This is a genomic window from Bacillus cereus, from assembly GCF_015071065.1.
Lineage (GTDB): Bacteria > Bacillota > Bacilli > Bacillales > Bacillaceae_G > Bacillus_A > Bacillus_A cereus_BA.
Genome location: NZ_VOVA01000003.1, coordinates 344,681 through 402,351, shown reverse-complemented (window position 1 = coordinate 402,351; position 57,671 = coordinate 344,681). Strand labels below are relative to the sequence as shown.

The following is a 57,671-nucleotide window of genomic DNA, read 5'->3' as shown; positions in this document are numbered from 1 at the left end:
TTTTACTTGTTGCTCAAGGATATTAAAGCGAGTTCGGTTCGTTTTACAGCTTGGACATAGCATTGGTTCCATATGTATACACCTCCATTTGTAGCATTTCTTAAGCGGTATGATTTTATGCAAGTAAAAAAACTTTCTCAACATAAATAGGTGTATATTGTATTTAAAATTCAGAAAAAATAAAATATAATACTATGTAAGAACTGGTTATGTCCAAACCAAATCTCCTGTTTTATGCCAATAAGCTGGGGGCCGAGAAATCGGCCTCATTTTTTTGTGCTCGACTCTATAAGGTACAAGGTTTTTGAAAACATTTGTCGAATTTTTAGAGGTGAAGGTAAAGGAGGAATTATTATGAACTTAAAAATGAAATACATTATTTTATATGTAGAAAAGTTTGAACAATGTCTTCAGTTTTATAAAGAAATTTTAAAATTACCAATAAGAGCTGAACACGGTACATATATTGAATTTGAAACAGGATCTACAATTTTAGCAATGAATACGCGAGAGGATGTTAAGGAGTTAACAGGACTACCTCTTACAGAAGGGGTATTACAGTCTTCTCATTTTGAATTAGGGTTTGTTGTAGAGGATGTAACGGCAACAATTGTGGAATTAAAAGAACAGGGAGTTAAGGTACTAGTTGAACCGATGACGAAACCATGGGGACAAACAATTGCTTACATTTCTGACCCAGATGGTAATTATATTGAAATTTGTAGTTCATTAGAATAGAAGGAGGAAAAGAGGATGGGGTTTCCGAAATTAGAAACAGAACGTTTACTATTAAGAGAACTTACACTATTAGATGGAGAAACAATGTTCCATTATTTTTCAAAAGAATCCGTTATTCGTTATTTCGGAATGGACCCTTTTGAAAATATTGAGCAAGCGAAAACGACTATTCAAACGTTTAGAAAGCGTAATGAAGAGGGAAGTGTGTTTCGCTGGGGGATAGAGAAGAAAGGTACGGATCAATTAATCGGTACGTGTGGATTTCATTTAATTAACAATCATCATAAACGAGCTGAAATTGGTTATGAGCTAGATGATACATATTGGGGGCAAGGATACGCAACTGAAGCACTGCAAGCAATGCTAGCTTACGGGTTTGAAACGTTGCACTTCATAAGAATTGCAGCTGTCGTATATATAGAAAATGAAGCTTCCCGTAATTTATTAAAAAAAGCCGGATTTCAAGAAGAAGGATTACTTCGAAAATATATGATTCAAAATGATGTTGCTCATGATACGGTCGTTTATTCATTATTAAAAGAAGATTGGCAAAAGTAATGAGCACAAGTGAAATAATGAAAGTTATTAAGGAACATAAAGATGAGCGATTTATCCTAGGTATAGACGGACTAAGTCGTTCAGGTAAAACAACTTTGGTTAAAGAGTTGGAAGAAGATATGAAGAAAAGTGGAATCCTGTTTCATATATTCCATATTGATGATTACATTACGCAGCGTAATAAACGATATGCTACTGGATTTGAGGAGTGGTATGAGTATTATAATCTTCAATGGGATATCGATTGGTTGCTGCGAAACCTTTTTCAAAAGTTACAAAGCGATATACAAATACAATTGCCTTTCTATCATGATGAAACAGACACATGTGAAATGAAGGACATACAGCTTCCTTTAGTAGGTGTAATAATTGTTGAAGGAGTTTTTCTGCAGCGAAAAGAATGGAGAGATTTCTTTCATTATATGGTGTATTTGGATTGTTCAAGAGAGACGAGGTTTCTACGTGAGAGTGAGGAAACGCAAAAAAACCTTCCAAAGTTTCAAAGTAGGTATTGGAAAGCTGAGGAGTATTATTTGGAAGTGGAATCGCCGAGGGATAAGGCGGATTTCGTAATACGCAATATGTAACAATATAAGTAAGTACAAAATAGAAGGTGTATAAAATGAATATATTATGGGACTTTGACGGGACGTTATTTGATACGTATCCTGCATATACAATGATGCTTTCTGAAATATTAGGTGATGAAGTAGATAAACGAGAAATATACAGAAACTTAAAAATATCATATTCCCACGCAATTCAGTATTACAATATTTCAAATGATCAGGAAGAAAAGATTAAGGTTTTGAAGAGAAATTTTACTCCAAAAGATATGAAACCCTTTGAAGGTGTCGAAGAGATTTTGAAATTTGCACATAAAAACGTGATTATGACACATAAACATAGGGCAGGAGTTATGGAAATCTTAAAGTATTATGGATGGGACAAATACTTCGTCGATATGGTTACAATTGACGATGGTTTCCCTCGAAAACCAAACTCTTTAGCTTATGATCATTTACATAAAAAGTACAATATTGATCTAGCAATTGGAGATAGAGAGTTAGATCTATTGCCTGCAAAGGAATTAGGTATTTTAACATGTATGTTTCAAGATAAATGTGATGTAGCGGACTATTCTTTATCGCATTACTCTGAGTTTTTTAAAGTAGTTATTGATAGAGATAGGGAGCAAATGGCTTGATTAAAACTTCTACTTTTTACTCGGAAAGTAGAGGTTATTTTCTATGTTTAAAAAAACTATAGTGGATTAATACTTTCAAGTGTATAGAAGGAGATTGTTATAACAATGTGAATTATATATTTATAGATAAATCTATAGATGAATGGGTGTGTTTTTGAACTTGTTTAAGTAAGTGAAAGATTTCTATAAAGCGAGTGATAATATGAGTATTTTCATTTTAGAAGATGATGTCATACAAGCGCAGCAAATGAAGCGGCTAGTCGAGGAGATTTGTGAAAAATATATGCTGCCTTATGATTTTATTGAAGTAACTAGTAAAAGTGAAACTATTATTAAAAACATTCCAAGGGCGACTTATGTACCGATATATTTTTTAGATATTGAGATTAAAAGAGAAGAACGTAAAGGGCTGCAAGTAGCGCAAGAGATTCGTAAATATGATACACAAGGGATCATTGTGTTTGTAACAACGCATTCTGAATTTGCGCCAATTTCCTATCAATATATGGTATCGGCGTTAACCTTTATCGATAAAGGGTTGCCTTATGAAGAACGCTATCAAGTTTTTGAACAATGTTTACTTCAATATGAAGTGCGTAATAAGCATATCGTTCCAACCGACGATTTTATCGTTGAAAATAATAATGCGACTGTGCGAGTACCATTTCATATAGTTGAATATATTATGACCGATGAACCACATCGGTTAGCATTAGTAACGTTAGATCGAATCGTTTATTTTTATGGCACATTAAAAGAGATTGAAATAGTAGATGAACGTTTATTTCGTTGTCATCAATCATATGTCGTGAATATTACGCAAATGTCTTCTTATAATGCAAAGCAAAAGATGATGATATTAAAAAGTGGGAAACGAATTCCAGTATCGCGCCGTTTAGTTAGTAAAGTACGTAAAATGTTAAAGGGTGAGATGTAATGTATATTTATGATTTATTTGCACTACTGCTTACTAGTATGAGTCATACATTCTTATACATTCAATTAATCCGGTACAATAGATTGTCATATAGAATGTTAGTGTCTTTAAGTGTTGTATTTATTATTTTACTTGCAATTGTCGTAACAGTAACGAGATATCCAGAGCTTAATAGTACAATTGTGTTATTTCTTATAAGTTTAGGATTGATGCAAAATGAATTGAACTTTATGCGGAATTTATATTTTGCACTTGTTAGCATGGTTATTATTACGCTTGTGAAAATGCTATTTCTCGAAGTGGGTATGAAACTATTTATGTTAACACCATTTGATTTCTATTTATGGACAGCGAGTATAATTCATCTTATCGTGTCGCTCATAACGTTTATAGGTATTGTATTAGCTCGTAAACGAATTCAAAGCATCGCTCAGTACATAGTAGGAAGTCCACTATATTATGTTACTTATATTTTGTTAATTATCGGGTTTATTATTGAATTAATTTTAACGAGTCCATCCACTGATTTTTTAGTAAAGTTAAATCAGCAATATGGAGAATTGAGTTTTATTTCAGCAATTATATTGTTCTTAGTATTACTACTTATTGTATTACTGAGTTCGCATTTGGCGAAAGAGAAGTTGGTAGAAGAACATGAAACAAGTTTAGATAAAGAATTACTCGATTATGTTGAGAAATTAGAATCGATGCATGATGAACTGGCTAGTTTCCGCCACGATTATATTAATGTTTTACTTGCGTTAGAAGCGGGAATACGTACAAAAAATGTGAATGAAATCGAGCAAGTGTATTATGACGTTATTACTCCAACTGTAAAATTAATAAACGATCATGAACTCGATATTGCGAAATTATCTCGTATACATATATCTGAAGTAAAAAGTGTATTAAGAGCAAAAGTGGGTACTGCCCAGCAACAACAAATAAAAGTAATGCTTGATATTCCGGAAAAAATAGCGACGGTTTCGATGCCTATAGTTCCTTTTATTCGTATCATTTCAGTCTTATTAGATAATGCAACTGAAGAGGCGGTACATAGTGAGGAAAAGGTACTGCAAATTGCCTTTTTTGAAATGGATGCAGAGCAATATTTTGTTGTTCGTAATAGCTCCAATTATAAAGAGATTGATTTGCAAAAAATTTATGAGAAGAACTATTCGAGTAAAGAAGAGGGCAGAGGATATGGGTTATTCTCATTAAAACGTATTATAAATAAAACGAATAATGCAACGCTAGAAACGGCTTATATGAGTCCTCATTTCACGCAAACTTTCATACTAAAAAAATAGATAACCATTTATGATGGAAATCAAACCGAATAAGAAATAACTACATACTTTCTTCAATCGTTTTTATACACTTCAAGTAAGAGGTGAAACGAGATGAATGGTCTTATTTTTACAGCGTTTATAAGTATAGGGTTACCGCTTGTTGCACTTTTATATGCTTTTTGGAAGAAACGCTATATCCCGTATATGCTAGGCGTATTGGCATTTGTTGTATCACAAGTTTTAATCCGTATACCAATGCTGAATTATTTAAATGGAAATAGCACAGCTTTTTCAATGTTTAGTGTAATGCAGCCTATAGTATTTGCGATTATGCTCAGTTTGTCAGCTGGTATTTTTGAAGAGATAGCTCGTTTTATTGCAATGCGCTATTTTATGAAACAACGAGATTGGCAGTCTGGATTTTTATTCGGAGTAGGGCATGGCGGTATTGAAGCTGTGTTGATAGTCGGTATTCCAGTAGTATCTCTATTATTATCGCAAACAGTTAGCGGAAATACGGATAGTTATTTTGTCGGTGGAGTGGAACGTATCTTTGCGATGTTAATCCATGTCGGTCTGTCATTCATTGTATTGCAAGCTGTTGTCCAAAAGAAATTTCGTTATGTTGTATATGCAATTTTCATCCATGGGACTGTAAATACACTAGCAGGCATCATACCGCTATACGTACCAGCAGATAGGGCTATATTTACTGTAGAAGCTACAATAGCAATTTGTGCTTTACTTGTATTTAGTTATAGTTTCATCTTAAAAAGAAAGGGTGTATTAAAATGAAAAGAATGTTACTCATAATCATTGGTGCTATCGCGACATTTGCACTCGTCGCATGTACGGGTAATAAAGTAGATGAAAGTACTTCAAAAAAATTTATTCCGAAAGCGGAAGAAATTGTAACGTTACTAAATGAAACTAAGTATAAAGAAGTACATGAAAAATTTGATAGCAAGATGAAAACCGCATTATCAGAGGAGAAAATGAAAGATCTTACGTCTGTAATTGAAAAAGCTGGTACATTCGAAAATATTGAAAAAAAGTCGATTGAAGAAAAAGATGGTTTATATACAGTTGTTCTCGTAGCAAAATATAGTAAAGAACAACGTACCTTTATCGTAACTTATAATGATAAAGAGGAAATAGCAGGTTTATATATTAAATAAAAAACAGATAAAGTGGAAACTTCCACTTTATCTGTTTTTGGATTTAACCAAATTATGGTTATTTGTGCTAATATGAACACATAGCTATATAGAAGGGGTGGGTAATTATGAAAATCGAAATAGTTCCCAAAAAGAAGTATAGTATAATAAGCTATATATCTTTACTCATCGGCATTATGTGTTTTTTATTCGTTTTTATAACTCCGACGAGGATAGCGAATGCGGGTAATATAGTGGGAGATTATATTACAATTGCTCTGACAGGTGTAGGTATCATACTTTCAATAATCACAATGACGAAAAAAACAGAGAAGAAGGGGCTTGCTATTATTTCATTAATACTGTCCTCATCATTTATTATATTTTGGATAATCGCAATTATTTTAGTATTGACTGGTCAAGTTAGCTTTGCACCGTAATGAGCAATAAAAAGAGTCCTTCATTAATAGAAGGACTCTTTTTATTCGGTATCTTCAGGTTGATATTCTAAAATATCCCCAGGTTGGCATTCTAATGCTTTACAAACAGCATCTAAAGTTGAAATTCTAATTGCTTTTGCTTTTCCATTTTTTAATATAGAAAGGTTAGCCATAGTAATTCCAACTTTCTCTGAAAGTTCAGTTACACTCATTTTTCTTTTCGCTAGCATTACATCAATATTCACGATAATTGCCATGTTATTCACCTCAGACCGTTAAATCATTTTCTGATTTTATATCTATCGCACCTTTTAAAAGTATTTGGAGAACGGCAGCAAAGACTGCGATAACCATTGAAGCAAAGATTAGGAGCATGCCAAGTATAATAATACCAGGTGCATCATCTCTCTCTGCTACAAGATAGAAGAGTGGCATGCCTACCACATATAAAATACTGATTGTTACTGCGCAGTGTTTTATCTTTTTTAAAGCTCTAACAGATAATTTCGAGAAGGCATTACCCTTGTCAATGTGGCTTACAAGTTTAAAAGCTTGATACAGAGCGAAATAAAAAGGTACCACCGTTGCATATAGATTGATTAAAATAAGATATTTTATATATGCAATATCGGGGTACAATTCCGCTGCATAGTTCCCTATGTTAGGGACTAAAAATATACATAAAGCAAGAACAGGGATTCCAATAAGAATAATAGCTGTCTTTAAAAAGAGTGTTGATCCTTGTTTCATATAAAGCACCTCATTTAAATATTATCTATTTAATCTAACATGATATTTATCGTTTAACAATAAATTTTTATTTTTTAATCGTGTTTTTGTTGTTAAACCAATTTTGAATTTTAATGAAGATAATCGTTCCTTCTTTCTGTAAATGATGTTATGTTAAAAGTAACGATTAAGTCTTTCTTATAATAAGAGTTTTTAGAAAATCAATATTTTGCGTAATTTGACGAGGTGTTAATGAAATGAAATCGTACACACAATTTGAACGAAGAAAATACATACTAGATGAGTTAGAAAAGTATAACCGAGTTATGGTAAATGATTTAGCGAAGGTATTAAATGTTACGACAGAAACGATACGAAGAGATTTAGATATGTTGCACAAGGAAGGGCAGCTTACGAAAATACATGGTGGTGCAATTAAGAAAAAAGATCAAACACTAGAATTTCATTTTGATAAACGTCGAGCTGAGAATATTGAAGAAAAACGAAAAATTGCAATGGAAGCAAGTAAACTCGTAGAAGATAATGATATTATCGCAATTGAAATTGGGACAACCACAATGCAAATTTTAGATTACATACACGATAAAAAGAATTTGACGATTTTAACAAACTCGATACCAGCTGTAAATAAAATTATTGAGCTTAAAGAACAATATGATTCCTTTGATTGCAGGTTAATAGTCATTGGAGGAATATTGAATACAAATTCATTAGCATTGTCTGGAGAAATGACGTTAAACTATCTTGACCATTTCACTGTTAATAAGTTATTTGCTTCTTGTGATGGGATTTCTTTAGAAAAAGAACTAACATGTTCGTATATTGAAGATGCGCAAATATATAAGCAGTTAAAGAATAATGCAAAACAAGTTGTCATGATGGCTGATGAGTCAAAGTTTAATTTAACAAAGTTTTATAAAAGCGGGAATTTTAGTGATATAGATGCATTATATACAAACGCTAAGCTCGATGAGGCGTGGCACAATGTGTTAACAAGTAATGGGATAGAAGTAATAACAGTATAGCAAAACAAAAAAGAAGACTATTTCTTAGTAAGTTGAGAAATAGTCTTCTTTTATTGTTTATATGTTGTTTTATTTTGTTAATTTGTTGTTTTTACAATTGATTAACAAATTAACAACATTGTGTTAATAATATACTCGTACAATATGAATTAGGAGGTGGCAAGAATGCAAATAAAACTATCAAAAGCTGTGTTCTTTTTAATACCAGTTGGAATACCTCTAATATTATTTTGGATTATTCCGAATTTCATTAGTTTAGGTATTAGTTTTACTGATTGGGATTTTATGACGAATGATTTTAACTTTGTTGGTTTAGAAAACTATTTCAATTTATTTACACAAGATTCTTTTATGCAAGCGTTGCTAAATACGTTTTATTTCGGAATTGGAACAGTCATTCCGACGATTGCATTAGGTTTAGGATTCGCATTATTCTTCCGAAAAAAATTCAAAGGTTCTGCATTGTACCAATTAATGATTTTTTCACCTTGGGTAACGCCAACAATAGCTGTATCCATTGTGTGGTCACTTTTATATGAACCTCAATTTGGAGTTATTAATAAAGTTCTAAACTTTTTCGGGATACCAGGTTTGGACTGGCTTCAAAGTAGTCAAACAGCGATGTTAGCAGTCATTATTGTGACAGTTTGGAAATTAGTTGGTTGGACGATGATCTTCTATATCGGCGCATTAGAAAAAGTTCCAGATAGTTTATATGAAGCAGCTAGTATTGATGGAGCAAATGCATGGCAGAAATTTCGATATGTAACATTGCCAATGGTTTCATCAACAACTTTCTTCTTAGTTGTTGTCAATACAATTTCTTCAGTGCAGGCTTACGATCAAATAAAAATTTTAACACAAGGTGGACCTAGTGGTTCGACGCGTACGTTACTTTATTTATTCTTCCAACAAGGGTTTGAACAATTTGATATGGGATCTGCAACAGCAATCGCATTTATCATACTAATCATTACAATTCTACTATCTGTTATAAACAAAATAATAGGTGACAAGTGGGTGAACTATTAAGGTGAATAATATGAAAAAAAGTCCATTAATCGTAAAGCATCTCTTTCTAGCGTTATCAAGTATACTATTTGTTTTTCCATTCATATGGATGGTACTTGGTTCGTTTAAAACATCTAGTGAAGTGTTACAAGGAGGTTTTTGGCCTAAGGAATTTCACTGGGAAAATTATCGTCAAGTATTAGATATCCTTCCATTTAGCACATATTTATTTAATAGTTTCTATACTTCTTTCATCATTACTATATATGTACTTGTTTCGTCAGCACTTTTTGCTTATATGTTGGCATTTTATAAGTTTAAAGGCAAGAATATTACGTTTAGTGTTGTGATGGCAACCTATATGATCCCTGGAGCTGTATCGTATGTTCCTGTATATGTAATGTTAGGGAAGTTTGGGCTACTTGATTCACATTTTGGATACATGATTTCTATGGCTGTTAGCGTATTCGGTATTTTCTATTTAAAACAAACGTTCCACAAAGTTGGTTTTGAAATAGTAGAAGCAGCCAAAATTGATGGAGCAAGTGATTGGCGTATTCTTTGGAAAATTATTTTTCCGATGACACGATCATCATTTGTAACATTAGGATTGGTCACATTTATTGGTAACTATAATAATTACATTTGGCCAGCTCTTATTTTGAAAGATAATACACAAAAGTTAATCACGAATGGAATTGCTGATTATTTCATTAATAGTTCTTTAGGACGAGATTGGTCACACATTATGGTTGCAAGTACAATCGCAACGGTGCCGCTCTTACTCGTATTTTTAATTCTACAAAAATGGTTCTTATCTGGTGTTACTGATTCAGGAATAAAGGGGTAATTAAATAGTAAAGGAGATATGTGGGATGAAAAAACTATGCATGCTTCTAACAGTTTTAACATTGTTTGTTAGTGCACTTACGGGGTGTTCAGGCGGAAAAGGAAGTACGGTTAAAGCAAGTAAAGAAGGCGAGAAGGTTGTTGTTCCATTCATAAATGGAGTGGGTGGTTCTCTTGCAGATCGTGTAGACAAGATCGTGGAAGAATACAATAAAAGTCAGGACAAATATGTAGTGAAAACGACGAAAGCGGGTAACTACGATGAGTCTTATCAAAAGCTACAAAGTGGATTTGCAGCGAATAACCAAGAAGCAATCGCATTACTAGGTTCAGATGTCATTCAAGAATATGTTAAAAAACAGTTAATCGTACCTTTAGATGAATCTGTTAAAAATGATACTGATTTTAAAAAGGAAGACTACGGAAAAGGTTTTATGGAGCAAGCAACAATTGACGGGAAGTTATATGGAATTCCGTTTTACGGTACAACACAAATCTTTTATTATAATAAAAAAGCATTAGCGGAAAATGGCTTTACAAAAGATAATTTAAAGACGTGGGAAGGTGTAGAAAAGGTAGCAAAAACAGTCGCAAAACGTGGTGAAAACGGAAATGTTTCATATGCTGGGTGGATGCCAATGTGGGGGACGTCAAACTTAATTGATGCAGTCCGTAGTGCTGGAGGCAATGTATTAAGTGAAGATGGAAAAAAAGTATTAATTAACGATGATACTTGGGTTACGGTATGGGAGAAATTCCGTACATGGCTTCATGAAGATAAAATTATGAAAATACATTCAGGTGGTACTGGATGGGAATATTGGGATAAAACAGTAATTGATTTAGTCGAAGGTAGAACATTAGGGTTCACAGGATCATCTGGTGACCAAGCATTTGTTTTTAAATCATTAGGTAAAGGAATGACGGAAGAAGAACGTCTTAACACTTTTGAAGCATTACCTCAACCAGCTTGGGGAAATAATAAACCAGCGCCAAAATTAGAAACATACTTATTCACATTAACGAGAAATATTGACCCAGAAGTAGCAAAAGGTGCATATGACTTTATGAAATTTGCGACAAGTACTGAGAAAACGGCTGAATGGTCCATGGCAACAGGCTATATCCCTGTTCGTAACAATGTAACAGATTACAGTCCATATGCTGAATTTGTAAAAAAACAACCACAAGCATTAATCCCAGTAGAGCAAGCTAACAATTATGGAGTAGGGCCATTTGTAGACCCGACGGGCGGGAAAATCAATGACGCATTAAATGTAGCTAAAGATAAAGTAGAGATTGAGGGAGTTCCAGCAAAAAAAGCGTTAGATGAAGCAGCTAAAGTTGCGCAAGAAGAGTTAGATAAATTTCTGAAAAAGAAGAAATAAACCTGTTTTGTATGACTAACGTGAGGTGCTTTTTAACGAAAGAAGTGCCTCTAAAATTCACTTAAAAAGGTGTGAGAACTATGATCGTAATAACAAGTACGATAACACTTTCTTCATTCGTAAAAAATAAACATTGTTTCCAAATGGATGAAACTGATATTACAAACTTTACATTAACTATTGATCAAGGTGACAGCCGGAAAATTCCTCTTTTACTAATCTTGAGAGATCCTAACGGCTATGTACGTATGCAATATCAAACTCCAATTGTAAATGAAAAACTAGTTGTTTCGAAAGATTCAAAGTTTTGTTCCGCTGGTTGTATTGGAGGAGAAATACAGTCAGGTAATTGGGGATTAGAAGTCGTGTATATACCACATTGTGCAAAGAAAGTAGTAAAGTTTACCGGAGAAAAAGTCGACTATACAGTAAATATAGTAGTGAATGATCAGTTGGAACGAAAGTATAATAGAGAGCATTTTTGCAAGGAAAATGTTTTTATCGATGAAGACCGTTTTAATAAGGTAATAAATGAAGAGCATCGCTGGTACAAAGGGGATTTTCATGAACATACGGATTTAACAGATGGCGAGATAGATGATGAACTTGGAATGAAAGTATGTGAAAAACAAGCATTAGATTTTTTATATGCGACGGAACACAATATCGTTATGCCATCTTATGAAAAAGGAAGCACATTAATTATACCATCTATGGAACTTACAACTCCTTATGGTCATTACAATATATTTGGCATAAGAGAATTTGTTGATTTTACAGAGTATGTAGATGAATCATTTAGTGCTGAAAAAATGAATGTACTATTTTCACTCATGAAAGAAAAAGGCTATTTATTGAGTGTGAATCATCCATTTATGAAGCCTTGGGCGAACCAAGTTAATATTAACTTAGAAAATGTTCATACGATGGAAATTATGTGTGATCCAACTTATAAAAAAAGTAAATCATCTACTTTAGAAGCTTTGCGTTGTTTCGATCAAATGTGGTCAAAGGGTCTTAAAATCTGGGGGATAGGGGGAAGTGATTCGCATTTACATCCGTCTAAAACATTCCCAGGATCAAAAGACCCATCAATTTACGGTGATCCAGGAACATATGTATTATGTAACGGTTTATCTATTAAAAACTTGAAATTTGCGATCAAAAACGGAAGAATTTATTTCTCTCGGTTCAGAAAACTGGCGATAGAAATTCAAAACGAAGGTGAAACGATTTATGTCGGTGATGAGGCTAAAGGGAATATTATTTACAACATTCGTACAGATAAACCGTGTGAGTGGAGACTACTTATAAATGGACAAACGATTGAAAAAGAATACGGCAGCGACGTAACCTTTGCATTCTCTTTAAATGAAGGGGCGTACGCTAGAGTTGAGGGATGGGAAGAGGACGAATTAGTAGCGTTTATTAATCCTATTCATAATAAAGTTCAGAATAAAAATATGAAAACATGGAATGAAGTTATAGGGGGAATAAAAGGTGAATAAAGCGATTATTTTTGATAAAGATGGAACATTAATACAGTTAGATTCAGTTTGGTACAAAATTGTGCATCGTGTGTTAGATGATATATTTCAAACATATCCAAATGAAAAAGGTAAACGAGATGACTACTTAACGATTATTGGTATGAATGATAATGATTTTGAGAGTACGAGTTTACTAGCTTGTCGCACAAATTACTTTATTGCGGCTGCATGGTATTCGTTGTTAGAAAATCAACATGTGGATAAAGAGAATTTTATTCATAATGTATGTCTTCTATTCAAAAAGTACTCTACAGCAGATGATCTTGTATTTACAGAAGTGGAAGGTGCAAAGGAAACATTACGCTATTTAAAAGACAATGAATATATTATTGGGGTTGTTACGGCAGACGATGTTGATGCAGCTATTCATTCTCTGAAAATGACTGAGTTATATGATTACGTAGATTTTTTAGGTGCAGATGACGGTGTGAATAGAACAAAACCTGAAAGTGATTTTTATCATATGTTTAAAGAAAAATTTTCACTCACTGAAGAAGATGTGCTTATGGTAGGTGATACATTGACAGACGTTACATTTGCGAGAAATAGTAACATTAAAGTAGTAGGCGTCTTATCGGGTGCGAGCAGGAAGAAAGATTTAGAAGGGAAAGCGGATTATATTTTAGACAGTATGAAGGATATTTCGAAGATTTTATAATTCATGTCATCATAAATTTTAACAATATCTATAAATATAGCTCGAATTCTAGGAGGATATTATGGCTCAACTATCATTCAAAAACATTTACAAAAAATATGATCATGATGTGACAATCGTAAAAGATTTTAATCTAGAAGTAAATGATGGAGAATTTATCGTTTTGGTTGGCCCTTCAGGGTGTGGGAAATCTACAACATTACGTATGATTGCAGGACTTGAAGAGATTTCAGAGGGCGATTTTTATATTGACGGAAAACGAGTAAATGATATTACACCGAAAGATAGAGATATTGCAATGGTATTTCAAAATTATGCACTTTATCCGCATATGAGTGTGTATGAAAACATGGCATTTGGATTAAAACTACGAAAATATAGTAAAGAAGAAATTGAAAAGCGTGTGCAACATGCAGCAAAAATTCTTGGGCTTGAGCAGTATTTAAGCCGGAAGCCAAAAGTACTTTCAGGTGGGCAGCGCCAGCGTGTTGCCTTAGGCCGAGCGATTGTTCGAAATGCAAAGGTATTTTTAATGGACGAGCCTTTATCAAACTTAGATGCGAAATTGCGTGTTCAAATGCGTGCTGAGATTACAAAATTACACAAGCAGTTGCAAACAACAACTGTGTATGTTACACACGATCAAATAGAAGCTATGACGATGGCAACGCGCTTAGTTGTGCTAAAAGATGGTATTGTACAACAAGTCGGTACACCGAAAGAAGTGTATGATAATCCAGAGAATGTATTTGTCGGCGGATTCATTGGTTCACCTGGAATGAATTTTTTCAAAGGAGTATTAACAGATAATGCAGTTATGATTGATAAGTGGAAAATTGAAGTGCCGGAAGAGAAGATGAAAGGCTTGCGAAATAAGGGCTATACGAATAAAGAAATCATAATAGGAATACGTCCAGAAGACTTTTATTATGGAAAAGCAATCGAGGCTTTACCATATAACGCAAAAGTAACGGTATCTATTGATGTAGCAGAATTAATGGGAGCAGAAACATATCTATATTCCAACTTAAATGGACAATCTTTTGTAGCTCGTGTAGACATTTCTTTAGATGTGCAAAGTCAATCAAATATAGAGCTCGGTTTAAATATGGAAAAAGTTCATTATTTCGATTCAGAAACTGAGAAACGGATTGTTTTATAGATAATAATTAAGGTGATAATATTTTTAAAGTGTCTTCAAATACTACAATTAAATGAATAATAAAGAAGTCGATTATCCTTTAATTTACAGGGAATCGGCTTTTTTATATAAAAGATCGCTTAGTGTACGAAAATCGCTTTTTGTTGGCAGTGCCCTGTCACAATCAAGCTAAGAAAAACAAATAATCCAAAACGAGAAAATTCTTAAGTTGATGGATGTGTTATGCTACTCCTATGTTAGGGTTCGAGTCATTTGAAACAGCAACCCCTATATTGAGTGGTGTTAAAGCGACGTATATGATAAAAAAGATGTATCACTTGTAAAAAAAAATGCATCACCTTGAATGAGCTAATACGACAAGAATTCGTGTCGGGCCTAATTAGGGAATGCAGTACAGATCAGTATATAGTATACAAGCAGTCCATTTCTATAAATACGGTATGTTTTTAATGTAATTAAAAGAAAATTTTGTGTTCTTTAATGTGATGTGACATAATACCAGTTTTTTTCTATTTTTGTGATGTCTTTATATTCATTATTAAATTCGTATTTGTTTGGTCTAGTATCATTTGGTGTGTAAATAAATCCTGAAAAATTATCTAATATACCACGATAAGTAAAGAAGAAAACAGAAATACCATTTTTATTTTGTTGAATAATTACATCCCCACCGTTTTTGGAAGTGGATGCAAACTGTTTAGGTAAATGAATTTGTCTACTATCATAATGAACATTAGGAGTTAACTCTTTATGTTCTATAAGTGCTATAACTTTTTCACGGTCTTCTTTATGGATAATAAAATCTAAATTTATATAAATCTCATTAAATGGTATACATATCCAAGTAATTACTATGATTAGTTGAATAATTAGTGGTTTCCAATTTTTGTATTTGATGAGATGTATGATTGTGAAAATTAAAATTAAGAAAAACAATCCATGAACTATTATTGAAAGAAATGGCATAACAAATGGGGTAAGGAATTCAACTAAATACCATTTGAAAAAATGATAAAGTATAAGAGCGATACCGCTTATTAATGTAATTTTGGTTAAATTCTTATTCAAATTTTGAATCTCCTTTCTATACTAAAAACTATGTGATTTTAGTATGAATATAAAATGTATTTTTTCATAAATTTTCCTTGTTTTCATTTTATTAACTTTGCAATGATTAATATTTTGAATATATCATAGATTTAAAATTAAATAAACGGACATTAAATTTTTATATTTTATATAGAAGAACAGTTAAATAAAAGTTAGGAAAGTTTTCAAAATAGACTAGTTTTTTATTTTAAATGTAATTTGATTTGTTTCATGAAATAGATCCAGTTCCGGTAAAATCAGTTGCAACAATTGAACATTACGTTCATTGTGTATGTTATTCGTTTTTTATCGCTTTAGAAAACTGGTTATTGTTAGTTTCGTGACAATGGGGAATTAATAATAAAAAAGAATAAATATAAGCTTGCGTAAATGTTATGGAAAATCAAATCCTTGTTTACATACGAATGTTACATTGAGGATTTCGAAAACAGCTTATGGAGGAACAACAATGACGAATCTTCGTAAAAAGATAATGAGGCTAGCATTAATAGAAGCTATTCTGGACGTAAGCAATTTGTAAGGAATGAGTAAGAAAAAAGAGATTTTCATAGTATAAAATATTTATTATACCTGCGTATAACACCTACTACTAATAATGTGTTATAATACGAATTAGCAACATAAAGGAAAGGAATTAGAAAAAATGACCTTACAAAATACTAAAAATTTAAAAAAACAAGTTGCTCCTTTTGAAAAATCAACGGCAAAAAAAAGTGTTTGGCAAATCATCAATACGGTAGTGCCATTTATTATCTTATGGTACCTTGCTTATAAAAGTTTGTCCGTTTCTTATTGGTTAGCATTAGTTCCAGCTGTATTGGCCGCTGGATTTATGACACGGGTTTTCATTATTTTTCATGATTGTACCCATCATTCTTTTTTTAAAAGTCGTCGTGTAAATAGAATAGTAGGGACAGGTATGGGTGTTTTAACTTTATTCCCGTTTGATCAATGGGGGCATGAGCATTCCGTTCATCACGCTACAAGTGGTAATTTGGATAAGCGAGGTACAGGAGATATTTGGACCCTTACAGTGAATGAATATTTGGCAGCGCCATTTAGACTCCGTTTAGCATATCGTTTATATCGCAATCCATTGGTTATGTTTGGGTTAGGTCCGATTTATGTTTTCCTACTTAAAAATAGATTTAACAGAAAAGGTGCCAGAAAGAAGGAACGCATGAACACCTATTTGACGAATGTTCTAATCGTTGCTTTAGTAGGGTTACTATGCTGGGCACTCGGATGGCAATCGTTTCTTTTAGTGCATGGTACTATATTCTTAATAGCAGGTTCAGTAGGTATTTGGCTGTTTTACGTACAGCACACGTTCGAAGACTCTTATTTTGAAGAAGATAAAGAGTGGGAATATGTGAAAGCGGCAGTGGAAGGAAGTTCGTTTTATAAACTTCCAAAAATCCTGCAATTTCTAACTGGTAATATTGGATTTCATCATGTTCACCATTTAAGTCCAAGAGTACCTAACTATAAACTAGAAGAGGCACACAATAATACGCTTCCTTTAAAAAATGTACCAACGATTACTCTTGCTACAAGTTTGCGGTCAATCCGTTTCCGTCTTTGGGATGAGCAAAGTAACAATTTTGTTAGCTTTAAAGACGTTAAAAATTTAGTGAAAAACAATGTTTCTATTCCAGTAAAATCAGAACTATAACTTCATCATATATGACTGACTCCCCTTAATCATTTTTGATTTAAGGGGAATTTTTGTTTAAATAGTAGATGTACGATATGGAGAAAATTGTAATGGAGGTGGATTCGGAAATGCTCATGCGCAGGCATGAATAAAAGAAGACAGTAAATATGTTATGTTAACAATGTGAACGTTTGCTACCACAACCTTTTTTAATGGATATTATGCTTAGTCTCTGAGAATATTTCAATAGACATGAAAATGACGTTAACGTAATAACAAGAGTATCTTAATCTGCAAAATAAATAACAATAAGAGTTATAAAGATATTTCAAGATAATAAAATGTAAAACAGACAAACTCAATTATTCATGAATTTGTCTGCTTATCTTTTACTGACAGCGGGGGAGCATGTAAACCACATATGCATATAGTCTAAAACTATTTAAAGATATGTGTATTCAGCTAAAGTGATCTTTTTTACAGTTGTTACTCTTTAGTACTAGATAGCTCAACAGACTTTTGCGTACAACGCTGCATAGCTGAAATAATGGCTGTTCGTAAGCCTTTTTCCTCTAATGTTGCTACAGCTTCTATTGTTGTTCCGCCTGGAGAACAAACCATATCTTTCAATGCGCCTGGATGTATTCCTGTTTCTAGTACCATTTTTGCAGAGCCTAATACAGCTTGAGCTGCGAATTTATATGCTTGATTTCGTGGCATACCATCTAGTACAGCAGCATCTGCCATCGCTTCTATAAACATATATACGTATGCTGGCGAAGAACCACTTACAGATGTTACAACATCCATTAGTTTTTCACTTACTATCTCTGTTTGACCAAAACTATTGAAAATGTTTAGTACATCTTCTAAATCTCTTTCTGTTACCATTTCATTAGGACATAACGCAGACATTCCTTCTCCAACAAGAGCAGGGGTATTAGGCATTACTCTTACAACTCTTAACTTTTTATGAAAAGCATCCTCAGTACTTTTAATGCTTTTTCCTGCAGCGATCGTTACAACGATAACATCGTTTTTGATCACTTCTTTTATTTCGTTAATTATTGATGCGTATAGGTCTGGTTTAATTGATAAAATTAAAATATCAGCATTTTTAGCTACTTCATTGTTGTCAGTTGTTGTAGTTAGTCCATATTTTTCACTAGCATGTTTTAAATTAGTAGTGTTTAAATCTGAACAAATGATTTTATTTGAAGACACTATATTTTTGTTTATCATCCCGCCAATCATAGCCATTCCCATATTTCCGCATCCGATGAATCCAATTTGTTTGTCCATAATAACTCAATCTGGCTCCTTTTATCATAAATTATATCGGTCTGATATTGTTATTCTGAAATAATAATGATATCTCCATGCAATATAAAGAAATATTTTAAGAGAGTGTGTGCCTTTTTGCAATACAAAATATAAAAATAAATTATATTCGACATTATGTAAGTACATGCATTATATTTAAAGATTTTATGTTTATAAATATGAGTTATAGTTATATCAATTTTTACTTTCATCCAGTATGTCCATAATTTCATACATGAAACTTGTCGCTCTACTCATTTTTAAAAATATCTCTTGACACAAAAACGAAATATATCGCATAATATAAAAAAATTAAATTGTAAATCGTTGAAGGGAACTAGTACATATTTCTTCTTGCGAAAGAGAGTGGAATTCACCGGCTGAAAGATTCCTCGTATAGAATGTATCGAACCTATCCCTGAGTCTTAAATGAAAGTTTAGGCGTACGCCTGCGTTATAGGCGCCAAGTGGATATCTATGTATATCAATTAAGGTGGTACCGCGGAACAATGACCGTTTCGTCCTTTTTATTTTATTAAGGGCGAAGCGGTCATTTTTATTTTGCCCTTTAATACGATAGGTGCAGCATTGATGAGGATAGACATAGCTGTAAACTGTATAAATAAAAGTGTAATTTATGAAAAACTTTGATTTTGGACTTGGGGGATACAAAAGTGAAAAAACAACGAATTGTTGTAAAGATTGGGAGTAGTTCCTTGGCAGCGAGTCATGGAGGCATCTCTAAAGAACAACTTTCAGATCACGTTGCCGCATTGGCACGATTGAAAGAGGAAGGGCATGAAGTTTTGTTGATTACATCTGGGGCAGTCGCTGCAGGTTTTTCTGCTCTAGGGTATCCTAGCAGACCTGTGACAATTAAAGGGAAACAGGCTGCTGCCGCTGTCGGGCAAAGTTTATTAATGCAGGCGTACACGGAGGAATTCCGTAAATATGGTATCGTTACTGCACAACTTTTACTAACGAGAAGTGATTTTTCTAGAAAAGAACAATACAGTAACGCTTACGCTACTTTAGGCGAGCTACTAAACCGTTCCGCTCTTCCTATAATCAATGAAAATGATTCCATTTCTTTAGAAGAGCTGACGTTCGGTGATAATGATATGCTGTCAGCTTTAGTAAGCGGACTTGTTTCGGCGGATATGCTCATGATTTTTACGGATGTGAACGGTTTGTATGACAAAAATCCCCAGAAAAATGCGGGCGCGAAAAAATATTATTTCCTTCCTGAGGTTACGGAAGAAATTGCTTCTCTTGCTGGAGATGCTGGCTCAAAACTTGGGACTGGCGGTATGAAATCAAAAATCGATGCTGCAAAGACGGCACTATCTCTTGGAGTGAGTGTATTTATCGGAACAGGACGTGGACAGGAGAAGTTTTTAGATGTTTTGAAGGGCAAAGGTGATGGAACGTATATCGGTAATGCTCCTCAAAAAGTGATTAAGATGAACAAGCAATGGATCGCCTTGCATTCGCTTGTTAACGGACAAATTGAAGTAGATGCCGGAGCAGCTACTGCTATCATTCAGCATGGAAAAAGCCTGCTGCCTGCTGGTGTTACGAATGTGTCAGGATTTTTCCAAGTAGGCGAAGTCGTGGAAGTAATCACACAACAAGGGCGCGTAATAGGAAAAGGCCAATGCAGGTACAGTGCGGAGGAACTAAGGGATTTAAAAGGTATGCAGAGCCAAGATATTCAAGCAAGAGGCGAAAGGCATAGCTATGAAGTTATCCATAGGGATCATTGGGTTTCATTTTAAGAATAGAGAGAGCAGAGTCCACTGCTCAAATTCTTTAATTCCATAGGCAGGAAACACTTAGTTAACGGGTCTCAAATTTTTACTTATTAACTTTATAAAAGGAGGAAATGAAAATGAATGAAGTGTTAGCAAAGGGACAAAAAGCGAAAAAAATCGCTAGAGAACTTGTGCTTAAATCTACAAATCAAAAAAACGAAGCACTTGCTGCGATTGCTGATCAGCTGATATTAGAAACAGCTTATATTTTAGAGGAAAACAAACAGGATATCGAAGAAGGTAAGGCAAAAGGATTTTCTGATTCTCTTCTTGATCGTCTTATGCTGAATGAACAGCGTATCATTGATATGACTGAAGGTATTAAGCAACTAATTGATTTACGTGATCCTGTTGGAGAATGTGTAAGTGCATGGGAAAGGCCAAATGGATTATCTATTCAGGAGATGCGCGTACCACTTGGTGTTGTCGGAATGATTTACGAGGCAAGGCCGAATGTGACAGTGGATGCTGCTACAATTTGTTTAAAAACAGGAAACGCAGTAATATTGCGTGGTAGTTCTTCTGCTGTCTATTCTAACAAAGCTATCGTTGCTGTTATTCACCGAGCGCTCAAACAAACAAGTTTGCCTCCAGAAAGCGTACAGCTCATAGAAGATACATCACGAGATAGTGCAAAGCAGTTGTTTACATTGAATGAGTACTTGGATGTTCTTATCCCAAGAGGCGGCAAGCAGTTAATAGATACTGTAGTGAGAGAAGCGTCTGTTCCAGTACTTGAAACAGGTGCGGGGAATTGTCATATTTTCATTGATGAAACAGCGGATAAACAAATGGCATTTGATATTATTATAAACGCAAAAACACAGCGCCCATCTGTATGTAATGCAATTGAAACGATTATACTTCATGAGAATTGGGCGCAGCAATTTGGTAGCGAGCTGTTTTCTTCCTTGAAGGAAAGAGGCGTGGAGCTACGTGGTGATAATAAAGCATTGGCAATTGATTCTTCTATTGCATTAGCTTCAGAAGAAGACTGGGAAACAGAGTTTTTATCTCTCACACTGGCAGTTAAAGTGGTTTCCACTACGGAAGAAGCAATTTATCATATAAATACGTATGGATCCATGCATTCCGAGGCGATTATTACAGAGAACGAGGAAAACGTCAGCAAATTTTTCACATCTGTTGATGCCGCGGCGCTTTATCATAATGCATCAACTCGTTTTACTGATGGATATGAATTCGGATTCGGTGCAGAAATTGGCATCAGTACACAAAAGCTACACGTAAGGGGACCAATGGGGCTACCTGCATTGACTTCCACAAAATATGTGATTCGTGGAAATGGACAGATTCGGAGATAAGAATTATAAAAGAACAATCAAAACAATTTAATGAAGACACCCAATTATAACAGGAAGCATAACTTTGCATAAAATGCAGGGTTATGCTTCCTGTTTTGTTGTGAAAGGATATGCTTTACTAAAGTTGTAATCATTTAAAACGATTTATAATCATAAATTAAGGGTTACAAAAAAAACTAAGGGTCTCTTTTTAGAGCCCCTTTAGTTTTATAAAAGGCGATTTTATAAATAATAATTTGTTTCAGAGTCAATAGTATTACCGCTATAGGATTGGGAATTTATATATGTTAACTAACAATAAAATTGTTTAATTTTAAATATCCCTTTTTAAACTGACGAGGTAGGAATTTAAGAAACAATGTTAATATAAAATAGAACAGATAGTTATTGAAACTAATAAATATATTTTTAGGAGTGTCGCAAAATGAGTAGTCCCGATATAAAAAGTGTTTTCCCCATGAAAAATATCAGAAGCCTATGTTTTTTAAAGAATGTAGTGGTTAATCCGAATATTGAAATTGGGGATTACACATATTATGACGATCATAATAATCCTTTAGGTTTTGAAAAAAATGTCCTTTATCATTTTGACTTTATAGGGGATAAACTAAAAATCGGAAAGTTTTGTGCCATTGCATCCAATGCCAAATTTATTATGAATGGTGCGAATCATAATACAAATTCTTTTACAACGTTTCCTTTTGGAGCATTTGGTGGAGATTGGGCAGTCGGTTTAGAGAATTTAAGTGGTGGATTTAAAGGTGATACAGTTATAGGAAATGATGTTTGGATAGGTTATAATGCTACCATTATGCCTGGTGTTAAGATAGGTGATGGAGCCATAATAGCCACAAATTCTGTTGTAACTAAAGATGTTCAGCCTTATTCAATTGTAGGAGGGAATCCGGCTAAATTTATACGTTATAGATTTGACGAGGAAACAATTGATATTCTCAATATCATTAAGTGGTGGGACTGGGATATTGAGAAAATAACTGAATTCATTCCCGTTTTGACAAGCAGTAATACGAATGCTTTAAAGGAACTGATAAAGTCATAATAAAAAACTGTTAACCAGGCAGTAAGGAAATTGAAAGCTATTTCTGTTATCTATTGTTTTTCAATTAGCCGGTACTTCTAGTTGCATAAGGGCTATTTTTAAACATCTTTATTGTGACTGATTTTAAGGGATTTAGTAGGGATAGAAAAAAATTAAATAACTATATTATTATTTAACACTAACCGAACTTTAGTTATTTTATATATATAAATACTTTTTAATATTTATTGTAAAAACATCTTGCAAATTTATGTAAACCGATAATAAAGTTGTTTAATTTTGTTATAAAAATATAAGAGCCTTGCTACAATCTAGTGTGTAGTAAGGCTCTTTAAAGTTGTTTAATTCGAGAGCTTTTATGTTTAGCCCCCAATTATAAAGAAAATTTCCCACCATGATAACAATAGTAAGCTTCAGCTTTAAGATTGTTAACCTTTCTCAAAGACTGTTCTGCTTTCTCAACATTTAAACAAAAGTGTGTATTAGCAATGGCTAATTCATGATTCTCATGAACAGTTGCATCACCTGTAATTACACTTTTTAAACTTGGAAAATATAATGAAATATGCCCTGAAGTATGCCCTGGTGTTGCTATTACTCTACATTTGTTATCTAGAATCATATCACCATCATGTACCTTTTCATCAATTGAAACATGCTTCAAATTCATTAATTGCTGTATAAACCATTTACCAAATTCGATTTCTTCATTTGGCATATTTTCTAGCATTTTTTCGGCTTGAACCAATCTCTCTGACTTCATTTCACCACTAATATTTATATAATTCAAATTTGCTCGCTCCTTATTTCGATTTAACATAAATAAGGTGCAAAGCCAAAATATTAGAATATTATCTAGCGATTAAATATTTTTCCCCATGCAAAGTATCGCTTTTCTAATTAAAGGCTTTGCATGAGTTTGAGTTCTATTTCTTAATGGAATAGATTTATTTTTCAATTAAAACACCCCTTTGGATAATCATATCCAAAGGGGTGTAACGATGCAAATTTATTCAAAACGGTATAACTTTATTTCAAACCTACAGTTAGACCTTAAAAACGATATTTTGATGCAAAGTTATGGGTTATTGGTATGCAATTTTATGAGTTAAGTCACACCAATTTAATTCGGGTGTCTTTTGTAATTAACACGAAATCAATATTCATTTACCATACAAAAAGCCCCACAAGCATAGCACTTAATAAAGAAACAGCCATCCCGCTAACAAGAAGCTTCCAAACATTTTTACCGATTATTGATGATTTTTCCCCGCCAAATAATGAATTGTAGGTTCCATAAATCATACCTACCGTACTAAAGTTAGCAAAAGAAGCTAGAAATGTAGTTGCAACCGCGATCGTATGCGGTTGTAAAGACTTTAGGTTTGATTTTAAATCCATCATTGCAACAAATTCATTCGTTGTTATTTTTATCCCCATTAATTCTGCTACATACATAGCATCACTGCCTGATAAACCAAGTAAAAAAGCGAAGGGACTAAAGATAATTGAGAAGATTTTTTGAATTGTTAAACCGGCTACAAAAAAGCTCAAAATACCATTTAAACAAGCTGTTAATGCTACATACCCAATTACCATCGCTAAAATAACAATAACCATATTCATCCCAACTAACATACTGTTTGAAATAGTAGAAAAGAAATCTTTTTTTTCATTTTTTGAAGGTGAATAAATAACATCTTCTTCTTTAGTAACTTCTACAGGATTTAAAACATTAGCCAAGATTAATGCGTTAATACAGTTTAAAGGAATAGCGCTGAAAATATATGTCGCTGGAACCATTGATAAATAAGCACCAAGAATGGATCCGCTGACACTACTCATACTCATAATTCCAAAAGTCAGCAAACGATTTTCTTTTAAAACAGATAATTGATCACGAACAACTGCAAGTGCTTCCGTATTTCCTAAAAACATCATTTGAATGGAAAAGAAGCTTTCTAACTTTGGTAAACGAGAAATCTTTGAAATGATTGCACCAACTTTATCAATAATCCAAGTTAAGATTCCAAAATACGAAAGGATATCAAAAAAAGTGATAACAAAAATGATAGGAAGTAATGCGCTAAAGAAGAAATCAACTGTTTGATTTTCCATAGCTGAAGGAAATGCAAATCGAATACCTTCATTCGCACATGATAGTAGCCAACTGAAAAATGACGCAATTTTATTAATTATAATACTGCCCAATTTGGTGCCTAACATAAACCATGTAATAAAAAGCTCCAATATTATTAGAATAACGATTGGTCTCCATTTTATTTGTTTTTTATTAGGCGAACATAGGAAAACGATTAATATTACAACGAAAATCCCTAACATATTTAATATGAAATGCATGTCAACAGCTCCTTGAGGCTTATTATTTGTATATAAAAAAGCCCCTATTCTTCCAAATTTGGATTAAAATCAGAAGTTATGAAGAATGTAAATTATGTTTGGGATCAATGTATTTCAATTCATATTGTTTTTACATTCTAAAAAAATAGAGTTTAATACATAGCAAACAAGGAGGGGATCAAATGGAAGTCTTTCACGTAACGAGTAGAAAAAGGGAAACATACAACGTTCACATGAGGTATTCGATATTTTTTGAATGTGCATTTGGCATTGCGGCAATTACTCATAAAAGGTTAATCGATACTCTTGAAAAGACTCAAAGTGAATGGGAAGAATTTAGGAAATCATTATCGGTAGAGATGAGAGAGCACTTACAGTTTGTAGAAGAACATAATACGTGGAAAGCGTTACTTCAGTTATTGTATGAAGGGGATTTTCAAAATCTATCACAGTGTATTACAAATATTGATTCACTTTCAGAAGAAGATTTGAAGTATATATGTTTACCGTTTTTAGGAGAAATGTATGAAGAGAAAAGACGTTTAGCAGCAAATGGAGAAGAATGTGCAATACTAGAACTAAAGGATCACTTAATCACCGTTATGACAGGTGGATAGGAGAGTGTTATAAAGAAAGAGGAAGAGCAAATACTTTCTATATTAGAGCGTGATTATGAAGTGAAAAATGAAATGAATAAAAAGATGAAACCGGAAGAGTTTGTCGAGTGGGCGACTGGTGGCGTTATATATATGCCAGAGCCAAGTGTCCATCACGTACAGACAGTGGAATATTGAAGATACGAAAGTATTTCATTATCCAGTCGCCATCCCGAAGATCTGTATGAACCGAGTTATTTTTCAGTTCAAAAACATAAGGTTCTTGAGGATGAAGCGAGATTATGAATTGTATGTATGATAAATTTTTCTAAACTAATAACTGCATCCATTTTTAAATTGTTTAGGTGAAATACCAGTATGTTTTTTAAAGACCTTTGTAAAATGACTTTGGTCGTGAAAATTTAATAATGTAGAAATTTCGGATATAGAATGTCTCGTATAAGTCATTAACTTTTTTGACTCGTCGATTTTAGCACGTTGAATATATTCGCCTAATGAAATTCCAACCTCTTTCTTGAAAAGGGAAGATAGATAACTAGGGTTTAATGCGACTACTTCTGCTAGATGGGATAGTGTAATATCTTCGTAAAGATGAGTAAATATATAATTTCGACATATGTTTATAGGTTTTGAATGTTTTTGCATTTTCCCGTTTTTAACGCGTTCTGAGAACTCAAGTAAAGCATTCTCTAAAAATGGGGAAATAGATTCACTTTTTTTTATTTCTTCGAGTTTTTGAATCAATAAATCACTGAGGGTATATGCGATTTCAGGGAATAGTCCACCATCTATAGCCGACCTTGTCGCAAGTGTAATAGCTGCAATGGCAGAATTTTTTTGGCTTCGCAGGTGACTTGTCTTTGATAGCACCCCGAGCTCTCCTGATTCAGGTAATCTCCTTAGATTTTTAATCAAATCATCTTTTTTTCCTTCCTTAATACACTCAAATATTTTTCTCTCAGCTAGTGGATCGATATGAGTTAATATACTTTGTCGTTGCTCCGATATATGTATTTCGGGTTGTTCAATTTTAAATTCCACCTTTTTTGCCAGCATGTTTTTTTGCAGAATATCTGCTACGTCCAACTGTTTCTGATACAGCATGTAATAAAGAACCATGCTTATATTTAAAAATTGCAAATTGCTTAAAATAGGGAGAGATTGATAATATTGAATCATTTCCTCTTTGTCTATTTTTAGTTGAAGATCATTAACGATTCCTTTAATTGAAGTTTCTGATAACCTGGAATAAAGGACTGGTCCAACGATGATATTCCCACTCAGTTGATCGTTTAAACGTAAGTTAATTGAGAAAAAATTTTCAAGAAAGGCAGTCTCTTCAAGTACCGGAAAAGTATAGGGTGGATTTCCCCTAAATAGTTGATTAAATAACGCCTCTTTTGAAGAATATATAGGGTTATGCTGAAAATTGGGCGAGATTTCAAATGCCAAATCCCCTTTGTTATTAAGAAAATAGATAGGTGTTTTATGTATGTCAAAGACTAGTTTACAAATATAATATAAATCCTCTAGTTTGGAGCAACTCATTATTTTTACCTCAATTCTTTAAAAATCAGCCAATGCGAGAGTAGGTCATTTTTGTTTTGTATAGTAACCATATATATAGTTAACTGAAATTTTTACAAGTATTCTAAAGAATATACCATAATAGCAAAAAAATAATAACTATAATAGCGTTAAGAAAGCGTTTACTTAATTATTTTTTAGGAGGGATATCTATCATGAAAAGAGATATTAAGAAAATTATTTCACAAATGACATTAGAAGAGAAGGTAAGTCTATGTTCTGGATTAGACTTTTAAGCTTTATGTAATCGTTAATATATGATGAAATTATTTAGCATTGGAGGAGGGCATCTAGTGATTAAATTAGTGTTAACTGACATGGATGGAACGTTCTTGAATAATAGTGGTGATTTTAACAGGGAACTGTACAAGGATGTAAAAAAGATTATGAAAGAAAAAGGTGTTGTTTTCGCTCCCGTTACTGGTAAACAATGTGAACGTGTAGAAGAGTTATTTGGCAATGATTCAGATGATTTATGGATTTTAGGGGATAGCGCAACTAGAATCAAGCATAATGGAAAATTTGTTTATGAATCTCTACTAAGCAATAATTTAGGATTAAAAATTATTCGTTTACTTGAGAAAGTGAGCTTAGAACATACCATTATTGCCTGTACAAGAAACGGTGCGATAATAAAAGAAAACATCTCTCATGAAGAAGTGGCTATTGTCAGAAAGTCCTATGCGCAAGTAAAACAAGTCTCTGATTTTAATGAAATAACAGATGATTTCATTAAAATCACTATTCACGACCCATTGTTAAGATGTATGGAGACCAGAGAAAGACTATCTCCGTTTTTTGAGTCGGCTTATATTGTTGCTTCTGAAGCAGCTTGGATTGATATAGCAAATGCCAATGTTCATAAGGGAACTACCGTTGAATACTTGCAGCGTTTATTGAATGTTACTCCTGAAGAAACAATGGCCTTTGGAGATGGTTACAATGATTTAGAACTCATGACTCGCGCAACATATAGCTTTGCTGTCCGAAATGCAGTTCAAGAATTAAAGGATGCTGCGAATTTTATTACCCTCTCTAATGAAGAAGATGCTGTTATGAAAACAATTATTCAAATGTTATCTTTACAAATGAATTCCGCTTCACTTTTGAAGATTATGTAAATGAAAAGTCCCTTCAGAAGAAGATTGGAAGGGACTTTTTTATGGTTATAAATACATTTAATTCCAATAATAGATTTACTTCTGAATAACGATAATTATGTAACTGAGCTGTCCATATGGGTAGCTTATTGCATTTTTTTGCTTAGCGTTGTTTTCTTCAAAAATGCTGCGATAGCAGAATTTTTCTGGCTTCGCAAGTGACTTGTTTTTGATAACACCCCAAGATCTCCTGATTCAGGTAGTCTCCTAAAACATCCTTTTCCCCTTGTTTAATACACTCAAATATTTTCCTTTATTCTATAAAAATTAGCCAATGCGAGAGCAGGTCATTTTTATTCTGCATAGTAACCATATTTATAATCAGCTAAAATTTTTACAAGTATTCTAAAAAATATACCATAATATCTAGAAGATAATAACTATAATAGCAATAAGAAAGCGTTTACTTAATTGTTTTTTAGGAGGGTTATCATGAAAAGAGATATTAAAAAAATCATTTCACAAATGACGTTAGAAGAAAAGGCAAGTCTATGTTCTGGATTAGACTTTTGGAATACAAAAGGGATTGAGCGATTAGGAATTCCTTCCATTATGGTAACTGATGGACCACACGGCCTTAGAAAACAGGCAGAGGGAGCAGATCATTTAGGGATTTATAACAGTATTCCATCGACTTGTTTCCCATCAGCAGTAGGATTAGCAAGTACATGGAATAAAGAATTAATAAAACAAGTAGGAGTTGCATTAGGAGAAGAATGTCAGGCTGAAAATGTAGGAGTTCTCCTTGGACCAGGTGCAAATATTAAACGTTCGCCGCTATGCGGAAGAAACTTTGAATATTTTTCAGAGGACCCGTATTTATCATCACAAATGGCTGCAAACCATGTTAAAGGCGTACAAAGTCAAGGGATCGGAACGTCATTAAAACATTTCGCTGCTAATAATCAGGAGCATCGCAGAATGTCAGTAGATGCAATTATTGATGAAAGAACATTGCGTGAAATCTATCTTGCTAGCTTTGAAGATGTCATTAAGGATGCGCAGCCTTGGACAGTAATGAGCGCTTACAACAAGGTAAATGGTGAATACGCTTCGGAAAATAACTATTTATTAAATGATATTTTAAAAGATGAATGGGGATTTGAAGGTTTTGTCGTATCTGATTGGGGTGCAGTAAATAAGCGTGTTGCAAGTCTAGCGAACGGTTTGGAGTTAGAAATGCCTTCAAGCTTTGGAATTGGTGAGAAGAAAATTGTTGATGCAGTTAACTGTGGTGAGCTATCTGTAGAAAAGCTTGATCAAGCAGCAGAGCGTCTTCTTTACATTATTTTTAAAGCTTATGATAACCAATTAGAAAACGCTGTGTATAGTAAGGATGCGCATCATCAGCTTGCAAGAGAAGTTGCAAGTGAAAGTATGGTTATGTTAAAAAATGAAGCTTCCATTCTTCCGTTGAAAAAAGAGGGAACGGTAGCAGTAATTGGAGGATTTGCAAAGCAACCACGTTTTCAAGGCGGCGGAAGCTCTCATATTAATCCAACAAAGCTTGAAAGTATTCTCGAAGAAATTGAAACGGTATCAGGTGAAAAAACGAACATATTGTTTGCCCAAGGTTATGATATTGCAAGTGATGATGTAAATGAAAGCATGGTTAATGAAGCGAAAAAAATAGCAGAGCGAGCAGATACAGCGGTCCTTTTCGTTGGACTTCCAGATCGTTATGAATCTGAAGGTTTTGATCGAAAGCATTTACAGATGCCAGAAAATCACGTGCAATTAATTGAGGCTATCGCTGAAGTTCAAAGTAATATCGTTGTAGTTTTAAGTAATGGTGCGCCAATTGAAATGCCATGGATAGGTAAAGTAAAAGGAGTATTCGAAGGTTATTTAGGTGGTCAAGCATTAGGAGGAGCAATTGCTGATTTATTATTTGGTGATGCAAATCCAAGCGGAAAATTAGCGGAAACATTCCCGGAAGTTTTAAGCGATAATCCTTCTTACTTAAACTTCCCTGGTGAAGGTGACAAAGTGGAATACAAAGAAGGCGTGTTCGTTGGATACCGTTATTACGATGCGAAAAATATTGAACCATTATTCCCGTTTGGTTTTGGGTTAAGCTATACAAACTTTGAGTATAGTAATCTTTCAATAAATAAGAAAGAGATAATAGATACGGAGACTGTCTCTGTCAGTGTTAACGTGAAAAATAATGGTAGTAGAGCGGGGAAAGAAATTGTTCAGCTTTATATAAAAGATGTTGAAAGCAGTATGACTCGTCCTGAAAAAGAGCTAAAAGGATTTGAAAAAGTAGAATTGCAACCGGGAGAAGAAAAAACGGTTAGCTTTACTTTAAATAAAAGGTCATTTGCTTATTATAATGTTGAATTGAAGGACTGGCATGTTGAAACAGGCGAATTTGAAATTTTAGTAGGAAAGTCTTCGAGAGAGATTGTTTTACATGATAGCATGTATGTTCAATCAACGACTATAATTCGAAAACCAGTGCATCGTAATACTTTATTAGGGGACATATTTGCGGACCAAAACTTAGCACCAATCGCAAAAGAGCTTATGGAAAAAGCATTAAAAGACAGTCCGTTTGGTAGTATGACTGAAGGGGATAGTGATGCCTCTGAAATGATGGACGCTATGCTGAATTATATGCCATTACGAGCATTAGTGAACTTTAGCGCAGGTGCTTTTACAGAAGAAATGTTGAGTGAAATAATTGGGCTATTGAACGATGCGCAGATGAATCGATAAGTGGTGAATGCGAGGAAGTTAGGCGGGAGATAATGGCCCGTAAATGCCCGATTGGTTTGGGTTAATAATCAGTGGGGATGGACAAAAGTCCATTGATTAAAGTTTTACTTTATCCATTTGAACATTCTTTGTTGAATTTTATTTCATTGTAGGACGTTTCTCCAACATACAAAAAAGCAAATGAGAGATAGAATCTCATTTGCTTTTTTTTGTACTTATTCTGTTAATGTAGAATCATATGTTTGTCTATCATCTTTAAGCATCGTTTATAAATAGGAACGATGAGCTGGCCATGAACCTTGGAGTTTACGAAGTTGTACAATTTGTCCTGTATGATAAGCATCGTGCAAAAGGATATTCATATATTGTTGCCAAACTGGTAGAGAAGGACTCGGTTGATCCAGTTCTGCTTCTTGAAGAGATGTTAATGAAGATTGTAAGGCATCATGTACTTGAAGCGTTCGCTTCACTGTTTGTTGCCAAGCATCATCATCATTAGGTCCACCTTGGACAAACGTGTCATCATTATTTTGTGGAGCAACAAATGTGTCATCTTGATGTAAGCGGGAAAGTAAACGCTCTTTAAAGATTAATAAATGGTTTACATTTTCCCAAATTGTATTACTGGCCTGTCCTTCTGGTTGCCAACATGCTTGTGCAGCGGTAAGATTCTTTAACGCCTCTGATATCGGTGGGTACCACTCTTCTTCGTAAAAAACTTGCTTGACTCCATTTCGCAACATTTCTTTTTTCCCCATTTGTATAGCCTCCTTAACTATGAGATAGACCAACAACAAGTGTTAGAGAAATTAGGTAGAAACGTACCTACTTATCATTTGATTGATGTTTGGAAGTTTCTAAAAGAACAGTACGGCGTCGTTGTAGTAATTGCAGAAATAAACTTATGCTTTCTAAATCATTTTTCTAAATGTAATAAATTCTCCTTTCTCTTCAATAAACCTGCCTCATAGTTGAACAAGAAAATTAACTGCAGCTTAAATTTAAAAATTTGTAGCAATATAAAGTTTCGGAAGATTTTAAAATTCTAAAAAATTAGAAGGTATAATTCGATAAATATAGAATTTAATACATAGCAAATAAGGAGGGGATTAAATGGACGTCTTTCACGTAACGAGTAGAAAAAGGGAAACATACAACGTTCACATGAGGTATTCGATACTTTTTGAATGTGCACTTGGCATTGCGGCAATTACTCATAAAAGGTTAATCGACACGCTTGAAAAATCTCAAAGCGAATGGGAAGAAATTAGACAATCATTATCGGTAGAGATGAGAGAGCATTTACAGTTTGTAGAAGAAAATAATACATGGAAAGCATTGCTTCAGTTATTGTATGAGGGAGATTTTCAGGATCTATCACAGTTTATTGCAAATATCGATTCACTTTCAGAAGAAGATTTAAAGTATATATGTTTACCGTTTTTAGGAGAAGCGTATCAAGCGAAAAGACGTTTAGCCGCAAGCGGAGAAGTATCTGTAGTACATGAACTAAAGGAACTGACACATGATCATCAGTTTTTTTCTACGTATATTAGCTTTATATGTAATGGCGATGTACAAGAACTAAAGGGCCATTTAATCGCCGTTATGACAGGTTGGTATGAGAGTGTTATTAAGAAAGAGGAAGAGCAACTGCTCTCTATATTAAAGCGAGATTATGAAGCAAAAAATGAAATGAATAAAAAGATGAAACCGGAAGAGTTTGTCGAGTGGGCTACTGGCGGAGTGAACTATATGCCAGAGCCAAGTGTTCATCACGTACTTCTTATCCCGCAAATGACGTACAGACCGTGGAACATAGAAGCTGATATTGAAGATACGAAAGTGTTTCATTATCCGGTCGCAAATGAAAGTATACATCCGGAAGATCCATATGAGCCGAGTTATTTTTTAGTTCATAAACATAAGGCGCTCGGGGACGAGGCAAGGCTTCGTATTGTAAAACTACTATTTGAACAAGAGCGTACGCTGCAAGAAATAACGGAAAGATTACAACTAGGAAAATCGACAGTACACCATCATTTGAAACTTTTACGTTCAGCAAAGCTAGTTGATATTCAAGACGGAAAATATGTGTTGAGAAAGAAAGCAGTGCAGTCTTTAGCGAAAGAATTAGATGTATTTTTGAATAGATAATATACAACGAGAATGTACATAAAGGGAGGAATTTAATAGAAAAGTTGGTGAGCTTTAGTGAAAAATGTATTGAAAAATCGTTCATTCTTTTATATGTGGATTGGTAGTGCAATTTCAGAATTAGGCGGGGCTTTCGGGACGTTATGTAATTCAATTCTTGTATATGAGTTAACAGGATCGAAAACAGCATTAAGCAGTATGTGGTTACTATATCTAATTCCTTCTCTCATACTGCAACTTATAAGTGGGCCATTTATTGATAAATGGAGCCGAAAGTGGATTATGATTTTTTCGCAGTGGATGCGGGCCTCTGTTTTCTTACTGCCTTTAGTAATGCTTGTTACTAACAGTGTAGAAGTGTGGCACGTTTACGTTGTTCAAATTATAGTAGGGCTCATTACGCCGCTTTATACACCCGCCAGTCAAGCGATTACACCGAGCATTGTAAGTAAAGAGCAGCTTCAAGATGCAAATGCGTATATTGATGGGATGACTCGTCTTATGATGTTTCTAGCGCCAGTATTAGGTGGTATCGTCATTAATTTTATTGGAATGAAGCTAACACTATTTTTTGTGTGTATTTGTCTATTTATAAGCGGAGGATTATTGCTTTTCATAAAAGAAAAGAGGGTACAGCAAGAACTTCGAAAAACGTGGCTAGAGCAATTTCTTCACGGGTTTACATACTTTTTCACAAAACCAATAATCGTTTGGCTCGGTGTATTTCTTACTTTCGTACAGTTTGGAGTAGGGGTAACGATGGTCACAAACCTTCCTTATATAAAAGATGAGCTGTCAGCGGGATATGCGGAGTACGGTTATTTTATGGCAGGTTTTCCACTTGGCTATGTAGTTGGTTCCATGTTAGTTGGGAAGGTGAAGTATAGAAGCCGTCGACTACTTATGCTTGGAGGATTGTTCGTAGGGGGACTTACTTACATTTCACTAGGTTTAAATAATAGTATTATTATTGCCATTGTAATCGAAATAATTGCCGGTATATGTATTGCATTTTTCAATGTTCATAACACGACGATATGCCAACAAACTGTCCCGAACAATATGATAGGAAAAGTATTTTCAGTAAGATTATTCTTCATACGATCCGCTATGCCATTAGGTGTGTTATTAGGAGGAATACTGAGTGAAATGTGGGGAATAAGAGTATTATACTTTATCATCGGTTCGATTATTTGTGTCACTTCTTTAATAGGAATATCGCTTCCGTATTTCAAATTTTTAGATGAGGCGATTGAGGAGAAATCAGCATAATTCTAAAAATTAGAAACTTTATAATTGAAAATAATTATCATAATCAATTATAATAGAAGAATACTAGTATTCGTATTACAAAGAGGGAGTGGATTATATGTTTATCGAAACAAAGACATTTACAGTAAAAGAAGGTACATCTAATATAGTTGTGGAGCGTTTTACAGGAGAAGGAATTATTGAAAAATTTGAAGGATTCATCGACTTAAGTGTTCTCGTAAAAAAAGTAAGACGCGGAGATGAAGAAGTTGTAGTTATGATTCGCTGGGAATCGGAAGAAGCATGGAAGAACTGGGAAACGAGTGAAGAGCACTTAGCTGGACATAGAGCGGGCCGCGGTAAGCCAAAACCAGATCATATCATTAAGGTTGAACACGGTGTTTATTATGTGAAATCATCGAAATCGGCTTATCAACAGTCGTAATATATAATGAAAAAGAGAGGATATTTGTTTTTTATAAAACAGATATCCTCTCTTTTTGATTTATAGTAAAATATGGATGTTAGATATGTTTATTTTTTAGTTATAAATGGAGGTAAATAAAGTGAAAAAAATGTTATTAATGGCTGTTTTAGCAACTACATTATTATCAGCGTGTAGTGATAATGATGTGAAAGAAGAAGCATCTAAACATGAAGAAAAACGTGAAAACAGTGCAAAAATAGTAGAGCAAAAAGAATATATCATTATTGATAAGAATTATAATGATATATTTCTAAAAGATTCTAGCTCAAATAAAGAAGATAGTGTGAAAGTAAGTTTAAGTAATTTAAATTCAACAAAATGGAAGGCACCTAAAAGAAACGGTATCCTAGATATAGGTGATCATATTTATTTGGAAAAAGAAGAGGATAAATATACACCTACATTAGTAAAAGATCTTGTAGGTGAAATAAAGTATGATGGTTCAATTAAATATAAAATTTTAGAAGCAACTAATAAGTCAGTAAAGTGGTTTCCATTAAATAAAGAGAACAATGGAGGGTATGTTCCACCAGAGATGGTAAAAGTAATGAATGCTTCGAAAATAAAAGCTGGAGATATTGTAACGATTCAAGATAATAGAAAAAGTAGTGAAGACGCAATTGTGTATGAACTGACAATTGTTGAATAAGTTGGAAGAGGGCTAAGGTATAAAGGAAGTAAATATGTTACAGTCACGAATAACTCCCATAATAATATGCCTGGAGGTTATCAATGTTAGAAGTTCGATTATCTATTAAATATGAGAAGCATAAAAAATTAGTGCAAACAATTTTAAGCGAATGTTTATCTAGAGATAAAGTAAACGGATTCATGCTCATCGGATCTGTCGCAAGAGGCGATGCATATCCTGAATCTGATTTAGACTTCTATATTCTTTTAGAGGACGGACAAAAGAAGAAATTTCATTCCGAAACGAGAGAAGATATTTTAGTTGAATATAAGTATGCAGATTTTAATCAAATTCAATTAAACTTTAAAAATAATCCAATGGAATTATACTCTTTTTTAGAAGGGGAAATTTTAATTGATAAGAGCGGTGAGTTAAAAAAGTTAAAAGAAATAGCTAAACATGAATTTGAAAACTACCGTGTTCCTAATGATAAAGTAAAAGGCATTTTTCATTGGTTACATAGTTCTCTAATTAAAATTCAGTCTGCTTTGAAAGCAAAAGATGGGTTGAAAGCTTCATACATAGTTCATACATCAACTTGGACATTGCTAGAGGGAATATGGGCTATTAATAACAAGCCAGTACCTCCAGCTGGATCTGTTTTGAAGTATATGCAAACACTATCTAATAGACCGAATAATTTTGATGAGTTGATTAATAAGATGTTTTTAGGGGATACGCCAGAGCGGATTTTTTCAGCAGTTTTCTTGATTGAGTGGGTTTTACTCAATTTGGAAAATAAATAATATGGTTACTACAATTGTCAATTTGTATAGGTAAATCAATATTCCATGTTAAGTCGTTCATATAATTTCATTCACTGCATTTCAAATGCTGCATAAAAAACGTTCTAGGCTACAGGAAAAAGTATTAGATTATTAGAAAATAGTTGTAGATTGAACGCTTGAATATCTTTCCTTAAACAATCAAGTGTTATTAATATGAGTCTACATAACCCCTGTTTAAAAGGAGATGAGTGAATGAGGTTGAATCATTTGAATTTATGTGTTGATGATTTATCAGAAGCGAGACATTTCATTGAAGTTTCTTGCCTTGACTATAGAAACGGTAAGAAAGTTTCAAAACTTAATAATAATCATCAAGAGTAATTGTTTGAAGGGGGTTGTTACCATAATGCTCGATCTTCAAAAAGATAAATTTAATCATTTGAACAAGTCCCACTTAACAGGTTAACTAGCTGTTTTTTGAGTTAAGGTAAATAATAGGGGGAATATGTTGGTATTAACGCGTTGGATTGAAATAAAGTTTAATCAAAAAAACTCTAGAAACCCATATTATATGGTAAATAAGAATAATCCATTTTGAACAAAGATTGATCAAAATGGATTATTCAATAGCGGTGTTAAGTTATAGATTTATAAAAAAAGTTTAATCATTTTCTACTCTTGATTTTTAAAAATCGCGTCTGGTGTTTGAGAAAATATATATATTTTCTCAAAGAGATTGGTTATATAGAAAAATTCATGGTCACATTTAAGTTGTTTACTTCACAATCAGTGAGCTAGGCCAAAAAACATAATTCTTAAAATACAAATTCGTTCAGGAGCTGAAACCCAATATTTTCTTTCTGTTAAATCATTTATGATGGACCTATGAGATTTCACCAAAGTCTAGTGTACTTCCTGTTTCTACTAAAGTCTTTGTATTATTTAATATCATCCACCAGGCCTTGTTGCTGTTCTCATAATAAGGATCATCTTCTTTCCATTGGTCATGAATGAGTATTAATTTCGTACATGATCCAATAGGCTTTAGAATATAAGAAATTCTTGACTCAAATGCACGATCATCTTTCATATAAGACTTTCCAGGATAGTGAGTAAATCGAAGTAACTGATTTGGTTCATATTCCAATACGTTTCCGTATACATGCACCGTTTCATCTCCATCTAATCCAGGACCTACATATTCCAAGAGATCGCCCACTTGAAATGTAGATCGAATGATGGACCCATAATAAATTTGTTTTGTACCCTCAGGAGAGGTCAATGCCTTCCAAACTGCCTCTGGTGAGCCTGCAATATAAAATTCATACATCAAATTCTTCATGATTTTTATACCTCCTAAAAATTTAATTCGCTACATGTACATTATAAAAAAACTTCACTGACAATTACGGTCAGTGAAGTGAAGGGTTTTTATAATGATTGAATAATTCAAAGCTGATAGTTGCCAATCTTTCTTGTAATAAAGTTGGTTCCAGAATGCTAATAGATTTACCATAAGGGAGAAGGAAGTAAGGTACAAAAGTATGAATAGATTCTATATCAACCTTAAAAAGAGCGTGATTGTTTTTTCGTTCTATTAAAGCATGGCTAAATAACCAATGCTGACATAAATCATCAAGCGCATGCGGCGTACCTTGGATACGGACAGAAATGAGTTCTTTAAGTTGGTTTGAATCAGGTAAAATGTCTTTTAGAAAGAAAGAACGCGCTGAAAATTCCAAGGGCCGATCAAATTTTTTATCTGTTCTGGATAATGATTGAATACGATCGATTCGAAAACTTCGAATTTCTTTACGCAGATGGCAATAAGCCACTGTGTACCACTTGCCTTTCCAATAAACAAGGCCATAAGGATCAATATGACGTGATTGAGGTTCGATTTCTCCACCCTTACGATAAATAATAAATAACCTATAACTTTCGGCAACAGAAATTTCTAAATCTTGAAGAATAGATTTCAAAGAGGGTTCGACAGTAGGATGGATGACTTCAAACCCTCTTAAATGACGATTGATATGATTCAATTGTTCCTCGTTTGTATACATTTTCAATTTAGAAATTGATGCATCTAGCGCTTCACTAAAGGGATACCCTGCATCTATTGCAAATTTTGCAGCATGGACAAGCGCTTTCTGCTCATCCAAATTAAAAAACAAAGGTGCCTTTGTAAACTCATTCAGTAAACTGTACCCACCATTATGCCCTGCATCTGAAATAATTGGTACTCCACTTGCACACAGAGCATCAATATAGCGGTACACCGTACGAATACTGATTTCTAATTCCTCTGCTAATTCCTTAGCAGTCAATTGTTTTCTCGTTTTGAGGAGCCATAAAATAGAAAGCATGTTAACCATTTTAGACATATGTAGGTATTCCTTTCACTAAGATTCAAGATAAGCATTCTGCAGTAAAAAATAAATTTATTGAAAAATTAAATTTCAAATGTAAACTTATATAATATCATTTCGTTAATCACTTGACAGATTATTCTCTGAAGAACATTCTACATCATTATAAAATATTTGGCTTCTCTATTAATCATATTCTACTTACACAATCTGGCCCTTTAGTGGAGTAACTTTATTACTACTTAGCGCTTTCTTAATCCGCCTTTCAGTTCCAATCTTCTTTTCACTTTTCACCATAAACACCGTGACTTTATTTAAAAGCGACACAATAAAGTTCAATTTAATAGACTTTTTTTAATGGAACGCCAAAGCAAAAAGAAGCGCCTTTTAGTCAGAAATCTGACTTATAAGACAGATTCTTTAAGTATCAATCTAATCGGATTTCAAATTCAAGCACAGCTTGATCTTTCGTAAACGGCATACTTCGGTCTTTAAATCGTAAGCTTATTCCAGATAGATTATCAGGAAGGGCAGGAGATACAACGAAATGATGGCTCATATGTCCATCTGTGCCGCCACCACCTTCTGACCAGCAATCGTATGTATCATCTATTGATAATTGAAAGAAACTATAAGGTTTATCTTCATTAAAAACTTCATTTGTGGAATCCCAATCGCTATATAAATAAACTACACTAGCATTAGAATATTGACGAATAAAGGTTACAGTATATACTGTTCCTTTATATTCATAAGTTTTTAAAATGGGTATATGTTTTTTAAACTTAGTCGGTTCAACCCGTGGTTTAAATTCCTCTTCATCCATCATAGTGGAGAACAATGAATTTAAATAGTCTGGATAAAATCCGTTCTGCTTTGCCCAATTAGAAATAGCCTCATCATGTGGAAAGCCCGGATTCCCATTCGAAAGTTCTTTTCGTTCTTTTAATAGGGCGCAAATTTTTTCATCGATAGAGTATAAGCGTTCATCGTAATGGTCAGTAGGGCGTTCAAAAGGCATTCTTTGCATAATCATTCCTCCTTTTCTATAGCTTAACAAAAAAGATAGACTAATACATTTGAAAATATATAAATATTAAGTGTAAAGATAGTAAGGATACGCCGATTATATCAGCAAATTAGTGGGGATTTATCCCGCAAACCCTCCAATAATTAAAGTTTCACTTTATCATTATTTTGAAAAATATAGGAAGACTTTTTGAAGATAGAGTCCATATGATTGTAGACGGTAGCGATATTGATTGTTTGAAATATGATTTAGAAAGAAAAGTTAAAGGAATGCATCGTAATCAAGGTGATGTTTTGTATGATAAGTTAAAATCTAAAACAAACCATTAATGAACTAGAGTATAGTCACCTTAAACCAAATGTTGTAGATTTAAAATAAAGTTTGATAAAAAGGTCTATTTTTTAGGGGAATTGCTTATGCATACAATAACACTAATTTTTTGTGTACTGTTGCTATAAACTTTTGCGAGAGTTGGAAAATAGATTCGCAAATCAACCGGGTTTTCAACCTGATGTGGTGATGAGGTGCGAAACTATTATGAGTGCAGTGAAATAACTAGGAGGTTTTCACTATGACAGCTTCATATAAAGCTATGGCGTTCCAGCTAAAAACGGAACGACTCGACCTGAATATGTGGGAGGAAACTGATGCGGTCTGGCTGAGAAAATTAATTGGCGAACGTGGTGTGGACATGCCAACCATTGAATCTATTCGTAGCGATCTTATTGAGATGCGCAAGAAAGCAGCTGAAAATGGTATTTCTCTTCTCACTATTCGTAGACGAGAAGAAGGCGATTTCATCGGATACTGTGGCTTAATCATCGGTCGTTCCACGCTGGAAGAGCCGGAGATTGCATACGAGTTGTTCCGCAGTGCTCATCGCAAGGGTTATGCGACAGAGGCAGCATCAGCTGTGCTGGAGGCAGCGATTGCTACGGGGCGCCAAAGACTTTGGTCAACTGTAGGTGCTTGGAATACGGCGTCCTTTCGGGTATTAGAAAAGATAGGGTTTCATCGGCATCATAGTACGTGGGGTGAGCGTGGTGAGATTGTTTGGAACGTACGCGATCTGTAGAGGTTTGACCAAATTCGGAACAATGAAAAATGTAAAAGAAAGCCCATATGTTAGGTTACTTAGTAATCTAACATATGGGCTTTTCCTTATAGTAAATATTGATTTTGTATATATTTAAGTGTAAAAGTCTGTTGTTTATTTTAATTTTTCACATCATCATATAGTTCCAGTGCTTCTTTCACATTCAATCTATTTTTAACAGTGCCATGTATCGCTTGAATCAGCGCAGTTGGGTGTTCAGATTGCCATATGTTTCGGCCCGCCAGTGGGCAGGGCATGTGCTCGTAATTTTTTCGAATCCTTCGCAGTAACACGTTTTAATAATATGGGCTATTAATAATAAGCCGGCCCCTCCAGTTGGATTTGTTTTAAGGGTATATTCAAGCATTACCTATTAGACCGACTCATTTTGATGAGTTACTTAATAAAGTGTTCTTAGGAGATACGGCAGAGCGGATTTCTTCAGCAATTTTCTTGATTGAGTGGGTTTTAACCAATTTGGAGAATAAACAATAGGGCTACTACGATTCTCAATCTTTATCAGTAAAGTGATATTCCGTGTCGAATTGCTCATATAATTTCATTCACTGCATTCCAAATGTTGCATTAAAAAAACGTTCTAGACTATAGAAAAAAGTATTAGACTGTTAAAAAATAGTTGTAGACTGAACACTTATGAGACAGCTCCTTTATTTATTAATCTAACTTAATTTCAAATTCAAGCACAGTTTGATTTTTCATAAACGGCATACTTTGCTCTTTAAATTGAAAGCTTAATCCAGATAGATTATCAGGAAGGGCAGGAGATACAACAAAATAGTGACTCATATGTCCATCTGTGTCGCCACCACCTTCTGACCAACAATCGTATGTACTATCAAGTAATTAAAATATTGCGAAAAATGGGATATTTATGTGTTAAAATAAATATAGACAACCATGTATTAACTATCGGCGGTTAATAGAATAAGGGTGTAAATAGTTAATAATGTCACAATTAAAATGCAACTAGATAGTTAGGAGGAATAATCATAATGGATACTACACAACAAAACAGTAATGCATGGGATAAGAAGGTTGAAGAAGGTTCTAGATACACGCAACCTGTAAGTAGCGAGGTTATTGAAAAAAGTAAATCAGGTGAATGGGAAATTACAGTCACCACGGAAAAATCAGTTCCTAGAAATTGGTTTCCAAAATCATTAGAAGGATTAAAGATACTTTGTTTAGCATCGGGTGGAGGGCAACAAGCGCCTGTTTTGGCCGCCACTGGAGCAGATGTAACCGTTACTGATATATCTAAGAAGCAATTGGAACAAGATGAAAAAGTTGCGGAACGAGATGGATTAACTTTAAAAACAGTACAAGGGGATATGTCAGACCTTAGTGATTTTGAAGATGAATATTTTGATATTGTCGTAAATCCTGTTTCTAATTTGTTTGTAAAAGATGTTCATCTTGTATGGAATGAGGTTTCAAGAGTTTTAAAGAATAAAGGTATTCTTATTTCTGGATTTACAAATCCTTTACTATGGATTTTCGATGACAACCAAGAACAAAAAGGTATTCTTGATGTGAAACATTCAATACCTTCATCAACATTGGATTATTTACCAGAGGATGAAGTTCAAAATTACATCAATTCAAATCAAACAATAGAATATGCACATACTCTAGAAGATCAAATCCAAGGTCAAGTTGAAGCTGGTTTTGTTATAACGGGTTTTTACGAGGATGATTTTGGTGGAACAAGGATATTAGATAAGCATATTAAAACTTTTATTGCTACAAAAGCTATAAAAGTAAAGATTGATTAAAAATTTTGGCTTGTTACAAAGGGAAAAGGATGGCACTTGCCATCCTTTTCCCTTTGTATTTTGAGCGTCAAAAGAAGTTTTACGCCTCTTAACTGAACAAAATACAAAGTCTGTCTTTCTACATTAATTCTTCACATCACCATATAGTTCCAGCGCCTCTTTCACATTCAATCTATTTTTTACAATGCCATGAATTGCTTGAATCATCGCAGTTGGATGCTCAGATTGCCATATGTTTCGGCCCATGTCTACTCCGATTGCGCCTTCTTGCAGCGCATTGTACGTAATGTTTAATGCGTCTTCAATTGAATCTAGTTTTGGACCTCCCGCGATTACGACTGGGGCAGGGCATGTGCTCGTAATTTTTTCGAATCCTTCGCAGTAATACGTTTTAATAATGTCAGCTCCCATTTCAACGCATACGCGGGAAGCGAGTGCTAGAAAGCGAGCTTCACGTTTTTGTAGTTCTTTCGCAACGGCGGTAATACCGAGTACTGGCAGGCCGTAATCGTGAGCTTCAGAGACTACATTTGCGAGATTTGAAACAGTTTGTGTTTCATAGTCTGATCCAACAAAGACAGAAACGCCGACGCCAATTGCGTTTTGTTTTACTGCTTCTTTCACAGGTGTAACAATTGTTTCATTCGCTAAATCTTTGCCAACTACAGTTGCCCCGCCTGATACACGCATAACCATCGGTGTGCTGCAGTTTTCAGGAATGCAGGAGCTGAGTACACCTCGTGTTAAAAAGAGGGAATCTGTATATGGAAGCAAGTTTTTAACTGTCTCAAGTGGTTGTTCTAGTCCGTGAATTGGTCCTAAAAAGTAGCCGTGATCTATCGCTAACATAACTGCTCTGCCATCAGGTAAAATTGTGTTTAATCGATTTTTAAATCCCCAAGTCATTAGGAATCACTCCTTCGTTAATGTTGGATTTTCAGTTTGTACTGTATCTTTATTTGGTAAATGTGGTGACTTTATAAAAACAGCTTTAAAAGGCTTATCGGAATGGTTAATAAGATAATGAGATTCATGAGGTCGAACTTGCAAGACATCACCTTGTTTGATCGGAACTCTTTCGTTATTAACATAGAAATCTATTTCGCCTTCTAACGCATAGAAGACTTCTTCGCACGTTGTATGATAATGATTTTGAAACTCTTGCCCAGGCTGAATAATGACTAGGCCGAGATCAATATTCGGACCTTGTATTAAATATTTAGGCCCGTTATCACCGAAGCGATAGGTGAAATCATCTTCATTCACTTTAAGCATAGAAATCACTCCTTTATGTAATGCGTTACAGTGCGCCCGGGGCAATCCACATATGTGATGTGAAACCTTTATCGGCTAAATAAAGTTGGCTAGCATACACTGTTTTCCATGTTTCATAGAATCCTTTATAAAGCTCATGATTTTCAGCGTTTGGCTTAAATGTGTTTTCCCACTGTACAAATTGCTCGGCAGTTTCTACCATCGATTCAAAAATGCCTACGCCAACTCCAGCGGCAATTGCCGTACCTAAAGCAGCGGCTTCTTTTACAACGGGTACTTTAACAGGGATTCCGAGGACATCTGCTAAGATTTGTGGCCAAAGTTTTCCTTTAGCAGCTCCGCCAGCAAAGATTACTTCAGAAGGGAATTTACCTGTGAGAGTTTCTATTAATTTCAAGTTGCCGAGTGTAACGAAGGCAGCATTTTCTTCTATTGCGCGGAACATTTCTTTCTTACCGCATGTTTCAGCATCTAAACTTAAATTCAAAAAGGATGGTGCAGCGTGACGCCATGAAATATAATTCATTACATTTGAAAAAGTAGGGATTATACCGTGTGAGCCGGCGGGTACATCTTTCGCTTGTTCTTCTAGTAATTCATAAGCATCTACACCGAGTTTTTCAGCGAGCCTTTTTTCTTCTTGGCAAAAAGCATCTCGAAACCACCTCATAACAAGGCCAGGGAAGAAAGCGATTGTTTCGTATTGCCATAGGTTAGGAATGACGTGGCAATTTACACGAATCGCCGCATTTGGATCAGTTTCTGGTTTTGTTATATTTACTTCTTGTTGCCAAAAACTGCCCCCGCATATGAATGTTTGTTCAGGCTTTACAACTCCAGTTCCAAGCGATGCCATTTGTGCATCTCCGCCGCCAGCAACGACCGGTGTTCCTTCATGTAATCCTGTTAATTCAGAACTTCGTTTTGTAATATTCCCGATAACTGTACCAGCTTCATTTACTTTTGGAGAAAAGGCTAGAGTAAGACCGCATTGCTCAGCAACCCAGTTATCCCAAGCTCTATTTTGTAAATCGAATATACCGGACGTACATCCATTTGAAGAATCAATTTGCAGTACGTCGCACAATTTATATAAAATCCAATCGTTTAACATCGTGAAGGAATGAATATTTTTGTACACGTCTGGTTCATGTTTTTTAATCCAAAGTAAGCGAGGTAAAGCACCTAACGAAAAAGTTTGACCGGATTTTCTATATAAATCTTCTTCAATTTCGGAACGAATTTGTTTTAATTCACTAACTTCAGCTGATGCGCGGCCATCAACATTTGCACAAGCCCATATTTCTTGCCCATTTTTATCGTATAAAACAAAACCTTCTCGCATACTCGTTGCACTAATACCTTTAATAGAAGAGGGGGACATATTACTTTTTTGAAGAACATCCTTCGTACATTCTTGAACGAGCTTCCAGTTTTCTTTTACATCAAAATTCATAGAACCAGGGTAACGACTATCTGATTTATGAACCCATTCTTTTTGACTTACTGCAAGTTGATTCCCTTGTAAATCAAAAAGGACTGCTCGAATACTTCCTGTACCAGCGTCGTAAGCTAATAAAGAGGACATTAAGAGTCACCTTCCTTTCTTAATAAGGAGAGGGCAGTTTCTTCATCGGTAATTAATGTATGAATGAATTTCCCTTTTAAGGCACCATAAATTGCATCTAACTTTTCCATGCCGCCAGCTACACCAACTACATGTTTCATATTTTGAAGAACAGAGAGTGGTGTGCCGATAAGACGGTTATGATGGGGAAGCTCTAATTGTTTTCCATCAGTATTATAAAATTGACCTAAAATATCTCCGGCTCCGTTCTGACTACGTATATATGTCATTTCATGTAGCGTTAATTTTTCTTCTTTCACAATTGTGGCGTCTTGAGATAAACCGCCAATGCCGACTACTGCTGTATGAGCAAGTGAAGCGACGTGAAGCATATCTTTCACGCTAGGTTCTGATAGAATACTTTGCGCCATTTCGGTTGTGGATGCTAGAAAAGGAGTAGGAATAATGTGAAGATCACCTTGCATGTAGTGTAAATAGTTTTGTTTTCTTGGGAGATAGTGGTTTACTCCGCCTGTTAGCGTTACGATTGAAAGATTCATAGAGCTATCAAAATGAATATTTTCTAGCATTTTACTTAGCGTCTCTCCCCAGCCAATCCCAAGTAAATCTCTTTGTTGCAATTGAGTTTCTAAATATTGTGCGGCAGCTTTTCCGAGTGAAAATGCATAATCCTCAGTTGGAGTTGGAATAACGAAAGCATCTTTTAGATGGAATTTTTTTATAAGGTCACGTTCGATGCTTAAACAGTGCAAACCAGTACCTTTTACGTGAAATGTGACGACACCTTCCGTCCGTGCTTTATCTAACAACCGAACGACTTTATTTCTTGAAATGTAAAGAAGTGAAGCGATTTCTTGCTGGGTTAATTGATCTTTATAATAGTACCAAGCTACTTTTGTTAACAAATTGTCTTCAAAGTTCAGCTGTGACATACTCTTCATCCCTTCCAACAATTGACCACTGCTTAAACATATGTGTTCGTTATTTTGTTTATTCCGGTTGAAGCGATAAATAGTCCGGTGAAAATAATGCGCAAAAATCTTTATCAGTTGGAGAGAGTATTTTAAAAACATATCCAGATATTAACGCAGTAATATGTCCAGATGCAACAGCACTTCCAGCGATGGCGCAAGCAGCTGAAAATTTGAAAATGGATAAGAAAGTAGTCGTAACTGGGTTTTCGACACCGAACGTTATGCGTGATTATGTAAAACGAGGAACAGTTCAACAATTTGGATTATGGGATGTAAAACAACAAGGTGCACTCGCAACGTATGTTGCAAATGAAATTGTTGTAAAAGGGAAAAAGTTAAAAGTAGGGGATAGCTTTGAAGTAAAAGGAATCGGAAAAGTGAAAGTAGAGCCAAACTCCATTCAAGGATATGACTATGAGGCAGAAGGAAATGGAATTATCGTACTTCCAGAACGAGTTATATTTACGAAGGATAATATTGATAAATATAATTTCTAGTTGAGAGTTAATCGGGATTTGTCATTTATTGTCGGTAAGTCGATATTCCTTGTCGAATCGCTGACATATTGAAAAAATCGCCGATATAATTTTAGTCACTATATTTCTTCGACAGACATAATAAAAACGTCCGAATATATCGGACGTTTTTATTATGTCGTTTTTTTAATCTATTCATTAATTGTGAACAGCTTCTTTTTCATTTAACCCAAGTGTACGACTAGTGGAAGCGTGTAGATCTTGGAACAATCTTGGATTTTCAGTCAGTGAAATTCCATAAGAAGGAATTATTTCTTTTATTTTGTCTTCCCATTCTAACATACGTCCTGGGAAGCATTTTTCTAATACTTCAAGCATAACGTGAACCGCAGTAGAAGCACCTGGAGAAGCGCCAAGTAACGCAGCGATTGATCCGTCATTTGCACTAACAACTTCTGTACCAAATTGAAGTGTTCCTTTACCACCTGCATCAGTATCTTTAATTACTTGCACACGTTGCCCAGCAACGACAATATCCCAATCTTCACTTTTAGCGTTCGGAATAAACTCACGTAATTCTTCCATACGCTTTTCGTGTGATAACATAACTTGCTGGATTAAGTATTTTGTTAATCCCATTTCTTTTACACCGGCTGCTAACATCGTTAAGACGTTATTCGGTTTTACAGAACCAATTAAATCAAGGTTTGAGCCAGTTTTTAAGAATTTAGGTGAGAAGCCTGCAAATGGTCCAAACAGTAAAGCTTTTTTGTTGTCTATATATCTTGTATCAAGGTGAGGTACAGACATTGGCGGAGCACCAACTTTAGCTTTACCGTATACTTTTGCATGATGCTGCTCTACAACTTTTTGGTTTTTACATACCATAAATAGTCCACTTACAGGGAATCCGCCAATATGTTTTGATTCAGGAATACCAGTTTTTTGTAGTAGAGGTAGACTACCACCGCCGCCGCCAATAAAGACAAATTTTGCAGTATGATGTTCGATTTTACCACTATTCATATCATGTACTTTCACTTCCCACAAACCATTCTTCGTGCGTTTAATATTTTCAACACTATGTTTGTAGTTTAGTTCGACATTTTTAGTTTGTAAGTAATCAAACAACATGCGTGTTAATGCACCAAAGTTAACATCTGTTCCAGAGTCAATCTTCGTTGCAGCCATCGGTTCATTAGAGTTACGGCCTTCCATAATGAGTGGAAGCCATTTTTTTAATGTTTCAGGAGCGTCAGAAAATTCCATTCCTTGAAACAGTGGATTTTTTGAAAGCGCTTCAAAACGATTTTTTAGAAACTCTACATTTTTTTCCCCTTGCACCAAACTCATATGAGGTAGTGGCATAATAAAATCTTGTGGATTACGAATTAAATTTTTCTTTACAAGATACGCCCAAAATTGTCTTGAAAGTTGAAATTGCTCATTTACTTTTACAGCTTTACCAATATCTATAGACCCGTCAGATTTTTCGGATGTATAGTTAAGCTCACATAGCGCAGAATGTCCTGTACCAGCATTATTCCATTCGTTAGAACTTTCTTCTCCGGCATTAGCGAGTTTTTCAAATACTTTAATTTCCCATTCAGGCGCCAATTCTTTAAGTAATGATCCTAACGTTGCGCTCATAATTCCAGCGCCAATTAAGATAACGTCTGTTTTTTGCTGCATGTTGCTCATGATAATCTCTCCATCCCCTATATTGGCAAAAAAGAGTAGGTGTTTTCTATGTCTAAGCCGTAAAAGAGAAACACCGCCTAGGCCCCACCTAGGTGTATACCTTTTTTGTCTCAATTATATAACCATCTCATACTCTATTATAATAATTAATAGACTAAAATATCTAGTGTTATCTGATAATTTTAAACTATTTAACGTTTTATTTCATAGAATTCTTCTGTTATAAGGGTAAACAGGGTAGTAGTAAAGCTGGATTTGGAGAAGAATTCCAGTTTTATGTTATCCCGAAAAAACTTCTATTTTTATGTTTTATCTTTGGAAACTAGTGAAATTCTATTTTTGAAACATTTAATTTGAAAAAATAGAGTAAATAACAAATAAATGATAAGATTATTCTGAAAATAAAACAGGAGGGCTACCAATGCTTACAAAAGAACAAATCGCAAACTTATTTCGGAATTTTTCTGTGAATGAATGTAAAGGATCAAGTGATTTATACGAATATTTATCAATGAAAATTTCTGAAGATGAGGAAGTTCTTACGTTAGCTTCCTACGCGCAACCTGGTCAACCGGTCTCAAACTTATTATTAGGTACGGTCCATTATTTATTGTTAAAAGGAAAAGAGCATAGTTTAAAAAAGTATTATCAAAGTTTAGTTGAAAATGCTGATACCAACTTTGAAAATGCCTTTTGCCAATTTAAAGATTTTTGCCGTGTATATCGAGAAGAAATTATTTCTTTATTACAAACGAAACTTGTTCAAACGAATGAAGTAAGACGATGTGCCTATTTATATCCAAGTTTCTGTTACATATTTAATAAAGTGAGCAAACCGTTAGCGTTAATAGAGATTGGTACAAGTGCGGGATTACAACTGTTTTGGGATCAATATCGTTATTCATATGGAACGGAAGAAGTGTATGGAAATAGACAATCGAATGTTCATTTACAATCAGAAATAAAAGGGGAGAAGAAGCCCTCCTTTTTAAAACAAAGTCCACCTGTTATGGAAAGAATCGGACTAGATTTACATGTGAACGATTTAAATGATGAAGAAGATTATTTATGGTTACGTGCGCTTATTTGGCCAGAACATAAAGAAAGACTTGAACTATTCGATCAAGCAGCAACGCTTGTAAAAGAAAAACCAGTAAGATTAATAGAAGGTGACGGTGTAGCGCTTCTTCCGGCCATTGCAAATCAAATAAGGGAAGATGCTGTTATTTGTATTTTCCATACACATGTAGCGAATCAAATACCTGACCATATAAAACATGAATTAGAAAGACAAATTAAAGAAATTGGTGCAAAACGTGATGTATTTCACCTATACAACAACATGTGGGACCGGGACCTTCATATTGATTATTATATTCATGGAAACGAATATTGTGAAACCGTTGGAGAAACAGAAGGGCATGGGAGATGGTTTAGTTGGAAGCTGGGGGATGAGTCACTTTGTTAATATAATCCCATAGGAAGGGGACCTTTTGTTTTAGAATTTAAATTTTCGGATTAATATGATAATATTTTATGATAAGTTGTATATAAAGATAAAATAAAAAGGATGATTGGCATGCAAAAGAGACCAGAAGCAAATGAATATAACCCGTATTATTCAACGTACATAAATTTAATACCAGATGGAGATATCATACATATTCTAGAGCAACAAATGAAGGAAACGAATCTTTTATTGAAGGATATTTCTGATAGTGAGGGACATTTTCGATATGCTCCTAATAAATGGAGTATAAAAGAAGTAATCGGTCATATTGCGGATACTGAACGTATTATGGCATATCGATTGCTTTCCATAGCAAGAGGAGAGACAGCAGAACTTCCTGGATATAACGATGATATGTATGTTCTTAGAGCATATTTTGATAAGCAATCTATGCAAGACCTTCTTGAGAATTTAACAGTTGTTCGCCAATCTACCATGCATTTGCTTAAAAGTTTAGATAAAGAAGCTTGGTTACAAAGGGGAATTGCGAACAATTCTGAAGTCACGGTTCTTGCATTAGCAAACATTATTGCTGGTCATGAGCTTCATCATCGTCAACTTATAAAAGAACGTTATTTGGGTTCTAATGCATATCCAGCATGTTAAAATATGAAAATAAAAAAGAGAATGATTCATAGGGAATTTCTGAATTATTCTCTTTTTTTACTTTTCTGCGTATCAGTGGAATTATAAATGTTTTTTTACAATGTCTATTCCTTCTCGTTGACGCTAATTGGGGTCACTATACATGCCCATCAAGCTAAGTGTGGGTACTTGGGGGGGGTGTAGCAATGGAACCAAATCACGCAATAGGCATTAGCGGACATTAGAAATAATAAAAATGCGACTTTTTCCTGTTAAAACGAGGTGATTTTTAATTTCAAATTCTTCTTTTACAACAGTTGCTAGTCCAGCAATTGATTTACGTAAATCTGTTGCTCCTTGTGCAAGATATACTTTTTCAATTGCGATTTCTGACATCTTATTTATTAGTAAATTCATCGGGAGTCCAAGTAGTAATTTCATTACCAGGTGCAGCAACTACAAGCCAATTCTCACATTGGACCCCAACTTGCCAACATTCATAATAGTCATGAAAACCATTTACAAATATGATTTGTCCGTTCTCAAGTAGGATAAACAAATGTGGAGTTTCCTTACCTAATTGCACGTCTATAACTCTCTGCCTTCTCATGTTAAAAATTCTATTATATTCTTCTTCCTCGGAATAATCGTCAAATTCATCTTCATTAGAAGGGTACTTTTCGGGTGGAGTATTAAATAAACACCATTTCGATTCGATGTTGACATATAATTGCCCATCATAATTAACTGCAGCTTCAAAATCTGTAAAATGAATCTTTATAGTTGCTGGAGAAAGGCCAAACTGTAGGCCATCAACTTGCGATCCTATAAAGAGATGTTTTAATACATTTTCAGCATAAATTTTGTCTTCTTTGTTCATTATACGAATCCTCCTTTCTGTAAAATATATATTATATTTTTATTGTAATAAATAAATTTTTATGTAAAATGAACTTTTTGTGAGAAACGGACGAATATAGTGTGAAGGATCATGAGAGGGGAACGTAATTTTGGATGAAGTAGAATTAAAAGAATGGCTGTATAAAATGGAGTCTGGGGACAAAGAAGCCTTTCAAGTTATTTATGAATTAACAAGTAAAGATATTTATAGAACAGTAGTATTTTTATTAGGGAATCAACACCAAGATGTAGACGATATAGTTAATGAGGTATACATCAAAATGTGGAAGTCTGTAACGAATTATGATATGAACCGTTCATTTCGTTTTTGGTTACATGGACTAGTTGTCAAGCAAGTACAGGATTGGCGTCGTAAATCGTGGCGGCGATTTCGAATCTTTGAAAAGAAGAAAATGTATGAACAAGATCGGTCTTACATAATGGATGAAGGTATTTTACATAAAGAAACACGAAGTGAAATAGTGGAAGTTGTACAAAAATTATCTTATAAGCATCGTGAAGTCGTTATTATGCGTTACTTCCATGAATATAGCTTGGATGAAATTGCCACACTTCTTCAAATCCCTATTGGTACAGTGAAATCTCGATTACACACAGCACTAAAACGATTAAGAACAGAAATGGAGTATATGCCAGCCATAAGGGAGGGAGAAGTAAATGAATTTTGAAAAATATATAACGGATGAATTGAAAAGAAAAGCAGAGACACTCGAACCCACTCCTAATCTAGAAGATAAAGTACAAATCTCTTTTCATAAATACCAACAAATGAAAAAGAAAGGGAAAACTTCTATGAAGAAAAAGTTATTACTTGGCTTTGTAGTTGCGGCTGTTCTTATACCAACTGGTACTTTTGCGGGTACAACAATAATTGATAAGATTGTAGGTACACCAGAAGAAGCAAGAAAAGATATGGGGATGTCAGAAGACGGATATATATTAGTAATGGAAAGGGTAGAAGTTGCTAAAAAATTATTTGCAAAAGAGGACTTTGAAAAATATGTAGAGTTATTACAAGAAACATATCATTTTTATAAAAAAGTTAGTGTCGTAGAGAACGGAGAAAGAAAATATACAGCTACAGATCGTCTAAATGCTAATGAAGAAAAAAGAGATAGTGAGGTAATGGAAGAGCTAAAAAAATACGAAGAAAGATTAGATCAACATTTTACATATACATTTGAACAAGCAGAACAAATAACTGGTTTTCCAATAAAGCGTCCTACATATATTCCTTCTGGGTATCAACTAGTATTTGAAGAAGCAAAAGCAAATGCAACGGTTGGAAAACCAATCCCTCTAATTACGATGAGATATGAAAATCGTAATGTGAAAAAAAAGCCATCTACATCGAATGCGGAATTAGGATTTACAATTCATCAATTAGAAATACTTGAAGATGATAAAAAAGATTATTTTATTGAAGAACCATTTGATAAAGCAACTGAAAAAGGACCAAATTTTTATAAAGACATTAAAATATATAAATTAAACGGATATGACATTACATTCGGTGAGTATAAAGAGTCAAATGTACGGGCTATGAAAATAGTGGTACCTGCAAAAGAAGGAAGAAATGCATATCAAGTCTATGTAAACGATAGTATGTTGTCTAAAAAAGAGCTTGAGAAAGTTTTACTTTCGGTGGTGGAATAGTGAATGGTATGTAGAGACTAAATGCAAAGCGATGAAAGTAATAACGGTAGTAATGTTTGGTTTTTAAAAACATAATATTATTATGTAAACAAATTTAATAGATGTACATTTGATAAATGATTCAATATTTTTGATTTTTCTATGGCTGTATAAGTATGATGTTCGTAGGGGGGATCATATGAGTAACCACAAAAAGGTCATAGCAATTTCAGGCAGTATTAGGGAAGGGTCATCCAATACAAACATATTAAAAGCTTTAGCAGCATTTATTCCAGAAGGTATAGATTACACTATTTATAATGGAATAGAGGAACTTCCTCATTTTAATCCGGATGTAGATCGAGTGGGAGCGCCGGCTGTTGTTGAAGAGTTTCGAAAGACATTAAGTGAAGCACATGCACTTATTATTTGTACGCCAGAGTATGCAAAAGGTATTCCAGGAGTTTTAAAAAATGCGTTAGAATGGCTTGTTTCATCAGCAGAACTATATAAAAAACCAGTGGCTATCATAACAGCTTCACCGTCAATTGCGGGAGGGGATAAAGCCCATGAATCTTTGTTACTTACACTAGGCATGTTAGATACAGTTGTCGTTCAAAATGGCTCCTTATTAATCCCGTCTGTGCGCACTAAATTTAGTGATGATGCAAAAGTTATAGATGAGGATACAAAGCAAGCTCTTATTTCTTTAATTCATAGTATAGTGGACGAAACAAGGGAATAATGATTTATTTTGTATAAAGGCAATACTACTGTAAGTTTAAAAGTAGTATTGCCTTTTAATTTTCTTTTGGTTGAAATTTTGTAATAACGATTAGGAAATCATCTCACCTATTTTAAGGCTTAGACAAAATATATATTAATTTAGGCTCGGGCTCGCGTCTTTTTTCGTCTTGGTCAAATAAATAACTAAGCTCAAGATTGTTAAGAGGAAGATTACGCTTGTTCCCACCGTACCGAGACCAAGACCACCGGCATCGTGAGGCTGTGATAGATAGTCGCCAAAAGAGGCGCCGAAAGGACGAGTTAAGATATAGGCGATCCAAAAGGCCAATACTGCATTTAACTTGAAGCGGTAGTAAGCAACGGTTACAGCCCCAATTAATGCGGCGAATATGAGCGCTGAAATCCAGTAACCTAAGTTGAGACTCTCTGCTACGAGATCACCAGCTGCAGTACCTAAGGCGAAGGTGAACAGGATAGCCAACCAGTAGAATGCTTCTCGCTTTGTCGTGTAAATAGAGTGAATGGATAGTGTCTTCTCACTCACGTACCAAGCAGCAAAAGTTGCCAGTAGGAAAAGGGTGAAAACGATGGTGGTCGTCTCTAGAGCGATCCCGAAGTTGTCCGTAAGATTGTCAGTGACTAGCGTGCCGACAACACTAATCAGCAAGACAGTGAGCCAGTAAATCCCTGGAACATACTTCTTCAACCTAAACTGGAAGAACAGTGTGATGAATAAGAGAGCACTCATAACAAAGGTCGTTTTAGTCAAGCCGAAGTTCAAGTTTGTATTTAAGAAGTCTGCGCCTGTTTCGCCCACTGTAGTTGCCATGATTTTGATAATCCAGAAGAAAATCGTGACTTCTGGCACCTTGTTCAACATCTGCCAACCTCGTGATGAAACGGGAGCGACTTCATTAGAAATAGATGGATTTTCTCTATTCTTATCCTGATCCTTCTCATAATATTTCATGTAGGATTCCCCCTTACTAGTTTTTTATGGCCAACGCCAATTTATATACAGAGTGTAACTAATAAGAATGAGATTTAGATGAAATTTGGATGAAAAAATCATTAAAATAAGATGAAAAAAAGAAATTTCTAAAGTGTCTTTTTCATTTAACAAATACAGTTAAAAAAGTATATATTTTCTTTGTTCGCGACATAGAAAATACAGCAAAATTGACACTCTTCATTTGATATCCTAAGTTGGTTGTTTTCTGCAAAATACAAGTGCAGAGCAATATTAGTTTGACATGGAGTCTCTACAAGCATGACTCACATGCCAAGAATGTCATTATAACAAGCATGTGGCGCTATTATACTTGTTTCTCCATGTTAAAGCATGTGTGACTTGTTGGTTAAGCTTCTTTTGTATTTAGGGGGACATTAAGAATATCTTATGTATTTCTCATCGTATTCTAATATTTTTTTAGTAGAGTATACCTTGTATCCTACAAGGAAAGAGGAAGAAGACTATGCATGTACTACATTTTTTAAGTGAATATATAAAGCACCCAAGAACTGTAGGAGCAGTATTGTCAAGTTCTAAGCAACTTGCAAAACAAATGGTAGCCCCTATAAATTTTGAACGAGCAAAATGCATTATTGAGTATGGACCAGGAACTGGAGTGTTTACGGAACAGCTCATTCAACATAAACATAATGAAACGGTATTATTAATCATTGAGAATAACGCACAGTTTTACCGTATACTTCAAGAGCGATATTCACACATGGAAAATGTGTACATTATTCATGACTCTGCCGAATATACGGAAAAGTATGTTCAACAATATAAAATTACCCAAGTGGATTATATTATTTCAGGATTGCCATTTACCAGTTTATCCCTTGATACCTCTACAAAGATATTACAGGTAACAAAAGAAATATTAGGGGAAGAAGGGAAATTTATTACTTTCCAATATACACGCTTTAAACAAAGATTTTTCCGTTCCTTTTTTGCAAATATTGAGGTGAAGAAAATAAACTGGAATATTCCACCGGCTTTCGTGTTCACTTGCTTTATGTAAGGTGATGGGGAGGTACGAAACCAAATCACTATCATGCAAAAGAAATGAATTATTTCCAACATAAAAAATGAACGATTTTTTCTGTGAAAGTTACAGAAAGAATCGTTCATTTTTTTGCTAAAAATATAAACTATAAATTTTATTTTAGACTATTAAAGGGTGGAATACTTTGCGGAAAGTTGAAAACATTTTTCGGGTCATATTTAGCTTTTACTTTCATTAACCGATCAAAGTTACAGCTGTAGTAAGCATCTGGCCAATCTTTAATGGAGAGGTCGGGTGTATTAACGTAAACACCTTTTGTGAATGGGAGCATCACCTTTTTGTATAGTTAAATATATTTACTCAATATCTCCCCAGGTAATCCATCAATCTCACAAACTTTTTCAGATGTAAAACCGACGTTTATTAAAATCTTGCGAGAGGGGATATTGTTCGGATCGATAATTGCTTTTAGAACGTTTATCTCTGTTTGCTTCGCTATATTTATTAATTCCTTTGCAATTGCACTACCATATCTTTTTCCCCAGTGCTCTGGCAAAATCATATAACCAAGTTCAGCTTCGTTTGTAGCATCCTCATTTGCTGTTACATGTCCAAGACCAATAAATTCATTTGTAATAGAGTCATACACTTTGTAGGAGCCAAATAACTTATGCTTTTCATTGCGTTTTAACAATTTTTCATAGTCGTTTTGCGCTTCGTCTAACGGAATGACGCGCTCTGTAATTTGTGCCATCACTTTTTTATTTGATACGAGCTGAAAGTATTGATTGAAATCTGTTGCTTCAAATTTTTTGAAATGTAGCTTATGCATATGACTCCTCCAAACTAATCTTCATTTGTTCTTCAGAAAAGATAAAAGATAACTAAATAGTGATTTCTATTTGATTGCCTTCTGGATCGCTTATTACACTTTCGTAATAGCCATCTCCAGTAAAACGTGGTCCATTTAATAAAGAATAGCCTGCTTCATTTAACGTTTTTGTCAGTTCATTCACACGTTCTTCACTTCCAACGGAGAATGCCATATGTGCATAACCAGTAATATTAAGGTTAGGCTCATTTTCTATACCTTTTTTACGCATAAGTTCAAGCCTTGCTCCAGATTCGAACGTAATAAAATAAGATTCAAATTGCTTTGCTTCGTTATGATAT

57 protein-coding genes, 9 pseudogenes and 1 other annotated feature (2 of these 67 running past the window's edge) are annotated in these 57,671 nt (G+C 34.3%); of the genes and pseudogenes, 40 read left to right on the top strand and 26 right to left on the bottom strand.

Annotated elements, in window-relative coordinates; genetic code table 11:
* Positions 1-72: the 5' end (the start) of a hypothetical protein gene (locus tag FT637_RS12790; RefSeq protein ID WP_000433610.1), read on the bottom strand. Its footprint begins 177 nt before the window's first position; 72 of the gene's 249 nt are visible here — the first part of the coding sequence; its start codon is at positions 70-72; its stop codon lies off the left edge, out of view.
* Positions 73-354: 282 nt separating this feature from the next.
* Between FT637_RS12790 and FT637_RS12785 the strand changes: the two genes are divergently transcribed.
* The 9 genes from FT637_RS12785 to FT637_RS12745 all read left to right on the top strand — a co-directional run bounded on the left by FT637_RS12785 (position 355) and on the right by FT637_RS12745 (position 6,329).
* Entirely contained in the window at positions 355-738 is a 384-nt protein-coding gene (locus tag FT637_RS12785) for a VOC family protein (RefSeq protein WP_193646611.1), read from the top strand.
* 15 nt (positions 739-753) lie between these two features.
* The gene (locus FT637_RS12780) at positions 754-1,296 is read left to right on the top strand and encodes a GNAT family N-acetyltransferase (protein WP_193646610.1); all 543 of its coding nucleotides are present in this window, start codon (positions 754-756) and stop codon (positions 1,294-1,296) included.
* Positions 1,296-1,883 carry a kinase gene (locus FT637_RS12775; RefSeq protein WP_193646719.1) on the top strand — a complete coding sequence of 196 codons (588 nt, stop codon included), beginning with the start codon at positions 1,296-1,298 and terminating at the stop codon, positions 1,881-1,883. The genes FT637_RS12780 and FT637_RS12775 overlap by 1 nt, the downstream gene beginning before the upstream one ends.
* A 35-nt stretch (positions 1,884-1,918) precedes the next feature.
* Entirely contained in the window at positions 1,919-2,503 is a 585-nt protein-coding gene (locus tag FT637_RS12770) for an HAD-IA family hydrolase (protein ID WP_193646609.1), read from the top strand.
* 202 nt (positions 2,504-2,705) lie between these two features.
* Positions 2,706-3,440, top strand: coding sequence for a response regulator transcription factor (locus tag FT637_RS12765; protein ID WP_193646608.1), 735 nt, complete (start codon positions 2,706-2,708; stop codon positions 3,438-3,440).
* Positions 3,440-4,750, top strand: coding sequence for a GHKL domain-containing protein (locus FT637_RS12760; protein ID WP_193646607.1), 1,311 nt, complete (start codon positions 3,440-3,442; stop codon positions 4,748-4,750). The genes FT637_RS12765 and FT637_RS12760 overlap by 1 nt, the downstream gene beginning before the upstream one ends.
* A gap of 93 nt (positions 4,751-4,843) precedes the next feature.
* The gene (locus tag FT637_RS12755; protein WP_193646606.1) at positions 4,844-5,527 is read left to right on the top strand and encodes a YhfC family glutamic-type intramembrane protease; all 684 of its coding nucleotides are present in this window, start codon (positions 4,844-4,846) and stop codon (positions 5,525-5,527) included.
* Positions 5,524-5,910: a DUF3887 domain-containing protein gene (locus FT637_RS12750; RefSeq protein WP_193646605.1), complete on the top strand. Its 387-nt coding sequence runs from the start codon at positions 5,524-5,526 to the stop codon at positions 5,908-5,910. Before FT637_RS12755 ends, FT637_RS12750 begins: the two co-directional genes overlap by 4 nt.
* 107 nt (positions 5,911-6,017) lie before the next feature.
* On the top strand, positions 6,018-6,329 hold the full coding sequence (locus FT637_RS12745) for a hypothetical protein (protein WP_193646604.1): 312 nt from the start codon (positions 6,018-6,020) through the stop codon (positions 6,327-6,329).
* A gap of 41 nt (positions 6,330-6,370) precedes the next feature.
* On the opposite strand, the gene FT637_RS12740 is transcribed toward FT637_RS12745, so the two are convergent.
* Complete coding sequence (locus tag FT637_RS12740; protein WP_193646603.1) at positions 6,371-6,586, bottom strand: helix-turn-helix domain-containing protein; 216 nt, start codon at positions 6,584-6,586, stop codon at positions 6,371-6,373.
* A 10-nt stretch (positions 6,587-6,596) separates the two neighbouring features.
* On the bottom strand, positions 6,597-7,079 hold the full coding sequence (locus FT637_RS12735) for a DUF2975 domain-containing protein (RefSeq protein ID WP_193646602.1): 483 nt from the start codon (positions 7,077-7,079) through the stop codon (positions 6,597-6,599).
* A gap of 236 nt (positions 7,080-7,315) precedes the next feature.
* On the opposite strand from FT637_RS12735, the gene FT637_RS12730 reads away from it, so the two are divergent.
* From FT637_RS12730 to FT637_RS12700, 7 genes are all read left to right on the top strand, one after another.
* Positions 7,316-8,104 carry a DeoR/GlpR family DNA-binding transcription regulator gene (locus FT637_RS12730; protein WP_193646601.1) on the top strand — a complete coding sequence of 263 codons (789 nt, stop codon included), beginning with the start codon at positions 7,316-7,318 and terminating at the stop codon, positions 8,102-8,104.
* A gap of 165 nt (positions 8,105-8,269) precedes the next feature.
* The gene (locus FT637_RS12725; protein ID WP_098767629.1) at positions 8,270-9,136 is read left to right on the top strand and encodes a carbohydrate ABC transporter permease; all 867 of its coding nucleotides are present in this window, start codon (positions 8,270-8,272) and stop codon (positions 9,134-9,136) included.
* 10 nt (positions 9,137-9,146) lie between these two features.
* Complete coding sequence (locus tag FT637_RS12720) at positions 9,147-9,965, top strand: carbohydrate ABC transporter permease (RefSeq protein WP_193646600.1); 819 nt, start codon at positions 9,147-9,149, stop codon at positions 9,963-9,965.
* Positions 9,966-9,990: 25 nt separating this feature from the next.
* A complete protein-coding gene (locus tag FT637_RS12715) occupies positions 9,991-11,352 on the top strand; it encodes an extracellular solute-binding protein (protein WP_193646599.1) in 1,362 nt (453 codons plus the stop codon).
* An 80-nt stretch (positions 11,353-11,432) separates the two neighbouring features.
* Positions 11,433-12,860 (top strand): CehA/McbA family metallohydrolase, encoded by a 1,428-nt coding sequence (locus FT637_RS12710; RefSeq protein WP_193646598.1) that lies wholly within the window; start codon positions 11,433-11,435, stop codon positions 12,858-12,860.
* A complete protein-coding gene (locus tag FT637_RS12705; protein ID WP_193646597.1) occupies positions 12,853-13,560 on the top strand; it encodes an HAD family hydrolase in 708 nt (235 codons plus the stop codon). The genes FT637_RS12710 and FT637_RS12705 overlap by 8 nt, the downstream gene beginning before the upstream one ends.
* 61 nt (positions 13,561-13,621) lie before the next feature.
* Complete coding sequence (locus tag FT637_RS12700) at positions 13,622-14,722, top strand: ABC transporter ATP-binding protein (protein WP_193646596.1); 1,101 nt, start codon at positions 13,622-13,624, stop codon at positions 14,720-14,722.
* A 477-nt stretch (positions 14,723-15,199) separates the two neighbouring features.
* On the opposite strand, the gene FT637_RS12695 is transcribed toward FT637_RS12700, so the two are convergent.
* Positions 15,200-15,790: a hypothetical protein gene (locus FT637_RS12695; RefSeq protein WP_193646595.1), complete on the bottom strand. Its 591-nt coding sequence runs from the start codon at positions 15,788-15,790 to the stop codon at positions 15,200-15,202.
* Positions 15,791-16,475: 685 nt separating this feature from the next.
* Here FT637_RS12695 and FT637_RS12690 point away from each other — a divergent pair.
* Positions 16,476-17,507 (top strand): fatty acid desaturase, encoded by a 1,032-nt coding sequence (locus FT637_RS12690; RefSeq protein WP_193646594.1) that lies wholly within the window; start codon positions 16,476-16,478, stop codon positions 17,505-17,507.
* A 468-nt stretch (positions 17,508-17,975) separates the two neighbouring features.
* Here FT637_RS12690 and proC read toward each other — a convergent pair whose 3' ends face one another.
* Positions 17,976-18,791, bottom strand: coding sequence for a pyrroline-5-carboxylate reductase (gene proC / locus FT637_RS12685; RefSeq protein WP_193646593.1), 816 nt, complete (start codon positions 18,789-18,791; stop codon positions 17,976-17,978).
* A gap of 339 nt (positions 18,792-19,130) precedes the next feature.
* Positions 19,131-19,341 (top strand) — a binding site (T-box leader).
* A gap of 145 nt (positions 19,342-19,486) precedes the next feature.
* Between proC and proB the strand changes: the two genes are divergently transcribed.
* The 3 genes from proB to FT637_RS12670 all read left to right on the top strand — a co-directional run bounded on the left by proB (position 19,487) and on the right by FT637_RS12670 (position 23,011).
* The gene (gene proB, locus FT637_RS12680; RefSeq protein WP_193646718.1) at positions 19,487-20,590 is read left to right on the top strand and encodes a glutamate 5-kinase; all 1,104 of its coding nucleotides are present in this window, start codon (positions 19,487-19,489) and stop codon (positions 20,588-20,590) included.
* A 113-nt stretch (positions 20,591-20,703) separates the two neighbouring features.
* Positions 20,704-21,951, top strand: a complete 1,248-nt coding sequence (locus tag FT637_RS12675; protein ID WP_193646592.1) for a glutamate-5-semialdehyde dehydrogenase — start codon at positions 20,704-20,706, stop codon at positions 21,949-21,951.
* Between the two features lie 424 nt (positions 21,952-22,375).
* The gene (locus tag FT637_RS12670; protein ID WP_193646591.1) at positions 22,376-23,011 is read left to right on the top strand and encodes a CatB-related O-acetyltransferase; all 636 of its coding nucleotides are present in this window, start codon (positions 22,376-22,378) and stop codon (positions 23,009-23,011) included.
* Positions 23,012-23,384: 373 nt separating this feature from the next.
* Here the strand turns inward: FT637_RS12670 and FT637_RS12665 are convergent.
* Positions 23,385-23,786 (bottom strand): annotated as a pseudogene (locus FT637_RS12665) (MBL fold metallo-hydrolase); the annotation flags it as partial.
* A 392-nt stretch (positions 23,787-24,178) separates the two neighbouring features.
* The gene (locus tag FT637_RS12660) at positions 24,179-25,372 is read right to left on the bottom strand and encodes a NupC/NupG family nucleoside CNT transporter (protein WP_193646590.1); all 1,194 of its coding nucleotides are present in this window, start codon (positions 25,370-25,372) and stop codon (positions 24,179-24,181) included.
* 182 nt (positions 25,373-25,554) lie between these two features.
* Here FT637_RS12660 and FT637_RS12655 point away from each other — a divergent pair.
* A pseudogene (locus tag FT637_RS12655) lies at positions 25,555-26,271 on the top strand (ArsR family transcriptional regulator); the annotation flags it as partial.
* A gap of 30 nt (positions 26,272-26,301) precedes the next feature.
* Here FT637_RS12655 and FT637_RS12650 read toward each other — a convergent pair.
* The gene (locus tag FT637_RS12650) at positions 26,302-27,537 is read right to left on the bottom strand and encodes a helix-turn-helix domain-containing protein (RefSeq protein WP_193646589.1); all 1,236 of its coding nucleotides are present in this window, start codon (positions 27,535-27,537) and stop codon (positions 26,302-26,304) included.
* 332 nt (positions 27,538-27,869) lie between these two features.
* Here FT637_RS12650 and FT637_RS12645 point away from each other — a divergent pair, with 332 nt between their 5' ends.
* Positions 27,870-28,697 carry an HAD family hydrolase gene (locus tag FT637_RS12645; RefSeq protein WP_193646588.1) on the top strand — a complete coding sequence of 276 codons (828 nt, stop codon included), beginning with the start codon at positions 27,870-27,872 and terminating at the stop codon, positions 28,695-28,697.
* A gap of 149 nt (positions 28,698-28,846) precedes the next feature.
* On the opposite strand, the pseudogene FT637_RS12640 reads toward FT637_RS12645, so the two are convergent.
* Positions 28,847-28,989, bottom strand: a pseudogene (locus FT637_RS12640) (AraC family transcriptional regulator); the annotation flags it as partial.
* A 179-nt stretch (positions 28,990-29,168) separates the two neighbouring features.
* Between FT637_RS12640 and FT637_RS12635 the strand changes: the two are divergent.
* The gene (locus FT637_RS12635) at positions 29,169-31,460 is read left to right on the top strand and encodes a glycoside hydrolase family 3 C-terminal domain-containing protein (RefSeq protein ID WP_193646587.1); all 2,292 of its coding nucleotides are present in this window, start codon (positions 29,169-29,171) and stop codon (positions 31,458-31,460) included.
* Between the two features lie 266 nt (positions 31,461-31,726).
* Here FT637_RS12635 and FT637_RS12630 read toward each other — a convergent pair whose 3' ends face one another.
* Positions 31,727-32,218 carry a DinB family protein gene (locus tag FT637_RS12630; protein WP_193646586.1) on the bottom strand — a complete coding sequence of 164 codons (492 nt, stop codon included), beginning with the start codon at positions 32,216-32,218 and terminating at the stop codon, positions 31,727-31,729.
* 355 nt (positions 32,219-32,573) lie between these two features.
* Here FT637_RS12630 and FT637_RS12625 point away from each other — a divergent pair, with 355 nt between their 5' ends.
* The 6 genes and pseudogenes from FT637_RS12625 to FT637_RS30600 form a co-directional block, all read left to right on the top strand.
* Positions 32,574-33,617 carry an ArsR/SmtB family transcription factor gene (locus FT637_RS12625; protein ID WP_193646585.1) on the top strand — a complete coding sequence of 348 codons (1,044 nt, stop codon included), beginning with the start codon at positions 32,574-32,576 and terminating at the stop codon, positions 33,615-33,617.
* A gap of 57 nt (positions 33,618-33,674) precedes the next feature.
* Positions 33,675-34,889 carry an MFS transporter gene (locus FT637_RS12620; RefSeq protein ID WP_193646584.1) on the top strand — a complete coding sequence of 405 codons (1,215 nt, stop codon included), beginning with the start codon at positions 33,675-33,677 and terminating at the stop codon, positions 34,887-34,889.
* 97 nt (positions 34,890-34,986) lie between these two features.
* On the top strand, positions 34,987-35,313 hold the full coding sequence (hmoA, locus tag FT637_RS12615; protein ID WP_000469495.1) for a heme-degrading monooxygenase HmoA: 327 nt from the start codon (positions 34,987-34,989) through the stop codon (positions 35,311-35,313).
* A 106-nt stretch (positions 35,314-35,419) separates the two neighbouring features.
* Positions 35,420-36,004, top strand: a complete 585-nt coding sequence (locus FT637_RS12610) for a hypothetical protein (protein ID WP_193646583.1) — start codon at positions 35,420-35,422, stop codon at positions 36,002-36,004.
* Between the two features lie 83 nt (positions 36,005-36,087).
* Complete coding sequence (locus FT637_RS12605) at positions 36,088-36,792, top strand: nucleotidyltransferase domain-containing protein (protein WP_193646582.1); 705 nt, start codon at positions 36,088-36,090, stop codon at positions 36,790-36,792.
* Between the two features lie 234 nt (positions 36,793-37,026).
* Positions 37,027-37,089: pseudogene (locus FT637_RS30600) on the top strand (VOC family protein); the annotation flags it as partial.
* A 568-nt stretch (positions 37,090-37,657) separates the two neighbouring features.
* On the opposite strand, the gene FT637_RS12600 reads toward FT637_RS30600, so the two are convergent.
* The 3 genes from FT637_RS12600 to FT637_RS12590 all read right to left on the bottom strand — a co-directional run bounded on the left by FT637_RS12600 (position 37,658) and on the right by FT637_RS12590 (position 40,176).
* Positions 37,658-38,116, bottom strand: a complete 459-nt coding sequence (locus FT637_RS12600; protein ID WP_193646581.1) for an SRPBCC domain-containing protein — start codon at positions 38,114-38,116, stop codon at positions 37,658-37,660.
* Positions 38,117-38,186: 70 nt separating this feature from the next.
* Positions 38,187-39,161: a helix-turn-helix transcriptional regulator gene (locus tag FT637_RS12595; RefSeq protein WP_193646580.1), complete on the bottom strand. Its 975-nt coding sequence runs from the start codon at positions 39,159-39,161 to the stop codon at positions 38,187-38,189.
* 412 nt (positions 39,162-39,573) lie between these two features.
* A complete protein-coding gene (locus tag FT637_RS12590) occupies positions 39,574-40,176 on the bottom strand; it encodes a chorismate mutase (RefSeq protein ID WP_193646579.1) in 603 nt (200 codons plus the stop codon).
* A 206-nt stretch (positions 40,177-40,382) separates the two neighbouring features.
* Between FT637_RS12590 and FT637_RS30310 the strand changes: the two genes are divergently transcribed.
* Both FT637_RS30310 and FT637_RS12585 read left to right on the top strand, forming a co-directional pair.
* Positions 40,383-40,505 carry a hypothetical protein gene (locus tag FT637_RS30310; protein WP_264675734.1) on the top strand — a complete coding sequence of 41 codons (123 nt, stop codon included), beginning with the start codon at positions 40,383-40,385 and terminating at the stop codon, positions 40,503-40,505.
* A 242-nt stretch (positions 40,506-40,747) separates the two neighbouring features.
* The gene (locus FT637_RS12585; RefSeq protein ID WP_193646578.1) at positions 40,748-41,251 is read left to right on the top strand and encodes a GNAT family N-acetyltransferase; all 504 of its coding nucleotides are present in this window, start codon (positions 40,748-40,750) and stop codon (positions 41,249-41,251) included.
* A gap of 140 nt (positions 41,252-41,391) precedes the next feature.
* Here FT637_RS12585 and FT637_RS12580 read toward each other — a convergent pair.
* Positions 41,392-41,582, bottom strand: a pseudogene (locus FT637_RS12580) (3-hydroxy-5-phosphonooxypentane-2,4-dione thiolase); the annotation flags it as partial.
* Here FT637_RS12580 and FT637_RS12575 point away from each other — a divergent pair.
* A pseudogene (locus tag FT637_RS12575) lies at positions 41,575-41,767 on the top strand (DNA polymerase subunit beta); the annotation flags it as partial. The pseudogenes FT637_RS12580 and FT637_RS12575 overlap by 8 nt on opposite strands.
* 180 nt (positions 41,768-41,947) lie before the next feature.
* On the opposite strand, the pseudogene FT637_RS12570 reads toward FT637_RS12575, so the two are convergent.
* A pseudogene (locus FT637_RS12570) lies at positions 41,948-42,133 on the bottom strand (hypothetical protein); the annotation flags it as partial.
* Positions 42,134-42,285: 152 nt separating this feature from the next.
* Between FT637_RS12570 and FT637_RS12565 the strand changes: the two are divergent.
* On the top strand, positions 42,286-43,068 hold the full coding sequence (locus tag FT637_RS12565) for a class I SAM-dependent methyltransferase (RefSeq protein ID WP_193646577.1): 783 nt from the start codon (positions 42,286-42,288) through the stop codon (positions 43,066-43,068).
* Between the two features lie 123 nt (positions 43,069-43,191).
* Here FT637_RS12565 and lsrF read toward each other — a convergent pair whose 3' ends face one another.
* The 4 genes from lsrF to FT637_RS12545 are packed head-to-tail and all read right to left on the bottom strand — an operon-like array spanning position 43,192 to position 46,863.
* Positions 43,192-43,974 (bottom strand): 3-hydroxy-5-phosphonooxypentane-2,4-dione thiolase, encoded by a 783-nt coding sequence (gene lsrF / locus FT637_RS12560; protein WP_193646576.1) that lies wholly within the window; start codon positions 43,972-43,974, stop codon positions 43,192-43,194.
* Between the two features lie 6 nt (positions 43,975-43,980).
* The gene (locus FT637_RS12555) at positions 43,981-44,343 is read right to left on the bottom strand and encodes a cupin domain-containing protein (RefSeq protein ID WP_002110494.1); all 363 of its coding nucleotides are present in this window, start codon (positions 44,341-44,343) and stop codon (positions 43,981-43,983) included.
* A 25-nt stretch (positions 44,344-44,368) separates the two neighbouring features.
* On the bottom strand, positions 44,369-45,931 hold the full coding sequence (gene lsrK, locus FT637_RS12550; RefSeq protein ID WP_193646575.1) for an autoinducer-2 kinase: 1,563 nt from the start codon (positions 45,929-45,931) through the stop codon (positions 44,369-44,371).
* Positions 45,931-46,863 (bottom strand): sugar-binding transcriptional regulator, encoded by a 933-nt coding sequence (locus tag FT637_RS12545; protein WP_193646574.1) that lies wholly within the window; start codon positions 46,861-46,863, stop codon positions 45,931-45,933. Before FT637_RS12545 ends, lsrK begins: the two co-directional genes overlap by 1 nt.
* Before the next feature lie 86 nt (positions 46,864-46,949).
* On the opposite strand from FT637_RS12545, the pseudogene FT637_RS12540 reads away from it, so the two are divergent.
* A pseudogene (locus FT637_RS12540) lies at positions 46,950-47,402 on the top strand (substrate-binding domain-containing protein); the annotation flags it as partial.
* 177 nt (positions 47,403-47,579) lie between these two features.
* Here the strand turns inward: FT637_RS12540 and FT637_RS12535 are convergent.
* Positions 47,580-49,082: a malate:quinone oxidoreductase gene (locus FT637_RS12535; protein WP_193646573.1), complete on the bottom strand. Its 1,503-nt coding sequence runs from the start codon at positions 49,080-49,082 to the stop codon at positions 47,580-47,582.
* Between the two features lie 421 nt (positions 49,083-49,503).
* Between FT637_RS12535 and FT637_RS12530 the strand changes: the two genes are divergently transcribed.
* Together FT637_RS12530 and FT637_RS12525 are read left to right on the top strand one after the other, a co-directional pair.
* Positions 49,504-50,550, top strand: coding sequence for a DUF2332 domain-containing protein (locus tag FT637_RS12530; protein WP_193646572.1), 1,047 nt, complete (start codon positions 49,504-49,506; stop codon positions 50,548-50,550).
* A gap of 111 nt (positions 50,551-50,661) precedes the next feature.
* Entirely contained in the window at positions 50,662-51,198 is a 537-nt protein-coding gene (locus tag FT637_RS12525; protein ID WP_193646571.1) for a DinB family protein, read from the top strand.
* Positions 51,199-51,408: 210 nt separating this feature from the next.
* Here FT637_RS12525 and tnpB read toward each other — a convergent pair whose 3' ends face one another.
* Together tnpB and FT637_RS12515 are read right to left on the bottom strand one after the other, a co-directional pair.
* Positions 51,409-51,594, bottom strand: coding sequence for an IS66 family insertion sequence element accessory protein TnpB (tnpB, locus tag FT637_RS12520; protein WP_193646570.1), 186 nt, complete (start codon positions 51,592-51,594; stop codon positions 51,409-51,411).
* Entirely contained in the window at positions 51,575-52,057 is a 483-nt protein-coding gene (locus FT637_RS12515) for a hypothetical protein (protein ID WP_193646569.1), read from the bottom strand. Before FT637_RS12515 ends, tnpB begins: the two co-directional genes overlap by 20 nt.
* Positions 52,058-52,187: 130 nt before the next feature.
* On the opposite strand from FT637_RS12515, the gene FT637_RS12510 reads away from it, so the two are divergent.
* From FT637_RS12510 to FT637_RS12500, 3 genes are all read left to right on the top strand, one after another.
* A complete protein-coding gene (locus FT637_RS12510; protein WP_193646568.1) occupies positions 52,188-52,766 on the top strand; it encodes a sigma-70 family RNA polymerase sigma factor in 579 nt (192 codons plus the stop codon).
* Positions 52,756-53,754: a hypothetical protein gene (locus tag FT637_RS12505; protein WP_193646567.1), complete on the top strand. Its 999-nt coding sequence runs from the start codon at positions 52,756-52,758 to the stop codon at positions 53,752-53,754. The genes FT637_RS12510 and FT637_RS12505 overlap by 11 nt, the downstream gene beginning before the upstream one ends.
* A 178-nt stretch (positions 53,755-53,932) precedes the next feature.
* Complete coding sequence (locus tag FT637_RS12500) at positions 53,933-54,478, top strand: NADPH-dependent FMN reductase (RefSeq protein ID WP_193646566.1); 546 nt, start codon at positions 53,933-53,935, stop codon at positions 54,476-54,478.
* Positions 54,479-54,613: 135 nt separating this feature from the next.
* On the opposite strand, the gene FT637_RS12495 is transcribed toward FT637_RS12500, so the two are convergent.
* The gene (locus FT637_RS12495; RefSeq protein WP_193646565.1) at positions 54,614-55,450 is read right to left on the bottom strand and encodes a hypothetical protein; all 837 of its coding nucleotides are present in this window, start codon (positions 55,448-55,450) and stop codon (positions 54,614-54,616) included.
* A 505-nt stretch (positions 55,451-55,955) separates the two neighbouring features.
* Here FT637_RS12495 and FT637_RS12490 point away from each other — a divergent pair.
* Positions 55,956-56,513, top strand: a complete 558-nt coding sequence (locus tag FT637_RS12490) for a class I SAM-dependent methyltransferase (RefSeq protein ID WP_193646564.1) — start codon at positions 55,956-55,958, stop codon at positions 56,511-56,513.
* A 139-nt stretch (positions 56,514-56,652) separates the two neighbouring features.
* Here FT637_RS12490 and FT637_RS12485 read toward each other — a convergent pair.
* From FT637_RS12485 to FT637_RS12475, 3 genes and pseudogenes are all read right to left on the bottom strand, one after another.
* Positions 56,653-56,841: pseudogene (locus tag FT637_RS12485) on the bottom strand (BBE domain-containing protein); the annotation flags it as partial.
* 3 nt (positions 56,842-56,844) lie between these two features.
* The gene (locus FT637_RS12480) at positions 56,845-57,330 is read right to left on the bottom strand and encodes a GNAT family N-acetyltransferase (protein ID WP_193646563.1); all 486 of its coding nucleotides are present in this window, start codon (positions 57,328-57,330) and stop codon (positions 56,845-56,847) included.
* Between the two features lie 52 nt (positions 57,331-57,382).
* Positions 57,383-57,671: the 3' portion of a VOC family protein gene (locus tag FT637_RS12475; RefSeq protein WP_193646716.1), read on the bottom strand. Its footprint extends 92 nt past the window's final position; the window shows 289 of its 381 coding nt (coding positions 93-381); its start codon lies beyond the right edge, outside the window; the stop codon is at positions 57,383-57,385.

Coding starts and splice junctions, on each gene's coding strand:
- FT637_RS12785 (WP_193646611.1), top strand. CDS start 355: ATGAACTTAAAAATGAAATACATTATTTTATATGTAGAAAAGTTTGAA.
- FT637_RS12780 (WP_193646610.1), top strand. CDS start 754: ATGGGGTTTCCGAAATTAGAAACAGAACGTTTACTATTAAGAGAACTT.
- FT637_RS12775 (WP_193646719.1), top strand. CDS start 1,296: ATGAGCACAAGTGAAATAATGAAAGTTATTAAGGAACATAAAGATGAG.
- FT637_RS12770 (WP_193646609.1), top strand. CDS start 1,919: ATGAATATATTATGGGACTTTGACGGGACGTTATTTGATACGTATCCT.
- FT637_RS12765 (WP_193646608.1), top strand. CDS start 2,706: ATGAGTATTTTCATTTTAGAAGATGATGTCATACAAGCGCAGCAAATG.
- FT637_RS12760 (WP_193646607.1), top strand. CDS start 3,440: ATGTATATTTATGATTTATTTGCACTACTGCTTACTAGTATGAGTCAT.
- FT637_RS12755 (WP_193646606.1), top strand. CDS start 4,844: ATGAATGGTCTTATTTTTACAGCGTTTATAAGTATAGGGTTACCGCTT.
- FT637_RS12750 (WP_193646605.1), top strand. CDS start 5,524: ATGAAAAGAATGTTACTCATAATCATTGGTGCTATCGCGACATTTGCA.
- FT637_RS12745 (WP_193646604.1), top strand. CDS start 6,018: ATGAAAATCGAAATAGTTCCCAAAAAGAAGTATAGTATAATAAGCTAT.
- FT637_RS12740 (WP_193646603.1), bottom strand. CDS start 6,586: ATGGCAATTATCGTGAATATTGATGTAATGCTAGCGAAAAGAAAAATG.
- FT637_RS12735 (WP_193646602.1), bottom strand. CDS start 7,079: ATGAAACAAGGATCAACACTCTTTTTAAAGACAGCTATTATTCTTATT.
- FT637_RS12730 (WP_193646601.1), top strand. CDS start 7,316: ATGAAATCGTACACACAATTTGAACGAAGAAAATACATACTAGATGAG.
- FT637_RS12725 (WP_098767629.1), top strand. CDS start 8,270: ATGCAAATAAAACTATCAAAAGCTGTGTTCTTTTTAATACCAGTTGGA.
- FT637_RS12720 (WP_193646600.1), top strand. CDS start 9,147: ATGAAAAAAAGTCCATTAATCGTAAAGCATCTCTTTCTAGCGTTATCA.
- FT637_RS12715 (WP_193646599.1), top strand. CDS start 9,991: ATGAAAAAACTATGCATGCTTCTAACAGTTTTAACATTGTTTGTTAGT.
- FT637_RS12710 (WP_193646598.1), top strand. CDS start 11,433: ATGATCGTAATAACAAGTACGATAACACTTTCTTCATTCGTAAAAAAT.
- FT637_RS12700 (WP_193646596.1), top strand. CDS start 13,622: ATGGCTCAACTATCATTCAAAAACATTTACAAAAAATATGATCATGAT.
- FT637_RS12690 (WP_193646594.1), top strand. CDS start 16,476: ATGACCTTACAAAATACTAAAAATTTAAAAAAACAAGTTGCTCCTTTT.
- proC (WP_193646593.1), bottom strand. CDS start 18,791: ATGGACAAACAAATTGGATTCATCGGATGCGGAAATATGGGAATGGCT.
- FT637_RS12675 (WP_193646592.1), top strand. CDS start 20,704: ATGAATGAAGTGTTAGCAAAGGGACAAAAAGCGAAAAAAATCGCTAGA.
- FT637_RS12670 (WP_193646591.1), top strand. CDS start 22,376: ATGAGTAGTCCCGATATAAAAAGTGTTTTCCCCATGAAAAATATCAGA.
- FT637_RS12660 (WP_193646590.1), bottom strand. CDS start 25,372: ATGCATTTCATATTAAATATGTTAGGGATTTTCGTTGTAATATTAATC.
- FT637_RS12650 (WP_193646589.1), bottom strand. CDS start 27,537: ATGAGTTGCTCCAAACTAGAGGATTTATATTATATTTGTAAACTAGTC.
- FT637_RS12635 (WP_193646587.1), top strand. CDS start 29,169: ATGAAAAGAGATATTAAAAAAATCATTTCACAAATGACGTTAGAAGAA.
- FT637_RS12630 (WP_193646586.1), bottom strand. CDS start 32,218: ATGGGGAAAAAAGAAATGTTGCGAAATGGAGTCAAGCAAGTTTTTTAC.
- FT637_RS12625 (WP_193646585.1), top strand. CDS start 32,574: ATGGACGTCTTTCACGTAACGAGTAGAAAAAGGGAAACATACAACGTT.
- hmoA (WP_000469495.1), top strand. CDS start 34,987: ATGTTTATCGAAACAAAGACATTTACAGTAAAAGAAGGTACATCTAAT.
- FT637_RS12610 (WP_193646583.1), top strand. CDS start 35,420: ATGGAGGTAAATAAAGTGAAAAAAATGTTATTAATGGCTGTTTTAGCA.
- FT637_RS12605 (WP_193646582.1), top strand. CDS start 36,088: ATGTTAGAAGTTCGATTATCTATTAAATATGAGAAGCATAAAAAATTA.
- FT637_RS12600 (WP_193646581.1), bottom strand. CDS start 38,116: ATGAAGAATTTGATGTATGAATTTTATATTGCAGGCTCACCAGAGGCA.
- FT637_RS12595 (WP_193646580.1), bottom strand. CDS start 39,161: ATGTCTAAAATGGTTAACATGCTTTCTATTTTATGGCTCCTCAAAACG.
- FT637_RS12590 (WP_193646579.1), bottom strand. CDS start 40,176: ATGCAAAGAATGCCTTTTGAACGCCCTACTGACCATTACGATGAACGC.
- FT637_RS30310 (WP_264675734.1), top strand. CDS start 40,383: ATGATTGTAGACGGTAGCGATATTGATTGTTTGAAATATGATTTAGAA.
- FT637_RS12585 (WP_193646578.1), top strand. CDS start 40,748: ATGACAGCTTCATATAAAGCTATGGCGTTCCAGCTAAAAACGGAACGA.
- FT637_RS12565 (WP_193646577.1), top strand. CDS start 42,286: ATGGATACTACACAACAAAACAGTAATGCATGGGATAAGAAGGTTGAA.
- lsrF (WP_193646576.1), bottom strand. CDS start 43,974: ATGACTTGGGGATTTAAAAATCGATTAAACACAATTTTACCTGATGGC.
- FT637_RS12555 (WP_002110494.1), bottom strand. CDS start 44,343: ATGCTTAAAGTGAATGAAGATGATTTCACCTATCGCTTCGGTGATAAC.
- lsrK (WP_193646575.1), bottom strand. CDS start 45,931: ATGTCCTCTTTATTAGCTTACGACGCTGGTACAGGAAGTATTCGAGCA.
- FT637_RS12545 (WP_193646574.1), bottom strand. CDS start 46,863: ATGTCACAGCTGAACTTTGAAGACAATTTGTTAACAAAAGTAGCTTGG.
- FT637_RS12535 (WP_193646573.1), bottom strand. CDS start 49,082: ATGAGCAACATGCAGCAAAAAACAGACGTTATCTTAATTGGCGCTGGA.
- FT637_RS12530 (WP_193646572.1), top strand. CDS start 49,504: ATGCTTACAAAAGAACAAATCGCAAACTTATTTCGGAATTTTTCTGTG.
- FT637_RS12525 (WP_193646571.1), top strand. CDS start 50,662: ATGCAAAAGAGACCAGAAGCAAATGAATATAACCCGTATTATTCAACG.
- tnpB (WP_193646570.1), bottom strand. CDS start 51,594: ATGAATTTACTAATAAATAAGATGTCAGAAATCGCAATTGAAAAAGTA.
- FT637_RS12515 (WP_193646569.1), bottom strand. CDS start 52,057: ATGAACAAAGAAGACAAAATTTATGCTGAAAATGTATTAAAACATCTC.
- FT637_RS12505 (WP_193646567.1), top strand. CDS start 52,756: ATGAATTTTGAAAAATATATAACGGATGAATTGAAAAGAAAAGCAGAG.
- FT637_RS12500 (WP_193646566.1), top strand. CDS start 53,933: ATGAGTAACCACAAAAAGGTCATAGCAATTTCAGGCAGTATTAGGGAA.
- FT637_RS12495 (WP_193646565.1), bottom strand. CDS start 55,450: ATGAAATATTATGAGAAGGATCAGGATAAGAATAGAGAAAATCCATCT.
- FT637_RS12490 (WP_193646564.1), top strand. CDS start 55,956: ATGCATGTACTACATTTTTTAAGTGAATATATAAAGCACCCAAGAACT.
- FT637_RS12480 (WP_193646563.1), bottom strand. CDS start 57,330: ATGCATAAGCTACATTTCAAAAAATTTGAAGCAACAGATTTCAATCAA.